Source organism: Flavihumibacter solisilvae (assembly GCF_000814475.1).
GTDB classification, from domain to species: domain Bacteria; phylum Bacteroidota; class Bacteroidia; order Chitinophagales; family Chitinophagaceae; genus Flavihumibacter; species Flavihumibacter solisilvae.
Genome location: NZ_JSVC01000007.1, coordinates 115,343 through 172,294, shown reverse-complemented (window position 1 = coordinate 172,294; position 56,952 = coordinate 115,343). Strand labels below are relative to the sequence as shown.

At 47.4% G+C, this 56,952-nt stretch carries 58 protein-coding genes (1 of these 58 running past the window's edge); 26 read left to right on the top strand and 32 right to left on the bottom strand.

Features of this window, described 5'->3' with window-relative positions; genetic code table 11:
• The 8 genes from OI18_RS07160 to OI18_RS07125 form a co-directional block, all read right to left on the bottom strand.
• The coding region (locus OI18_RS07160; protein WP_039138455.1) for an NADH-quinone oxidoreductase subunit D-related protein at nt 1-588 on the bottom strand (588 nt) is incomplete at its 3' end.
• Between the two features lie 12 nt (nt 589-600).
• Nucleotides 601-1,107, bottom strand: a complete 507-nt coding sequence (locus OI18_RS07155; protein WP_039138453.1) for an NADH-quinone oxidoreductase subunit C — start codon at nt 1,105-1,107, stop codon at nt 601-603.
• A 17-nt stretch (nt 1,108-1,124) separates the two neighbouring features.
• Nucleotides 1,125-1,706, bottom strand: a complete 582-nt coding sequence (locus OI18_RS07150; RefSeq protein WP_052272954.1) for an NADH-quinone oxidoreductase subunit B — start codon at nt 1,704-1,706, stop codon at nt 1,125-1,127.
• 79 nt (nt 1,707-1,785) lie between these two features.
• Nucleotides 1,786-2,184 (bottom strand): NADH-quinone oxidoreductase subunit A, encoded by a 399-nt coding sequence (locus OI18_RS07145; protein ID WP_052272962.1) that lies wholly within the window; start codon nt 2,182-2,184, stop codon nt 1,786-1,788.
• Nucleotides 2,185-2,353: 169 nt separating this feature from the next.
• On the bottom strand, nt 2,354-4,018 hold the full coding sequence (locus tag OI18_RS07140; protein WP_160290202.1) for a tetratricopeptide repeat protein: 1,665 nt from the start codon (nt 4,016-4,018) through the stop codon (nt 2,354-2,356).
• A 52-nt stretch (nt 4,019-4,070) separates the two neighbouring features.
• Complete coding sequence (locus OI18_RS07135) at nt 4,071-4,991, bottom strand: PstS family phosphate ABC transporter substrate-binding protein (RefSeq protein ID WP_039138451.1); 921 nt, start codon at nt 4,989-4,991, stop codon at nt 4,071-4,073.
• Between the two features lie 14 nt (nt 4,992-5,005).
• Nucleotides 5,006-5,242 (bottom strand): hypothetical protein, encoded by a 237-nt coding sequence (locus OI18_RS07130; RefSeq protein ID WP_039138449.1) that lies wholly within the window; start codon nt 5,240-5,242, stop codon nt 5,006-5,008.
• Nucleotides 5,243-5,285: 43 nt separating this feature from the next.
• Nucleotides 5,286-6,101 carry an energy transducer TonB gene (locus OI18_RS07125; protein ID WP_039138448.1) on the bottom strand — a complete coding sequence of 272 codons (816 nt, stop codon included), beginning with the start codon at nt 6,099-6,101 and terminating at the stop codon, nt 5,286-5,288.
• Between the two features lie 107 nt (nt 6,102-6,208).
• On the opposite strand from OI18_RS07125, the gene OI18_RS07120 reads away from it, so the two are divergent.
• Complete coding sequence (locus OI18_RS07120) at nt 6,209-6,670, top strand: low molecular weight protein-tyrosine-phosphatase (protein WP_039138446.1); 462 nt, start codon at nt 6,209-6,211, stop codon at nt 6,668-6,670.
• 68 nt (nt 6,671-6,738) lie between these two features.
• On the top strand, nt 6,739-8,124 hold the full coding sequence (gene hisS, locus OI18_RS07115; protein WP_039138445.1) for a histidine--tRNA ligase: 1,386 nt from the start codon (nt 6,739-6,741) through the stop codon (nt 8,122-8,124).
• Nucleotides 8,125-8,152: 28 nt separating this feature from the next.
• Here the strand turns inward: hisS and OI18_RS07110 are convergent, their stop codons facing one another.
• The 3 genes from OI18_RS07110 to OI18_RS07100 all read right to left on the bottom strand — a co-directional run bounded on the left by OI18_RS07110 (nt 8,153) and on the right by OI18_RS07100 (nt 11,379).
• Entirely contained in the window at nt 8,153-9,490 is a 1,338-nt protein-coding gene (locus OI18_RS07110) for a DUF418 domain-containing protein (RefSeq protein WP_039138443.1), read from the bottom strand.
• A 136-nt stretch (nt 9,491-9,626) separates the two neighbouring features.
• Nucleotides 9,627-10,091 carry a hypothetical protein gene (locus OI18_RS07105; protein WP_039138441.1) on the bottom strand — a complete coding sequence of 155 codons (465 nt, stop codon included), beginning with the start codon at nt 10,089-10,091 and terminating at the stop codon, nt 9,627-9,629.
• Nucleotides 10,092-10,182: 91 nt separating this feature from the next.
• Nucleotides 10,183-11,379, bottom strand: a complete 1,197-nt coding sequence (locus tag OI18_RS07100; protein WP_039138440.1) for a thiolase family protein — start codon at nt 11,377-11,379, stop codon at nt 10,183-10,185.
• Nucleotides 11,380-11,451: 72 nt separating this feature from the next.
• Between OI18_RS07100 and rlmN the strand changes: the two genes are divergently transcribed.
• From rlmN to OI18_RS07080, 5 genes are all read left to right on the top strand, one after another.
• On the top strand, nt 11,452-12,519 hold the full coding sequence (gene rlmN, locus OI18_RS07095; RefSeq protein ID WP_039138509.1) for a dual-specificity RNA methyltransferase RlmN: 1,068 nt from the start codon (nt 11,452-11,454) through the stop codon (nt 12,517-12,519).
• 60 nt (nt 12,520-12,579) lie between these two features.
• Entirely contained in the window at nt 12,580-12,780 is a 201-nt protein-coding gene (locus tag OI18_RS24510) for a hypothetical protein (protein WP_152616758.1), read from the top strand.
• 44 nt (nt 12,781-12,824) lie between these two features.
• The gene (locus OI18_RS07090) at nt 12,825-13,952 is read left to right on the top strand and encodes a pseudouridine synthase (protein WP_039138438.1); all 1,128 of its coding nucleotides are present in this window, start codon (nt 12,825-12,827) and stop codon (nt 13,950-13,952) included.
• A 6-nt stretch (nt 13,953-13,958) separates the two neighbouring features.
• Nucleotides 13,959-14,681, top strand: a complete 723-nt coding sequence (locus OI18_RS07085) for an RluA family pseudouridine synthase (protein WP_039138436.1) — start codon at nt 13,959-13,961, stop codon at nt 14,679-14,681.
• Nucleotides 14,682-14,794: 113 nt separating this feature from the next.
• The gene (locus tag OI18_RS07080) at nt 14,795-15,316 is read left to right on the top strand and encodes a hypothetical protein (protein ID WP_039138435.1); all 522 of its coding nucleotides are present in this window, start codon (nt 14,795-14,797) and stop codon (nt 15,314-15,316) included.
• Here the strand turns inward: OI18_RS07080 and OI18_RS07075 are convergent.
• The 12 genes from OI18_RS07075 to dinB all read right to left on the bottom strand — a co-directional run bounded on the left by OI18_RS07075 (nt 15,261) and on the right by dinB (nt 29,323).
• Nucleotides 15,261-17,657 (bottom strand): spermidine synthase family protein, encoded by a 2,397-nt coding sequence (locus OI18_RS07075; protein WP_039138433.1) that lies wholly within the window; start codon nt 17,655-17,657, stop codon nt 15,261-15,263. The genes OI18_RS07080 and OI18_RS07075 overlap by 56 nt on opposite strands.
• Complete coding sequence (locus OI18_RS07070) at nt 17,654-18,364, bottom strand: protein-L-isoaspartate(D-aspartate) O-methyltransferase (protein WP_039138431.1); 711 nt, start codon at nt 18,362-18,364, stop codon at nt 17,654-17,656. Before OI18_RS07070 ends, OI18_RS07075 begins: the two co-directional genes overlap by 4 nt.
• A complete protein-coding gene (locus tag OI18_RS07065; RefSeq protein ID WP_039138430.1) occupies nt 18,364-21,684 on the bottom strand; it encodes a S41 family peptidase in 3,321 nt (1,106 codons plus the stop codon). The genes OI18_RS07070 and OI18_RS07065 overlap by 1 nt, the downstream gene beginning before the upstream one ends.
• Before the next feature lie 57 nt (nt 21,685-21,741).
• Entirely contained in the window at nt 21,742-22,149 is a 408-nt protein-coding gene (locus OI18_RS07060; RefSeq protein WP_039138428.1) for a DinB family protein, read from the bottom strand.
• Between the two features lie 56 nt (nt 22,150-22,205).
• Nucleotides 22,206-23,066, bottom strand: a complete 861-nt coding sequence (locus OI18_RS07055) for an AraC family transcriptional regulator (RefSeq protein WP_039138507.1) — start codon at nt 23,064-23,066, stop codon at nt 22,206-22,208.
• 16 nt (nt 23,067-23,082) lie between these two features.
• Nucleotides 23,083-23,448, bottom strand: coding sequence for a hypothetical protein (locus OI18_RS07050; RefSeq protein WP_039138426.1), 366 nt, complete (start codon nt 23,446-23,448; stop codon nt 23,083-23,085).
• 20 nt (nt 23,449-23,468) lie between these two features.
• On the bottom strand, nt 23,469-24,422 hold the full coding sequence (locus tag OI18_RS07045; protein ID WP_039138425.1) for a DnaJ C-terminal domain-containing protein: 954 nt from the start codon (nt 24,420-24,422) through the stop codon (nt 23,469-23,471).
• Nucleotides 24,423-24,470: 48 nt separating this feature from the next.
• The gene (locus OI18_RS07040) at nt 24,471-24,995 is read right to left on the bottom strand and encodes an O-acetyl-ADP-ribose deacetylase (RefSeq protein ID WP_039138421.1); all 525 of its coding nucleotides are present in this window, start codon (nt 24,993-24,995) and stop codon (nt 24,471-24,473) included.
• Entirely contained in the window at nt 24,992-26,269 is a 1,278-nt protein-coding gene (locus OI18_RS07035) for a metal-dependent hydrolase family protein (protein WP_039138419.1), read from the bottom strand. The genes OI18_RS07040 and OI18_RS07035 overlap by 4 nt, the downstream gene beginning before the upstream one ends.
• Before the next feature lie 159 nt (nt 26,270-26,428).
• Nucleotides 26,429-26,923, bottom strand: a complete 495-nt coding sequence (locus OI18_RS07030) for a hypothetical protein (RefSeq protein WP_152616757.1) — start codon at nt 26,921-26,923, stop codon at nt 26,429-26,431.
• A gap of 535 nt (nt 26,924-27,458) precedes the next feature.
• Complete coding sequence (locus OI18_RS07025; RefSeq protein ID WP_039138416.1) at nt 27,459-28,100, bottom strand: peroxiredoxin; 642 nt, start codon at nt 28,098-28,100, stop codon at nt 27,459-27,461.
• Between the two features lie 65 nt (nt 28,101-28,165).
• Nucleotides 28,166-29,323, bottom strand: a complete 1,158-nt coding sequence (gene dinB / locus OI18_RS07020) for a DNA polymerase IV (RefSeq protein ID WP_039138415.1) — start codon at nt 29,321-29,323, stop codon at nt 28,166-28,168.
• 88 nt (nt 29,324-29,411) lie between these two features.
• Here dinB and OI18_RS07015 point away from each other — a divergent pair, with 88 nt between their 5' ends.
• From OI18_RS07015 to OI18_RS07005, 3 genes are all read left to right on the top strand, one after another.
• On the top strand, nt 29,412-29,882 hold the full coding sequence (locus tag OI18_RS07015) for a hypothetical protein (RefSeq protein WP_039138414.1): 471 nt from the start codon (nt 29,412-29,414) through the stop codon (nt 29,880-29,882).
• A 9-nt stretch (nt 29,883-29,891) separates the two neighbouring features.
• A complete protein-coding gene (locus OI18_RS07010; protein ID WP_052272953.1) occupies nt 29,892-30,485 on the top strand; it encodes a Crp/Fnr family transcriptional regulator in 594 nt (197 codons plus the stop codon).
• A gap of 102 nt (nt 30,486-30,587) precedes the next feature.
• A complete protein-coding gene (locus OI18_RS07005; RefSeq protein ID WP_052272952.1) occupies nt 30,588-31,193 on the top strand; it encodes a DinB family protein in 606 nt (201 codons plus the stop codon).
• On the opposite strand, the gene OI18_RS07000 is transcribed toward OI18_RS07005, so the two are convergent.
• The 5 genes from OI18_RS07000 to OI18_RS06980 form a co-directional block, all read right to left on the bottom strand.
• Entirely contained in the window at nt 31,171-33,540 is a 2,370-nt protein-coding gene (locus OI18_RS07000; RefSeq protein ID WP_039138413.1) for an ABC transporter permease, read from the bottom strand. The two genes, OI18_RS07005 and OI18_RS07000, sit on opposite strands and share 23 nt — an antisense overlap.
• 127 nt (nt 33,541-33,667) lie before the next feature.
• The gene (rimM, locus tag OI18_RS06995) at nt 33,668-34,183 is read right to left on the bottom strand and encodes a ribosome maturation factor RimM (protein ID WP_039138409.1); all 516 of its coding nucleotides are present in this window, start codon (nt 34,181-34,183) and stop codon (nt 33,668-33,670) included.
• 118 nt (nt 34,184-34,301) lie between these two features.
• Nucleotides 34,302-34,742, bottom strand: coding sequence for a 30S ribosomal protein S16 (gene rpsP / locus OI18_RS25165; RefSeq protein ID WP_039138401.1), 441 nt, complete (start codon nt 34,740-34,742; stop codon nt 34,302-34,304).
• A 114-nt stretch (nt 34,743-34,856) separates the two neighbouring features.
• Nucleotides 34,857-36,191, bottom strand: coding sequence for a signal recognition particle protein (gene ffh / locus OI18_RS06985; RefSeq protein ID WP_039138394.1), 1,335 nt, complete (start codon nt 36,189-36,191; stop codon nt 34,857-34,859).
• Nucleotides 36,192-36,270: 79 nt separating this feature from the next.
• Complete coding sequence (locus OI18_RS06980; RefSeq protein ID WP_240312733.1) at nt 36,271-37,146, bottom strand: sigma-70 family RNA polymerase sigma factor; 876 nt, start codon at nt 37,144-37,146, stop codon at nt 36,271-36,273.
• Between the two features lie 313 nt (nt 37,147-37,459).
• Between OI18_RS06980 and OI18_RS06975 the strand changes: the two genes are divergently transcribed.
• The gene (locus OI18_RS06975) at nt 37,460-37,840 is read left to right on the top strand and encodes an START-like domain-containing protein (protein WP_039138391.1); all 381 of its coding nucleotides are present in this window, start codon (nt 37,460-37,462) and stop codon (nt 37,838-37,840) included.
• On the opposite strand, the gene OI18_RS06970 is transcribed toward OI18_RS06975, so the two are convergent.
• A complete protein-coding gene (locus OI18_RS06970; RefSeq protein WP_039138389.1) occupies nt 37,837-38,433 on the bottom strand; it encodes a hypothetical protein in 597 nt (198 codons plus the stop codon). The two genes, OI18_RS06975 and OI18_RS06970, sit on opposite strands and share 4 nt — an antisense overlap.
• 35 nt (nt 38,434-38,468) lie before the next feature.
• Between OI18_RS06970 and OI18_RS06965 the strand changes: the two genes are divergently transcribed.
• The 6 genes from OI18_RS06965 to OI18_RS06940 all read left to right on the top strand — a co-directional run bounded on the left by OI18_RS06965 (nt 38,469) and on the right by OI18_RS06940 (nt 44,111).
• On the top strand, nt 38,469-39,917 hold the full coding sequence (locus OI18_RS06965) for an LptF/LptG family permease (protein WP_052272951.1): 1,449 nt from the start codon (nt 38,469-38,471) through the stop codon (nt 39,915-39,917).
• Nucleotides 39,918-39,934: 17 nt separating this feature from the next.
• Complete coding sequence (locus OI18_RS06960) at nt 39,935-40,699, top strand: superoxide dismutase (RefSeq protein ID WP_039138387.1); 765 nt, start codon at nt 39,935-39,937, stop codon at nt 40,697-40,699.
• Entirely contained in the window at nt 40,699-41,697 is a 999-nt protein-coding gene (locus tag OI18_RS06955; RefSeq protein ID WP_039138386.1) for a cation diffusion facilitator family transporter, read from the top strand. Before OI18_RS06960 ends, OI18_RS06955 begins: the two co-directional genes overlap by 1 nt.
• A 46-nt stretch (nt 41,698-41,743) precedes the next feature.
• Nucleotides 41,744-43,117, top strand: a complete 1,374-nt coding sequence (locus tag OI18_RS06950) for a dipeptidase (RefSeq protein ID WP_039138384.1) — start codon at nt 41,744-41,746, stop codon at nt 43,115-43,117.
• A 12-nt stretch (nt 43,118-43,129) separates the two neighbouring features.
• Nucleotides 43,130-43,519 (top strand): RNA-binding S4 domain-containing protein, encoded by a 390-nt coding sequence (locus OI18_RS06945; protein ID WP_039138382.1) that lies wholly within the window; start codon nt 43,130-43,132, stop codon nt 43,517-43,519.
• Nucleotides 43,520-43,694: 175 nt separating this feature from the next.
• Nucleotides 43,695-44,111, top strand: a complete 417-nt coding sequence (locus OI18_RS06940; protein ID WP_039138379.1) for an Hsp20/alpha crystallin family protein — start codon at nt 43,695-43,697, stop codon at nt 44,109-44,111.
• Here OI18_RS06940 and OI18_RS06935 read toward each other — a convergent pair whose 3' ends face one another.
• Entirely contained in the window at nt 44,112-45,167 is a 1,056-nt protein-coding gene (locus OI18_RS06935; protein ID WP_039138378.1) for a response regulator, read from the bottom strand. It lies immediately after the preceding gene.
• A gap of 111 nt (nt 45,168-45,278) precedes the next feature.
• Between OI18_RS06935 and OI18_RS06930 the strand changes: the two genes are divergently transcribed.
• The 8 genes from OI18_RS06930 (at nt 45,279) to OI18_RS06895 (ending at nt 53,944) form a co-directional block, all read left to right on the top strand.
• The gene (locus OI18_RS06930; protein ID WP_039138376.1) at nt 45,279-47,669 is read left to right on the top strand and encodes a heavy metal translocating P-type ATPase; all 2,391 of its coding nucleotides are present in this window, start codon (nt 45,279-45,281) and stop codon (nt 47,667-47,669) included.
• 78 nt (nt 47,670-47,747) lie between these two features.
• Nucleotides 47,748-47,924 carry a cbb3-type cytochrome oxidase assembly protein CcoS gene (gene ccoS / locus OI18_RS06925; protein ID WP_039138374.1) on the top strand — a complete coding sequence of 59 codons (177 nt, stop codon included), beginning with the start codon at nt 47,748-47,750 and terminating at the stop codon, nt 47,922-47,924.
• Between the two features lie 7 nt (nt 47,925-47,931).
• Nucleotides 47,932-50,067 (top strand): cytochrome-c oxidase, cbb3-type subunit I, encoded by a 2,136-nt coding sequence (gene ccoN, locus OI18_RS06920; RefSeq protein ID WP_039138369.1) that lies wholly within the window; start codon nt 47,932-47,934, stop codon nt 50,065-50,067.
• A gap of 11 nt (nt 50,068-50,078) precedes the next feature.
• Nucleotides 50,079-50,258 (top strand): hypothetical protein, encoded by a 180-nt coding sequence (locus OI18_RS06915; protein ID WP_039138367.1) that lies wholly within the window; start codon nt 50,079-50,081, stop codon nt 50,256-50,258.
• 10 nt (nt 50,259-50,268) lie between these two features.
• On the top strand, nt 50,269-51,387 hold the full coding sequence (locus OI18_RS06910) for a cbb3-type cytochrome c oxidase N-terminal domain-containing protein (protein WP_052272950.1): 1,119 nt from the start codon (nt 50,269-50,271) through the stop codon (nt 51,385-51,387).
• Nucleotides 51,388-52,797: a cytochrome c oxidase accessory protein CcoG gene (gene ccoG / locus OI18_RS06905; protein WP_039138366.1), complete on the top strand. Its 1,410-nt coding sequence runs from the start codon at nt 51,388-51,390 to the stop codon at nt 52,795-52,797. It abuts the gene before it with no gap.
• On the top strand, nt 52,794-53,240 hold the full coding sequence (locus tag OI18_RS06900) for a FixH family protein (protein ID WP_039138364.1): 447 nt from the start codon (nt 52,794-52,796) through the stop codon (nt 53,238-53,240). Before ccoG ends, OI18_RS06900 begins: the two co-directional genes overlap by 4 nt.
• On the top strand, nt 53,237-53,944 hold the full coding sequence (locus OI18_RS06895; RefSeq protein ID WP_039138363.1) for a sulfite exporter TauE/SafE family protein: 708 nt from the start codon (nt 53,237-53,239) through the stop codon (nt 53,942-53,944). The genes OI18_RS06900 and OI18_RS06895 overlap by 4 nt, the downstream gene beginning before the upstream one ends.
• Here OI18_RS06895 and OI18_RS06890 read toward each other — a convergent pair.
• Nucleotides 53,938-55,488, bottom strand: coding sequence for a sensor histidine kinase (locus tag OI18_RS06890; RefSeq protein WP_240312732.1), 1,551 nt, complete (start codon nt 55,486-55,488; stop codon nt 53,938-53,940). The genes OI18_RS06895 and OI18_RS06890 overlap by 7 nt on opposite strands.
• Nucleotides 55,489-55,550: 62 nt before the next feature.
• Nucleotides 55,551-56,129, bottom strand: coding sequence for a GDP-mannose pyrophosphatase NudK (nudK, locus tag OI18_RS06885; RefSeq protein WP_039138361.1), 579 nt, complete (start codon nt 56,127-56,129; stop codon nt 55,551-55,553).
• A 343-nt stretch (nt 56,130-56,472) separates the two neighbouring features.
• On the opposite strand from nudK, the gene OI18_RS06880 reads away from it, so the two are divergent.
• On the top strand, nt 56,473-56,952 hold the start of the coding sequence (locus OI18_RS06880; protein ID WP_039138359.1) for a hypothetical protein. It continues 837 nt past the right edge of the window; the window shows 480 of its 1,317 coding nt (coding positions 1-480); the start codon lies at nt 56,473-56,475; its stop codon lies off the right edge, out of view.

Here is a 56,952-nt window from a genome sequence, read left to right as displayed (position 1 = left end):
GGGATATTCTGCGAGGAAGCGTTCCAGTTTCTGGAATGCAGTTGGAGTAAAGTTGCGCTCGAACCCGCCGATCCGGCCAATGTTGGTGGTAAGGCGGCTGCCGCAAACTTCTTCGTAGATCTCATAGATCAGCTCACGGTACTGCATTACATAGAGGAAGCCGGTAAAGGCACCGGTATCCACACCTACGATGGAGTTACAGATGAGGTGATCGGAAATGCGGGCCAGCTCCATAATGATCACGCGGAGGTAATCCACGCGTTTCGGTGTGGTGATGCCGAGCATCTTCTCACAGGTGATGTGCCAGCCAATATTATTAATGGGGGAAGAACAATAGTTGAGGCGGTCTGTCAGCGGGGTGATCTGGTACAGTGGCCTTCTTTCAGCCAGCTTTTCAAAAGCACGGTGGATGTATCCAACGGTCTGCTCTGCTGATACGATACGCTCGCCGTCCACTTCCAGGATGTTCTGGAAAACGCCGTGTGTGGCGGGGTGGGTCGGACCGAGGTTAAGTGTGGAAGTTTGCTTCCCGATGGAACCTTCCGGTAACTTAATGTGATCGTGCTGGTGGTGTATAATATCTGACATAAGATTTTTCTTTTATCCTCTTCCGAACATTTCGTCATCCTTATCTACGCGGGTCTGATCTTCGAGCGGGAATTCCTTGCGCAGCGGGAAATAATCCATTTCGTCTACATTTAGGATCCTCCGGAGATTGGGATGGCCAACGAAGTTGACACCGTAGAAGTCATAGGTTTCGCGTTCCATCCAGTTGGCGGCGGAATAGAGGCTGGTTGCCGTATACACGTCGGGCTGTGCAATGGAAGTAAATACTTTCATCCTTATGCGAAAATTGTCGACAAGGTTGTGAAGGTGATATACCACCGCAAGCTCGCGGCCGGGCTGGTCGGGATAGTGAACGGCGCAGAGATCCGTGAGGAAACGAAACTTAAGGGTTTCGTCGTCGAATAGAAACTGCATCACTTTCAGGTTGAGGTCCTTCGGCACTTCGAAGGTGAACATCCCGTAGGGAACTTCAATTCCTGTTACGGCGTCCCCGAATTTTTCAACAAGTTTGGACTGGATTATATCGTGCGTAAGACTCATAATAAATGTTCTGGATGTTACTGGATCCCGTAGGATTCAAGCAGCGCTTTGTATCGGTCACCATTCCGTCGGCGAAGGTCTTCCTTTCCCACAAGTTCCTGGATTTTCATAAATCCATCAATGATGGCTTCGGGCCGCGGCGGGCAGCCGGGTACATATACGTCAACGGGAACGACCTGGTCAATTCCCTGTAAAACTGAATAAGTATCGAAAATACCGCCTGAAGAGGCGCAGGCACCAACGGCAATGACCCAGCGAGGTTCAGCCATTTGCAGGTATACCTGCTTTACAACGGGGGCCATCTTTTTTGCGATGGTTCCCATTACCATTAAAAGGTCACACTGGCGGGGTGAGAAGCCTACTCTCTCGGCACCGAAACGGGCGAGGTCATAGTGAGAGGCCATGGTTGCCATGAATTCAATTCCGCAGCAGGAAGTGGCAAAAGGAAGCGGCCAGAGGGAGTTCTTGCGGGCCAATCCAACAACATCGCTCAGCTTGGTGGTAAAGAATCCTTCGCCCTGGAAGCCCTCGGGCGCATCAGCCATGGTAATTACCTTACCACCTTCATTTTTTACATTATATTGAACCGGACGTGCCATAGTTATCGGAATTTAATTGTGAACGATCATTAGGTCTACTTTATTAAAACCGTTCACTTATTTATATGTTCAACACCGCTTAATCTTCCCACTGCAGGGCTCCCTTCTTAATAATATAATAGAAGCCGCAAAGGAAAAATCCCACAAACATCAGTACAGCCATAAAGCCGTTCCAGCCCAGCTCACGGAAATTTACCGCGTAGGGATAGAAGAAGATCACTTCCACATCGAACAATACGAACAGGATGGCTACCAGGAAATACTTGATGGCCACCGGCTGGCGGGCGTTGCCAACTGCCTCAATTCCACTTTCGAAGTTTTCGAGCTTGTCACTGGTTTTGCGGGAAGGTCCGAGTAAATGGGTCGCTCCAAGGGTCAGCACTACAAATCCCAGCGCAAACAGCAGCTGAAGGGCGATGGGCAGGTAGTTTGCGGTATTATTAGAAGAAACCGCGGTTTGTAACAGAAAAAGGTTCATGCTTTTCATGTTGTGAGGGCAAAAATAAGGTAGCCTGCCAAATAAATCGCTGAACATTGAAAATAAGTTCCTTAGAACGGCCTTCCCTGCTGCATCACATAAAAAAAGACCCCGATATGATCGGGGTCTTTTTTCTGTATCGGGGTCCTTTTAAAAGGTATCCCGGTAACTATTTTTTTGCGGGCGCTGCCTTGGTTCCGCTACCGCCGGAAGAGGAACCGGTTTTTTTCTGCGGTTTGTTCAGGATCTCCTTGATACGGGCCGCGTCAGCGTTAGCCGGATCAACTTCGAGGATCTTGTCGAGGTACTTCATGGCAGCAGCTTTGTCTTTCTTGATATCATTATGGTACTGTACCAGGTAGAAATAAGCGGAGACAGCCTGGCCTTTGTACTTCACAGGGTCAAGTTCCATTGCTTTTTGGGCGAGTTTTTCGTAGTCAGGTACCGCAATTCCCTGGGCCATGGAAGTATCCATTGCCTGTTTTGACCTGGCCGTCCACAGGTAACCGTAGATCTCATTGGGATACTTTGCCTGGTACTGCGTGAAGATGGAGTCTGCGCGTTGGTAGTTCTTTGCCTGGTAATTGGCGAAGCCCCAGTTATACATGTCCACGTTGGAAGGGTCTTTCTTTACCTGGTAAAGTCTGCCAAGGTATTCGGCCTCCAGTTCGCGGTTGCCGGACTTCTTAGCCTGTGCTGCTGCGTTTGTCATGAGTTCAAGCCTTGAAGCCTGCGCTGTATCGAGTGCAATAGCTTTGTCGTAGTTGGCAATTGCTTCCTGTTCGTTACCCGGGAATTTGGACAACAGGATTGCGCGGAATTCATAGTCCTTTGGCATGAAAGCATCGGGCTTCTGCTTCACAAAATATTCGTCCAGGTATTTTTTTGCATTAACAGAATCCTTCAGTTCATCGTAGCTGTATGCGATCAGTTTATAGTAGCGTGGGTCTGCATTATCGCCGAGTTTGCTGATATACTCCTGTGCTGTTTTGATGGCTTCGTCATAACGACGGCCAGCGAAGAGGATCGAAGTTCTCTCGTAGTCATTTGCAGGCGTTGCATCAGTCACTGCGAGGAATTTGTCGAAATAATCTTTTGCCTTGTTTACATCGCGGCTGAAATAATAATAGTAGAGATCGAAATAACCGGGTGCATAATTGGGATCGAGCCTGATGGCTTCTTCCAATGCAGGGAGGAACACTTCGGTGTTCTTCTGCGTCATATAGATCTTGCTGATGCGGTGTTTCGCTGCAGCCTGGTTTGGATCAATCTGGAGCGCACGCTGGTATGAAGTAATGGCATTACCACCATCACCCAGTTTGCGGTAAGCATCACCGATCACGATCCAGGTTTCGGGACTGTTAAATCCTTTCTGGGTAGTGAGGGGAGTAAGCTTTTCGATCACAAATTTTGCGTCTCCGTCTTTCACTTCTACAATGGAGTGACCAATTGCATTTAACACACCAATGTCCTTACCCTTGGTAAGGCTGATGGCAGTTTCAAAGCGCTGGCGGGCTTCTTCTTTTTTGCCTTCCAGCAATTCAAGGTGTCCCATGCCCACGAGCAATTCAGGGGCATTGCCATTGCTGGCAAGGGCTTTCTGGAAAAGGGCTTTGGCCGCAGCAGTGTCTTTCAGCTCCAGCAGCGTTTGACCGAGCCAGTAAGATGCCTTATTATCATTCGGGTTTGAGGCGAGTGCTTTTTCGAAAGCCTCCTTAGCACTCTTGTAACGTTCGTAATAGAATAACTTCTTACCCTGGTCCACGCTTTGCGCGAAAAGAGAACCTCCACACGTTACGGCGGCTAACACCAGGCTGTAGATGTATTTCTTCATTCGTTTGCTGTTTTTTGGTCGATTTGTGAAAATATTAAAATCTGGTTTTGTTTTATTCATCTATGCCTGCATTTCTTATTTCGAATTTCATTCGTGCCGGCCACAAATAAGCTCTTCGAAATATCAGCTGCCCTCTTTCATAGATGAGAAAATTGGTAAAGCCGCTCCCCAGCCCCTCATAATTTTCCTTTAAAATATAATGCAATCCCCGTACCAAAGGATAGCGGAGCGTTGCAATGTTTGCCTGGTACGGCTTTACATATGCTTCTTCCGGACAGGTTTCACAACGCAGAGATGCAATGGTAACCTTTTTCTGAAAGCTAAGCTGGGCGCTGTCTTCAGGATTCCCGATCCAACTTACCCCTACAAACCCGATAGCATCTTTCTGGTCCGCTACGTATTCTATCACACCCTGGCTGGAAGTGGCAGCGGTAACTTTACTGCTAAGTGGCTTGCCCCTCAGGATGGAATCGATGGCGTAGCGAACAGTACTTGTTGCTGCAAGCCCATCCATTACCGGCCTTAGCGGAAGTTTGCTGGTTCCGTCAAGGATCTGCCGGAGATCGTCCGTAGTAAGGATGGAATCTTTTGACTGCCTGTTCACCAGCACGGTAACCGCATCATAAGCTATCCGGCCTTGTACGGGGATAAATGACAGGGTATCGCGGAGACGCTGTTCTTCAACCGGCATCAACGGGCGGGTGATGATCACCATCCGGATGCTGTCGACCAGCAGGTCCTTGATACATTCCGCTTCCGGCTTGTAGTGAGCGATCACGTGAGCCCCTTCGAACGACGATTCAAAGACTTTGATCTGGGAATCGATCACAGGTTTAAAGGATTCGTCAACACTGATATGAATCGTGCCAGTTCTTAAAGTGTCATTCCGGTAAGTTACCGGTCCATTATTACAATTGCTGAACAGCATTATAGCTGATGCAGCCATCATCCATTGTTTCAAACGCTTATGCATAAACGCTGTTGGTCTTAATCGGAATAATAATTCTTCTGGTAGCCTCTGTAGATTCTCCATGCACCGTACACGATACACAGGATCCCGAAAAAATATTTAAAAAATGGTTCCATATCAAAATAGAATCCAAGTTTTTCGGAGAAAAGGAAAAAGATGCCGAAGAGCAGGATAAGACCACCCATTCCATAGTCTAATATGGAACGCATCAGGCTGTACTGTTTCCTTCTGTTATCCTGGGTTTCAGGGGTCATGATCGGTTCATTTTTTGTCCGGGTTGGGCAAGTTATGAAAATTCTACTGTTCAGGCATTTCAAAAATTACGGGGATGCTGAACCAGACTGCAACCTTCCTACCATTTTGTTGCCCTGGTTCCCATTTCGGCATTTTGTTAATGACCCTTAACACTTCTTTATCAAAAGTGACACCGCCGGCCTGTACTATATGCACCTGTTCTATATCGCCGGCCGCATTAACCGCGAAACGGACCACTACCCTGATCCGTTGACCGGGCTCCTGTTCATCCTGCGGCCTTAGGTTACGGCTTAGCCAGCGTTGCAGGGCTCCAGCCCCACCAGGGAATGATGGCATGATCTCAGTTTTGTCAAAGATCTCCGGTTCTTCTTCACGTGGCGGTTCAATGGGGGCGGCAGGTTGGGTGCCGTTTCCATTGGACGGTTCCGGACCGGAAACTTCATCGTCGGGGTCGCCAACGCGGGTCAAATTGCTGATTGCGTTGTTTGCCAGCTCGGTTTGGTCCGGGATCTTGGTCGCCTCGTGGTCATTTACCACAACGTAGTTGGAGTTATTAATGGTTGCCTTTGGCGGCCTGGAGGTTGATGGTTTTAATGGTTTGACGGGTGGTGTTGGTTCTATCGGGTTTACCAGGTCAATTTTTGTGTCAGGTATAATAAAGATTGGTCCGCCAAGCAGGTTCCGGGGGGAATTGGGTTTGAAAATCCAGAGTGCTGTAACCATAAGTCCCATACATCCAAGGGCTATAAGAAGGTGCCGGGGATAGTTCCTCCTGAGGAAATATGCACCATAGGTCTTGTTGCGGTTTTCGAAGAGGATGTCCAGGACATCACTGCGCAAAATGATTTCGGGCTTCATATTAGAAGTTTTGTTACTAAAGGTTATGGTTATACGCAGCGCTGTGTTATAGTATAGATTCGTTCCTGCCACGATTCCATACAACAAACTGTGTTATTTTTGCAAGCATGAAGATCCTGATGGTCTGCCTGGGCAATATTTGCCGGAGCCCGCTGGCAGAAGGAATATTGCAGCACAAGGTGAAGGAAGCGGGACTGGACTGGACCGTTGACAGTGCCGGCACAAATGGTTACCATATAGGCCAGGAGCCCCATCACCTGTCGCAGAAAGTTGCCAGGCTGAATGGCATCGAAATTTGCGGACAACGTGCAAGGAGGTTTGTGGCGGCAGACTTTGACCGCTACGATAAGATATATGCGATGGCGGCGGACGTCGTTCTTGAAATGAAGCGGATTGCCGGAAGCCGCTTTGACGGGTCGAAGGTTGAGCTGTTAATGAATGCTGCAGAACCTGGTCTTAATAAGGATGTACCGGATCCCTGGTACGGAACGGAGCCCGGCTACCACGAGGTTTTCCGGATGATTGACCTGGCTTGTGAGGCCGTGATCCGGAAGGACGCCAAATTTTAGTGGCAGTTTGCTAGGTAAAAAAATCGACCTTTGCGTGCTTTTAATCTTTCATTTTCAATCTTAAATTCGTGAAACCATCTCTTCCATCCGGCACACGTGACTTTGGTCCTGAGGTCGTACGTAAACGGAATTATATCTTCACTACTATCCGCGAAGTTTTTGAACTGTATGGTTTCCAGCCGTTGGAAACACCTGCGTTGGAAAACCTGGAGACCCTGATGGGAAAGTATGGCGAGGAAGGCGATAAACTTATTTTCAAGATCCTGAATAACGGGCTCAATGACCCGAAGAATATTGACAAGGCAAGGTCCGCCTTTGAGCAGGTGATGACCGGCCGGAATGACAAGAACCTCACAGAACGTGCGTTGCGTTATGATCTAACGATCCCGTTTGCACGGTATGTAGCGATGAACCATGGCCAGCTTTCGCTTCCCTTCAAACGCTACCAGATTCAACCGGTGTGGCGTGCTGACCGTCCACAGAAAGGCCGTTACCGTGAATTCTACCAGTGTGATGCCGATGTGGTGGGAAGCTATTCATTGTTGAACGAGGTGGAACTTACTTCCATATACGCGAATGTTTTCAAGCGCCTGGGTGTTCCGGTTGAGATCAGGATTAACAACCGTAAAGTACTTGCTGCGCTTGCTGAACTCTGCGGTGGCAGTGACAAAATGATGGACATCACGATTGCCATCGACAAACTGGACAAGATCGGGATTGAGAAGGTGAAGGAGGAACTGGCACAACGCGGACTGCAGGCAGACCAGGTGGCCGCTATTGAAAATTACCTGGCGATCAACGGCGACAACCAGCAGAAGTTTGCGGCAGCTTCCGACCTGCTCGGTCACCTTGAAATTGCCCAGAAGGGGCTGGCGGAACTAAAATATATGCTTGACATGTATGAAGGATCTGAAGTGGTGATCGATTTCACGCTGGCCCGCGGACTAAACTATTACACCGGTGTGATCTACGAGATCAAGGCCATTGGCGTGCAGATGGGCAGCATTGGCGGCGGTGGCAGGTATGATGACCTGACGGGTCTATTTGGTGTGCCCAATATACCAGGAGTCGGGATTAGCTTTGGTGTTGACCGTATTTATGATGTAATGGAAGAACTAAAGCTATTCCCTTCGACAGTGCGGACCGGGACGCAGGTGCTCTTTTTCAACCTTGGTGAAAGGGAAAGCCTGGTCGCATACCGGCTGGTGCAGGACCTTCGCAAGCACGGAGTTGCCTGTGAACTGTACCATGAACCCACGAAGAAATTCGATAAGCAATTCAAATACGCAGAAAAGAAAGACATTCCTTACGTGGTGATCATCGGTAGCCAGGAACTGGAAGCAGAGACTTGTATAATCAAGGACCTTCGCCAGGGCAACCAGATAACACTTCCGCAAAGCGGATTAGTGGGATTTAACTTCGACACGGCTGTAAGCGAACAGATCGATAAGTGAATGCGTCAATAAGTGAATGGGCCAGGTGTCAGGCGAGGGCTATATTCTTTTCGACCGCCTCTTCTTTCAGCATAGGTTGACGCTTCCAGTAAGTGAGACTTCGCCACAACCACTCAAACGGGCCGAAACGAAAGTAATGCAGCCACAGGTTGCTGAAGATGACCTGGAAAAGCCAGATGACAAACATCACGTAGTACCACTCAACGCGGCGAAGCTGGCCGAATTGACCAAAGCCCCAGCCATAGAAGATAGTGGTGCAGATGATGCTTTGCATGAGATAATTAGTGAAGGCCATTTGTCCTACCCGTGACAGCCATACCTGCAGCATCTTCAGGATATTGTATTTGTGCAAGAGGATCAAAAGGCTCATGTGTCCCAGTGCCTGCAGCAATCTTCTTTCCTGGTAAAGGTTTATGAACAGTCGTTCATACACATAAGAAAACTGCATCCTGATATCGAGATAGGTTTTGATATAGAAATAGTTGATGCCGAATCCGACGAGGTAACCGGTGATCAGAAGGATCCAGTAAAACTTTTTCGATCGCATGCCGGTGATGACGCCCCATTTGAAAAGAGCCATTCCAATAAAGAAACAGGCCAGTGCATCCCAGATAAAGAAGTGATAGAACTTGAATGTTTCAATTTTTACGTTTATGCCATTGAGATGACCCGTTATGCTGAAGTATCCCTTTCGCATTTCCTTACGTTCCTTTTCCACCTCTTTCATTACGTTCGCCGGCTTTCTTTTTTCCTGCCTTTCCTGCCATGTTTTTAGGTCTTCCTTCTGCTCCTCCGTGAGGTTTTTCTTTTGCTGCTGGAGTGCCAGTGCCTTCTCTCCTTTCTCCTTCACCATCCATGCCTTCCGCCAGCTGTAGGTTTCTTTGAAAGTGGCAACGAGCATACAGAAAATGCCGATAATCAGCAGCCACCTGGCGGCCATGTTGCGGAAGGGATACAACAACAATCCGCATAGAGCATATGAGTAAAGAATGTCGCCGGGCCATTGCAATACAAATGCATTGATGAGGCCGAACAGAAGCAGCCACATTAATCTCCGGTAATAGAAATCGGCGGGTGTAATGTCCATTTCTTTTTTCTCAAGGCGACTAAGAAGAAGTAAAGCGCCGGCACCAAAGAGCATGGAGAAGAGTGCACGCATTGTGCCTTCAAAGGAAAGAGCTTTTATGTACCAGGCATAGTAGTCGGCACCGCTTGTTTCATTTCGGATGAAGATGTTTTCGCCGAGTTGATATGATTCTGCGAAATATGGGATGTTCATCATGAGGATGCCGAGCAGGGCGACACCCCTGAGCAGGTCCATAACAAAAATCCTCTCCTTCTGCTGGGTGGGAGCTACAAGTGACATAGCTGGGTGTATTGGGTGTAAAGGGGGGACTTTTGCGTTTTCGCGAGGTAGCAGGGGAAAGTTAAAAAAAGATCGGGTACCTGGCAAGTTCCAGGCACCCGATCGGGTAAATTTTCTCCTGCTTTGCTTTTCTTGCTTACTTGGTAAAACGCACGGAATGGAGGGCTCTGTCATACTCTTCCAAACGCTCGCTTTCTACGAAATCGTAGCCTATTACAAACCCGTCGCGCGCCTGACGGCGCCAGTGTGTGCCATTTTGGTAAGTGCCATTACCCTGGTCGCCCATTGATTTAACAAGTGTGGTTGTTGATTCCGTTGTCCTTTCGATGGCAACAACCGGACGCATTGCCACGTCGCGGCAGGCAACATAAAATTCAGAACCGTCTTTGTAACGGAAGGTCCTGACGAGGTTGCCGGTTTCATCCCGTTGATGCAGTTCTGAAACGGCACCCGAGGGAATGTCCATGACCAGGCGGCGGTGCCTGGCACCTTCGTCAAAATTGTATTCGAGGCGATCGGTTTGCCCGGTTGGGCTACAGGATAAGGCAGCGGCAATTGTTGCCGACAGCAGGAAGCCGGATAAGGAAATTCGCGGTAACATAGCATAAGGTGTTTGTGTACCCTTAAGTTACCTTACCTCTATTGCAGCATAAAGTGAAATTGGATGAGTGAATGGTACATGATAATTTATATCATGAAATTCTTTTGTAAATGATGGCGGCTCCCTGGCCTACACCAACACACATGGTTGCGAGTCCGTATCCTGCTTTGCTCCGTTTCATTTCATGCAACAATGTTGTAGAAATGCGGGCACCACTGCTTCCCAGCGGATGACCTAATGCAATTGCGCCGCCATTCACATTTACTTTAGACGGATCAAGGTTAAGATCACGGATACATGCAATTGATTGTGAAGCGAATGCTTCATTCAGTTCGACAAGGTCAAGTTCATTTACGTTTATGCCTGCCCGTTGCATGGCTTTTATTGTTGCAGGTACAGGCCCGATTCCCATGATGGAAGGGTCGACACCGGCAGTCGCATGTGCAATGATCTCGGCCAGCGGTTCCAGTTGGTATCTACTTACAGCGTCTTCGGTTGCGAGTAAAAGGGCAGCCGCACCATCGTTTATGCCTGATGCGTTACCTGCGGTAACTGTGCCGTCGGGTGCAAATGCAGGTTTGAGGGCAGCGAGCTTTTCCATAGAGGTATCGCGGGGATGTTCGTCGGTTTTGAAGATGATCGTTTCCCGGTTGATGGTTACCTCGACGGGGATTATCTCATCTTCGAATTTGCCAGCCTGTTGGGCAGCGGCAAATTTCTGCTGGCTTTCAAAAGCGAAACGGTCCTGCTCTTCGCGGCTTATATTCCATTGCCTCGCCACATTTTCTGCCGTTTCGCCCATGGAGAAAGGGTGGTACATGTCGGCCAGTTTCTTATTTGTAAAGCGCCAGCCGATAGTGGTATCAAAGATCTCCTGTTTGCGGTTCCAGGCGCTGTCTGACTTCGACATTACGAATGGGGCGCGGGTCATGCTTTCCACTCCGCCTGCGATGTAAAGGTCTCCGTCGCCGCACTTCAGGGCACGGGTAGCGTCCATGATGGCCTGCAGGCCGGATGCGCAAAGGCGGTTGACAGTGTTGCCGCCGACGGTGACGGGAAGGCCCGCCAGCAGGGCCGCCATCCGGGCGACGTCGCGATTGTCTTCACCGCTCTGGTTTGCCGCGCCGGCTATGACATCTTCGATTTCGTCAGGGTTAATTTTTTTGTTGCGCCTGATCAACGCTTTGATTATATGGGCAAGCAGGTCGTCGGGGCGAACGTTGCTGAGCGTACCGCCATAGCGGCCGATCGGTGTGCGCACTGCGTCTATTACGTAGACTTTTTTCATGCGGCAAGTAACAAAATGAAAATTGAAAAGCAACATCCATCCCGCCTTTTTAGTTTCTGTTACCTTTGCAGCATGTTGAAACTTGCTAAAAAGAATATCCGCCAGCTGTCGAAGGACGAACTGGAGCAGTATTTCGTGGAAATGGGTGAGAAGAAGTTCAGGGCCAAACAGGTTTACGAGTGGCTCTGGACGCGCCAGGCGAGGTCGTTTGAAGATATGACAAACCTGAGTAAGGAACTGAGAACGAAGCTGTCGGAGCAGTTCACTTTGCCTGCGCTAGGCGAAGATGTGACGCAGTTCAGCCATGACGGAACGGTTAAAAGCCGATTCCGTACCGTGGACGGACATTTCGTGGAGGGCGTCCTGATTCCTACCGACGAGCGGAAAACGGCATGTGTGTCGTCGCAGATCGGTTGCTCGCTCAGCTGTAAGTTTTGCGCAACCGGTTATATGGAACGCAAGAGAAACCTGGAATTTGATGAGATCTTCGATGAGGTTGTACTGCTCAACGAGCAGAGTGAAAAGGCCTACGGCCGTAAACTGACCAATATTGTATTCATGGGAATGGGCGAGCCCTTGCTCAACTACAAGAATGTGCTGAAAGCAATTGAGATGATCAGTTCGCCTGAGGGTCTTGGGATGAGTCCGCGCCGGATCACCGTATCTACGGCCGGAGTTGCCAAAATGATCAGGCAGCTGGGTGATGACAAGGTGCGCTTCAAACTGGCGCTTTCACTGCACGCGGCAAACGACGCTAAACGCCATGAGATCATGCCAATCAACGACACGAATAACATTAAGTCGCTGATCGAGGCATTGAACTATTTCTATAAACAGACGGGAAACGAGATCACTTTTGAATATATCCTGTTCAAGGACTTTAACGACAGCCTGCAGGATGCAGACGAACTCGTGAAGATCTACCGGCAGGTACCCGCTGACCTGGTAAATATCATTGAATACAACCCGATTGATCTTGCTGCGTTTGAGAAGCCTGATGAAGACAAGACAATGCAATTCATGCAATATCTCGAAAAGCACCGGGTAAACGTGCGGCTGAGAAGAAGCCGGGGGAAGGATATTGATGCAGCGTGCGGACAGCTCGCAAACAAAGAAGTGGAGCCGGATGTGGAGACCTGACACCCGGTACCAGGCAGTTAAACCATATTCGGCGGAAGTAGTCAAAGGTGAAAAAGAGATATGTATAACAAACTCATTTTATTGCTGATGTCTGGTATTTTTGGCCTATCCCTGGTGGTGCAGGCCGGGGGAGGAAAAGACGGTCAGGGCGGGTCAGTGGCAGAAGCTAATAAGAAACTTGCCGCAGCGCAACGGAAGCTGAAAGACAAGACCGAGAAGAAGGCGTTGAAGGCGGAGACCCGGAAGCTGAAGATTCTTTAGTACTTTTGCCGCCATTCCTGTTGTAAAACAGTAAACTATAAAACATGAAAAAGAACTCAGGGTTCGAAAAGTTTGCGAACAAAAAGAAATCCGGCACCATTAAGGAAGCTCACAAGAAAGAGAGAAGGGAAGAGAAAAAAGACCGGGAAACCGCAATTAACCAACGATTCGAAGAAAAAAGACAGGCCCGGGCAACACGCGGGGGTTCTGAATCACCAAATTCAAGGTTGACCGGCGCGAAAGGCGCTCCACAACATACCGGTAAACCGGGAGGTAAGCGAATGACCACTGACCTCGGCACACCGGCAGCAAGTCATGCAAAACCTGGACAGTTCCGGAATGCTCCGTCAAAGGGTACGGGTGTAACGGATCAGGGTGGTCGCAAGGGCGAACCCAATACTGGCGCAACCACCGCAGCAGGGGTAAGCGGTGTGATGCCACTTAACAAATTCATTGCGCATAGCGGTGTGTGTGCACGCAGGGATGCGGCTGCACTAGTTAAGGAAGGAGTGGTTACTGTCAATGGAAAAAAGGTTGCGGAACCAGGCTTCAAAGTGTCGGAGAAAGATGAGATTAAAGTGAAAGGCAAACGCATCTCCATCTCCAAAAATCTCGTTTATATCCTTCTCAATAAACCGAAGGATTATATCACCACCACTGACGATCCGCAGGAAAGGAAAACGGTGATGGACCTCGTCAAAACAGCAACCGCGGAGCGGGTATATCCTGTAGGCAGGCTCGATCGCAATACGTCGGGAGTATTACTGCTGACAAATGATGGCGAGCTGGCGCAGGTATTATCGCACCCGCGAAACGAGATCAAGAAGATCTATGAAGTGAAGCTGGATAAACCACTGACTAAAAATGACTTTGAAGCCATCATTAATGGCCTCACACTCGAAGATGGGTTCATTGCCCCGGATGCCCTGGGATATGCAGACCCGCGTGACAAATCTATAATCGGAATCGAGATCCACAGCGGCAAGAACCGCATTGTGCGTCGCATCTTCGAGCACCTGAAATATGATGTGAAGGGTCTGGACAGGGTAATGTATGCAGGACTAACGAAAAAGAACGTAAACAGGGGCAAATGGCGGCTGCTTACCGAAAGGGAGATCAGGGTGCTGAAGCACTTCAATAAGGCAGTAAAGAAGGATAAGTCCGCCAAATAAACATACATGAAACAACAGCTCGAAATACTTGCGGAAACCGGCGATTTTATTGCGATCAATAAACCGGCGGGACTGCTTTCCATTCCGGACCGCGAACAGTCGGAGCCTTCACTCAAAGACCTGCTGCTGCGCCAGTTCGATTCGATATTCACCGTACATCGCCTGGATAAAGAAACCAGCGGCGTGATTGTATTTGCGAAAAACGAAGCAAGCCACCGGTTTTTGTCGCAGCAATTCGAGGCAAGGACAACTACGAAACTGTACAATGGCCTGGTACTTGGAAAGGTATATGATACCGAAGGAACCCTCGACCAGCCTATTGGTGAGCATCCGGTAAAAAAGGGCATGATGACAGTTGTGCGTAAAGGGAAACCGTCGATAACCGAATTCAGGCTGATAGAAAGTTTCCCGCAATACAGCTGGATGGAATTCCGCATCCTTACCGGCCGCACACACCAGATCAGGGTGCATATGAAGAACTTTGGTCACCCTATCGTGTGTGACCCACTCTACGGTGATGGTCAACCCGTGCTATTGTCATCCATCAAGAAAAAATTCAAACTGGGTAAGGATGTTCTTGAAGAAAGACCTTTACTTAACCGCTTGGCACTACATGCACGGTCACTCCAGATTACCGGCATAGACGGCAAGGAGCTTACACTCGAAGCACCTATACCGAAAGACTTGCGCGCCACGCTCCAGCAACTGGAGAAAGTGAACGCGGGTTAATACAGTACAGAACTGCAGAACATCAAGCGAAATGATTCTTTGGTCAAACGGATTATTCCATCCGTTTGGGATTGAGTCCCTTTGTACCAGTCCATAACCAAAAATCTATTTTTATGTTACGCACCATCAAACAATCCGGCTTCTTCCGCCCGGTAGCAATTCTTGCCTGCTCTGCAGCTTTACTGTCTTTTTCGTACAGGCTGGGCAGCGACCATTTTACCATTTCCATCAATGGAACGAAACTGATTGAACAGTACGTGGCCACGAAGTCACCTGCGAAGGTCATTTATCTTGATAAATATAATGCGGAAGACAAGGTCAGCATTTATTACAGTCATTGTGGAAAGATCGGGAGCAGCCGGACCGTATTGCTGAAAGACAGCAGGAACAACACGTTGAAAGAATGGAGTTTCAGCGACTCACAAAAAGAGGCGGAAATGACTTTCAAAATGAAAGATATCATGACCGTTCAACATGCGAATAAGTCAGCCAGGCTTTCTTTGTATTACAAGGCCGGCGAACTGGACAAGGCTATGCTGCTGGCAGGTATCAATTCCAGCCAGGCATCCACTGCTTCTGTTACTGTTCCGGACGATGCTTTCGCTGATAGAAAAACATCACTGTTAAACAAGTGAAATAAGCGAGGGAGGCGATGATAAGGAGTGCTGAAAAGCCGGCGCCTGCTGAAACCAGGGAAGCCATGGCGGCACTCACTACCGACATGCAGCTGTTAATACCCCAGGCCCAGGGAATATGCTGTGGGGAAGCTGCATCCAGGAACCTCAATCCTAAGGGAAATGGCATACCCATAAAAAAGCCGGGTAACGCCAGGCACAATAACAGCAATCCCGTTCTGCCCCATTCCGGCAGGCGGGACAAGCTGTTTACAGAAGAATTGAAAATGAAAAAGTAAACAGTAAAAAATGCGATGACAATCACTGCCGCTTTTTGGATTGTAGCCGGAGTCGCGGGCAGTTTTGACGATACATAGCTTCCGATGCCGGATGACAAAAGCATAACTGCAAGTACAAATGAACTTGCGTACACAGCATTGCCGGTAAAAAGAATGAACTGCTGAATGAACATGATCTCGATCAGCATATAACCTGTTCCGAGGGCACCGAAATAAAAGAATACCCACCACTTCGCCGCTCCGCCTTTTAAACCATATAGTGGTAGCAGGATCAATATGAAAGCGAAGATGACCAGTTGCACACAATTGATCACTGCGACGAGCCAGCCGAGCTCAAGAAAGGGAATGGACTGACTGCCGAAAATTTTGTTGAGCCGGGGCAGACTGCTCCACTTCATGAATTGCGAAAAGAATGGCTGGTCATCGGTGGCTGGTTTGATATTGAAGTCGTAATCGCGGTATAGTTGCGCTGCATGTCCGCTGAAGATCCGGTCGATATTCTGCAGGAAACCGGCGTCAGGAAGCCTGTTATAAAACATGCGTACATCTGCGGATATGCCGGGAAGAAGGACAGGATCGAATCCCATTTTATCACAGAACAACCGCGTAGCGATATATTCAGGAACCGTAAACGGGTTTCGTTTAAGCAGGAATGTTATAGTACCCCAGTTGCGGATTGCAATGATGTGATTATGTGGCGATTCACTACCTGAGGCAATCGCACTTTCGTAAAGTGTCGCTGCAAGTTTCAACCCGTTGCGGTAGGGATAGTCCATCCATGCCGTTGCACAAATAACTCCATCATCACTTAGCAGGTTGATCATACTTGAAAAGGCATCACGGGTGTATGTGAATTCTTCTTTCATAGCAAAGATGCCTGCAGCGCCACCGAATGCGCCTAGTGCAGGCAATTGGACCAGGTCATAACTTTCTTTGCTTTGGGCGATGTAAACGCGTGGATGTTTAGTGATGAGCTGAACGGGTTTCCGCAGGAATAGCGAATCAGCTTGCTGCAGCAGCTCATGATTAAGCAGGCTGGTTATTTGCACATTGGATTCGACGGCATCAATTTTTGTCGCGCCTTTAGCGAGGGCATGAGCAACCTGCAGACCTGTTTCTGCCTGCAATACCAGGACTTTCTCCCTTTTTGAAATGGCATAGGGCAGTGCCATCGTGCTATAATCGAGGAGGTGCATGGAATCACCCGGATGCCAGGATGCAAGCGGACCGAACCAGTCTGCATTATTGAATACGACGTTGTTGACCGGCACCTCTCCCTGGTAACTGAGACTCAGTGCCGGTGCGTACCGAAGGGCACCAGACTTTACCACATGAACATAACCAAAAGGGCCGCGTTCTTCCAAAACCACTTTCGATCCTGGCAGCGTCAGGGTTTTACTTAAACTTTTATAGGTTGAATAGTTGAGTCTGAGAGGGAAGAAAATACCTGCAAAACATACCAGTAACGAAACTATTGCGGAAACCTGTAACCATCTTGCAGCGACAGGCATAACACAAATGGCTGCGACTACAGCGAACAGTGCAGCGAAGGCCGGTAACGAGGCAGGTGCAAGCCACCAGGAAACAGGTACGGCAAGAATTGCGCCGGCAGCGGATCCGGCAAGATTTGCGAAGTAGATTTTTCCAATCTTACTGATAGCGGAAAGAAAGATCATACCAAGTGCGAGGGCACCAAAAAAAAATGGCAGCAGGAATAAACAGTAATGCAGCAATAATGCGAACCACTGTTTCGACTCCACGAACAGCAGGTAAGAATCGAAGCGTGCAAACAATGCATTGCCGAGGAAGATGGCAAGCATCATACACCATCCACTGGCGATCATGCAGAATGGTATAACCCGGCTGAAACGTTGCATCAGCCATTCCCGGCGAAGCGACAGCACCGTACCTGCTGCACCAAAGCCAAGTAGTGCCACTGAAATAACAAGGCTGGCGTAGTGATACCATTGCAACAGGGAGAACAGCTGAACAATAGCAACCTGGTAATCGATTATTGAAAGGGAGATCAACACAACGGCCGCTATAGTCCGCGCGTTGCTCATGGGTTTCGCTTGAAGGGAACGAATCGAACAGGCAGCAACGAGCTTGTCCGGGTTCTTCCTTTGATCTTTTCAACAAGCATCAGTTGCTGAACCATAAACGGTGAGCCCACGGGAATGATCATGCGACCTCCATCCTTTAGTTGTTCGATGAGCGGAGGAGGAATATGTTCTGCTGCTGCGGTGACAACGATGGCATCAAATGGCGCATGTTCCTTCCATCCATAATAACCGTCACCGCTTTTTACAACTACATTGTTATACTTATTTGCCCTCAACCGGCGTGTAGCCTGTTGGGCAAGTGTATCAACGATCTCAATAGTGTATACTTCTTTAACGATCTCCGCAAGCACTGCAGCCTGGTAACCTGAACCTGTGCCGACCTCCAACACCTTCTGCCCTTTTGCCGGCCGGATCGTTTCCGTCATCAACGCAACGATGTATGGCTGCGAGATCGTTTGCCCAAAACCGATAGGAAGCGGCCGGTCTTCATATGCATTCCTGACCTGGTCCTGCGGTACAAAGAGGTGGCGTTGTACTTTGCGCATAGCATGGAGTGTGGCGGGATCCTTAACTCCCCTTTCAACTATCTGCTGCTCAACCATGGCGTTGCGGAGGGTCGTGTACTGCCCTTCCTGGTCTCCCCCGCGGTGTAGACCGCGGGGGAAAATATCCAATGCAAGTAATATCAACAGCAGGATAGTTCGCATCAGAAGGCAGCTTTTTTAAGACCATCAGAAGTCCGGTCTTCGAATGGCGGACGCGGGTACAATTTCCTGGGTTTTTCCTTAACGAGCCGCAGTGCCTCTTCAACGCCCCTGATGAGTTGCGGATCGTTTCCTTTTACCAGTTCGGAAGGATCGTCCCACACTTCGAAATCGGGTTTGATGCCATAGCCTTCGGCAAACCACTTGCCAGTGTTGCCATAGAGTCGCGCATCAGGAACGGTAATAAATCCACCATCTATGAGGTTGTGACCTGTGGCGGGGCCAACGAGGATGCCCAGTGTTCTTTCGCCGATGATCGGGCCGAGGTTAAGTTGCTGGAATGCCCAGGGAAACGCGTCACCGCCAGATCCGGCCCAGCCATTGATGAGCATAACCTTTGGACCATCATTAGCGCGGAAAGGCCATACCGTGACATCAGCATCTCGCCATGCAATATTGTATAATACCGGCCTGTTCAGCATCTCAATGAACCTGTCGGCAAGTTGCCCGCCGGCATTGAAGCGTTCGTCTATGACGAATCCTTTTTTATCGATTTGTGCGTAAAACTGCCGCAACAGTTCAGTTTGACCGAGTACTCCGGTATTCGGCATGTACATATATCCAAGCTGGCCGCCGGATAACTCATCCACTTTTTTCCTGTTCTGCTCGATCCAGGCGAGGTGACGTAACCGTCTTTCCTGTGCAGGATTCAGGGTGGTGATCACGATATCTTTTGCTCCTTCGGACGAGTTTTTACTGTTGATTTTTAATGTGACGGTTTTACCTGGCAGTCCTTCAAAGTACGCATACGGGTCAATGTTGGTATCGAGCGGACGACCATTAACCGACAGGATGAAATCACCTTCTTTTACACTGATTCCCGGTTTATCGAAAGGCGATCGGACTTCATTATCCCACTTTGCCGGGCGAATGATTTTTTTGATCCGGTACCCTTTATCTGCCACTTCCCAATCAATCCCGAGAAACCCGTCTTCCCTCACGGGCGACTGCTCCATGTCACCTCCGCCAGCATAGGTATGGCCGGCACTCAGTTCGGAGATCAACTGCACGAGTATGTTGTTCACATCCCAACGGGTGAGGGCACCGTCGATCATGCTGCCATAATGTTCGCGTTGCTGGTTCCAGTTTACTTTATGCATATTCGGGTCATAAAACAGATCACGGTAACGCCGCCAGGTATCATTGAAAATCTGTTTCCATTCTTCCTGCGGAACAAGCACCATTTCCATGTCACTGGTCGGAAGCCGCTTGTTAATTTTTTGTTCGGGATTCGGTGAAATGATCGCGAAACCCTGGCCATCCCTTACCAGGATTGACTTGCCGTCAGAGGAAATTGTAAAATCATTGACCCCGGCCAGGATTGTCTTCTCTTCCCTTTTATCAAGATCGAAAAAGAACAGTGTGGAACTGCCGGGAACTGCACCGGTATTAGGAAAGCGCTGAAAGATGAGCTTTCCTTCGATCGGAACAATGCGTGAAATATTTCCGGCAATGACAGGAAGGATTTCTATCCGCGTTTCGAGATCTTCTGTCACGATTTTCGATTCGGGCGATGCAGGCTTTGGTTTGTCCTCGGGCTTTTTCTCCCCTGGTTTTGAAGCTGTAGCGGAACCCGGTGCTGCACCTGAGGTGGCGGAACTGTCCTTTTTCTCCGGTTTGTCTTCCATCTTCACTTCATCGTTCTTTGGCTGCAGCAATTGCCTGGTTGCAGGATCTAGTGCCACTACAGCAATTTGTGTGCTGTTGGCATAGATCCAGGAAGCATCCAGGCTGCTATAGGAAGGGGAAAAATTGCGGTCCGTTAGAAAATATAAATATTTCCCCCTGGGGTCGAATACCGGGTTAACATCGTTGTAATAACCGGATGTAGCCTGGGCGAGTTTTTTTGTTTCGAGGTTATACAGGTACAGGGCTTCGTTGCCATTATCGAGGCTTTTGGAGTAGGCCAGCCATTTACTGTCGGGCGACCATGCGACCTCGAATCCATTCAACGAAGAATATGACTGTTTCTTTGTGCGATCGATTTCATCAAGTGCGCCGGTAGCAACCGTCATTACATGGATGGATTGTTTGTGATCGATAAAGGCGATCTTTTTACTGTCTGGCGACCAGAACAACCGGAATCCGAAACCTTTCCCGAAAGATGTGAGTTTCTTACCGCCAGCAGATTGGCTGGCGTCCCTGATCCAGATCTCGTATTCGCCTGAGGCATCTGACCAGTATGCGATCTGTTTACCATTAGGCGACCAGGATGGATTTCGGTCAAAAGCACCGCTCGAATTGGTAAGGTTGAGAATATATCCCTGCTCTGCAGGAACACTGAACAATTCGCCCCTTGCGCCTATCACGGCACGTTTGCCATCGGGTGAAAGATCGAATGCCTGGATATTCCGGCTCACATTCACAGTTTTGGGCATGAGGGTGGACTGGTCATTCATGACATTGATCTTAATCTCCTTCGATTTGTAATCACCGGCATTCAAAAGGTATAATCTACCGCCGGCTTCATAAATGAGCTCATCGTTGCCTGCGGCAAGGTAATTGACGTCATCCTTTTCAATACTGGTAACCTGCTTCAGGTTTTTGGTATTGGTTTCATACACCCATACATTTCTCCGTTGATTTGTGCCCGCGTCAGAAACGTAAAAGATCTTATTACCGATCCATGCAGGCTTTCCGTCAGTCACCGGATTTTTGGTGATGTTCTCAACCTGATTCCGGGAGATATTATAGACGAGGATATCAGAAGCGAAACCGCCATGATAACGCTTGAACGGGTAATTTTCGGTGATGCGGGTAACATAGGCCATGTTATTACCGTCAGGCGCAAAGCTTGCCAGTTCACCGTAAGGAAGGGGTAATCGCTCGGGGAGCCCACCCGTTTTCGAAACCCTGAAAAACTGGCTTGCCCGGTTTGTCCCTTCTTCCCTGCCAGAAGCAAACAGGATGTTTTTTCCATCCGGATACCACTCTACCATACGGTCGGGCATGGAATTATATGTAACTCGGAGGGGAATGCCGCCGGTTACCGGCATCGTGTACACATCAATGTTACCATTATATCCTGCGCTGTAGGCGATAGTTTTGCCGTCCGGTGAAAAGCGTGGCCATGATTCTTCCCCTGCGGAAGATGTCAGCCTGTTTGCAGTTCCACCCTCCTTCGGCGCTATCCAGATATCGCCCCCGTAAACGAAAGCGATCTGAGAACCGGAAATGTCTGGAAATCTGAACAGGCTGGCATCTACCTGGGCATAACAGGAACAACTTAAGGTAACAGCTATTACCGGCAACAATTTGCGCATATGAGTTTGTTTGGAGGGAAGGAAATAGTGTTACTAAATATAAAATTTTTAGATGGATTAAAATACATACTCAGGTGCCGCAATGCCCTGGCAGCGCAGGTAGGTAACTGCCTGTCCGCGGTGGTGTGTAATGTGATCGTTAGTGGCATAAAATCCTTTCACAACATCATTATTAACATTTTCATCCCGGATCAACTTTTCAAGATCAGCATATGCTTTTGTCAGATGCCCGATCACTTTCTCCCTGTCAACTTCTGCTTTAGGCGGAGCCCATTCCGTTTTCCGGCCGCTGATAAAGTTATCCTGCCACCAGCGAATGCCATATGCAATATGATCCAGCTGTTCGCCAAAGTTCCAGACCGCATCGTTAGGTTTGAAATCATATTTGTCCGCAGGCATTGCAGCTGCAACTGCAAGTGTGTAGGCCCTTGAATTTGCAAGGGTTTCCAATAGTATCTTTTTCATAAAACTGTTTCCGGTAAAACTAGCGGCTGCAGTTGCGAAAGACTTTAGGAATCTTGCTATTTCACGGATCGCCGGAGCGACGGATCGCGGTACCTCGCAGGCGGGATAGAATACTTTGAAGTAAAGGATACAGTGAAATGTTCAATGCTGTTGAAACCTGATAAAAACGCGACATCAGAAACTGGAAGCCTGGTGTTCTTCAGCAACAACTCTGCATGCTTCAACCGGATAGACACCAGGAATTTAAATGGTGGCAAGCCGGTAAATGATTTAAAGATCCTGCTGAAATGGAAAGGACTCACATGGCAGAAAGTTGCGAGTTCCATAAGCGAAATATCGCGCACAAAATTATCTGTCATGTATTCTTTTGCCCGTTCGATAGTAACCAGGTGAAATTTTTTCAGGTTTTCTGTGATGTGCTTTTCACGCCTGTATGGAATGATATTGTGCAGAACCGCATCTGCTATATCGAGAACAAGATTATCCATGTCGAGACGCTGGGCAGTACCTGAAAGGGCGTTTGTCATTACTTCATGATGCAACAGTTCCAATTCGGGTCCGGCCTTGATCAGGGTTGAGTGAATGTCATTATCAAGGAAGAAGATGTTGCGTGGGAATTGTTCATGGAGAAGCGAATAAAATTCTGAAGTGAATTCAATGATGCTGCATTCATCGGGCACTTCATGGGCATGGGTGACGGTCCGTTCAAAGCCGGGCTTGGTCACCAGAATACAACCGTTGTAGGAATCGAGTGAATTCCTGAATACATTGAACAGGAAATTTCCCTTACGCACAAAGCTGATGCTGAATGATGCGCTGTATTCCGGCTTCGACGTATTGCAATCCATGCAGCGGCACTTAAAGTCGATCACCCGGTAAAAATCTGATTCGTATAACGTGAAAATATCCGCCTCCACTATATAATTTTTATTTTCACATTTTAACATCCATCATATTAGCCATCTGCCATTGCCACTTCGCAATTGCAAGATTTGGTGCAGGCGCGTTCATGATCACGAGTGACAATCCCTGGCGGGTCATGCACCAATCGGTGGTCACGGAACTATCTGCTTCGTTAAACACATATACTATTTTGAAATGATGCCGGGAATCGATTCCATTAAGCTGGCACACGAGCATTGCCCGGCCTACAGCATCATTGATATCTTCCTTCCGGAAGAGCCCGGTTTCAGAAAGATGACGGCAGTTGTACATGAACCTGATACTTTCCAGTACTTCTTCAAAATGCTCAGCCTTGCTGTTTAAGGTAGTTTCATACCTGCTTATCAGATCATACATAGCATTGAATTTTCTTGTTTTCAAACTTCCTGTTTATGGGCTTTCCCATGCTTCTCTTCGTATTGCGTGCGGAGCTGTTCGAACAGCTTCCGTTCTTCACTGCTAAGACTAACAGGAATAGATACCTGCAGTTTTACATAGAGGTCTCCGTGCTGGTCCTGCTTACCGTAAAATGGCATACCCTTTCCCCTGATGCGGATAGTCTTTCCGTTCTGAACCCCTGCATCAACTTTTACTTTTATGGCGCCTGACAAAGTCTCAATGATGGCTTCCCCGCCCAGTACGGCAGTATAGAGGTCTACCTGTTTGGTGAAATATAGATCGTTATCCCTTCTTTCATACAAAGGATGTGGCTTCACGCGGATGCGCACATAAAGATCGCCGCGTTCCTTTTCCGAGCTGCCGGGTGCACCTTTACCGCGGATGCGCAGCAGTTGTCCTTCGTATGCCCCTGGTTTTGGTGAAATGCGGATCTTTTCATCGTGCACCTGGATGATGCGGCTTGTACCATGAAATGCTTCGTCAAGAGTGATCTCGACCTCCGCTTCATAATCGCCACCTCGAAAGGAGGAAGTTCGTGACCGGCGGCTTTTTTTACCACCGCCATCCCCGCCTCCCTGGCCGAAGAAAGCACTGAAGAAATCGGAATAATTGCCGCCATTGGAATCACCGAAAAGATCACTGAAATCTCCTTCGAACCGGAAACCGCCACCGCCCTGGTCGTACTGTCCACGCGGAGCTTCCTGGTAACGGTTCCAGTTTTCACCAAGAGTATCGTATTTTTTTCGTGATTCCGGGTTGCCCAATACTTCATTAGCCTCATTAATGAGCTTGAACATGTCTTCCGCTTCCTTATTGCCTGGATTCTTATCCGGATGGTATTTGACAGCAAGTTTCCTAAAGGCCTTCTTGATCTCGTCCTGCGAGGCCTTTTTATCTACGCCTAATATCTTATAGTAGTCTTTATACTCCATACAACATGCCAGTCGGATGGGCAGGTAATAAAGTTACACACTAAATGATTAATCATTCCGCTTCAATGCCGCTGCGATGAGTTGGTAATTTTCCTCATCAAAGCAAACGAAGACCACCTCTGCTGGTGTATCGTTGCTATTTATGAAATCAATCACCGTGCCTGCTGCGATCACCGCCGCACGGTCTTTCGGGAAACCGTAGACACCAGTACTTATATTGGGAAAAGAAACCGACCGGCAGCCATGGGATCCGGCCATTACAAGGGAATTGCGGTAGCAGTCCGCAAGAAGTTTCTCCTCACCTTCGTTACCGCCATGCCACACCGGCCCAACCGCGTGGATCACAAATTTTGCAGGCAGATTACCAGCGGTTGTGATGACCACTTCACCGGTTTTACAACCACCCTGGCGGGCAACTATTTTGCGACACTCTTCGAGAATTGCGGGACCACCAGCCCTGTGGATGGCGCCGTCAACTCCACCGCCGCCCATAAGTGAGGAATTGGCGGCATTCACGATGGCATCCACCCGGAGTTTTGTGATATCACCCTTATGGAGTGAAATACGGGTCATTGTTTATACACTACACCTTCCTTCATCACAAAGTTCACTTTGCCCATGACATTTACATCATCCACCGGGTTTCCGTCAACTGCAATGATATCGGCCAGCTTCCCTTTTTCGATGGAGCCAAGTTGGTCGGTTACTCCCAGCAGTTCCGCCGCAGACAAGGTTGCAGCCCTGATCGCTTCCAGAACGGGCATACCTGCTTCTTTCATGTATACGAATTCCATCCAGTTTTTACCATGGGCAAAAACGCCCGCATCGGTACCAAAAGCAATCTTTACTCCTGCTTTATAGGCTTTGGCAAATGTTGCCTGGATACGCGGACCGATGCTCAATGCTTTGGGAGTCACGATTTCCGTGTAATAACCCGGGATCTTTGCGCTGTCACCGGTTGATTTTCCGGCAGTGATAGTAGGCACATACCAGGTACCGTATTGTTTCATCAGGGAGATGGCTTCGTCATCCATCATGGTACCATGTTCAATAGAAGTAACCCCGCCGCGAATAGCCCGTTTGATGCCTTCCGTGCCGTGGGCGTGCGCGGCAACAATAAAACCATAATCTTTTGCAGCGGTTACGATTGCCCGGACCTCATCTTCCGTGAATTGCGGATTGGCACCATCCTTTGCCTGGCTGAGCACGCCACCGGTAGCTGTAATCTTAATGAGGTCTGATCCATCCTTATAACGTTGACGTACCGCATGGTACGCATCTTCCTTTCCATTTACTACACCTTCCCTTGGGCCCGGGTCCCCCATCAGATCGCGGCGGTAACCGTTAGTAGGATCTGCATGTCCACCAGTAGTGGCAATTGATTTACCGGCTGTGTATACCCTGGGGCCGACCACATCTCCACGGGCAATGGCGTTGCGTAGTGCGATGTTCACACCTGATCCGCCAAGATCACGGACTGTCGTAAAACCGGTCATTAGGGTGATACGGGCATATTTGAGGGAGCTGAAGGCAATGTCGGGCGGATTGAGAACAAACCTGTCGGCAGCCGCACCACGGCGGGTCTCACTTTCCAGGTGAACGTGCATGTCCATCAGTCCGGGCATCACTGTCATCGATTTGAGATCAATCAGTTTGTCAGCTGATGAGGGTGGTGTATAACCAGGCTGGATATCCGAGATTTTCTTCCCTTCCACGACGATAGTCATGGATGTAAGCACTTTGCCCGCCTTAACATCGATCAGGCGGCCGCAGTGAATGATTGTCTTTTGTGCATTAAGGGTAATTGCTGAAGACAGCAGGAGCAGGCCAAGGATGTATTTTCCCATAAAAGCAAAAGGTTAGTAAAGTCGGAATTTACTAACCTTTTGCCGGATAATTGGACTTTTAAATAACTAGGATTTTACGTGAGAATTGGATTTTACGTTGTTGTTGGTTTTTAAGCGAAAATGGTTTTTAAGCGAATGGTTTTAAATAGATAATGTCTTTTACTGGATCATACCTTCTGATATCGTCTTAGCGCCTTTGGTTATTCTGATTTTAAACCCTTTAAAATCGTTCAGCATGTCATAGGTAAGCGGTACAGTCTGGTCCTTCATGGTCACAAGCGTTTTACCACCGATTCCATTTGCACCATTTACTTCGCCAAGCTCTGCATAAACGTGATCAGTCTCACTGTCTACATTATACGCTACCAGCGAAGTCTTGTACTGTTCACCTGCCTTGCGGAATGCTTCATGCATTACTACCTTGACAGATGCATTTCCGTTACTGTGTTTGGTGATACTGAAAACACCTGTTTCAGTTTCGGAACTTGTCAGATTTTGAAAGAGCGAAATTTTGGTCGAGACTGCAGCCGGTACTGGTACTTCAATCTCTTCCTTTGGTTTTTCTTCACTGTAACCATCGTTCTTGTTACAGGACATGGCAAATACGGTTGTGAATGACAACAACAGCAAGCCAAGTGTTGGATTGGTTTTCATATGTCGGATTATAGATGGCTATGCGTCGCGTAGACACAACCAAAATGGTGCCGAAAATTTTGTTGGGATAGAAGTACTATCCGGGGAAAATTTTCGCATAGGCCACGGGTTAAAAACTAAAATTACTCGCGCGGGTACTTCGCTTGTAACTTTTATTACATCTTTAAAACGCTGCCCGGTAGCTAAAAATTGCCACGTGTGGGGAAGAATTGTTGTATGCCCACAGAATGCAGGCTCATGCAGCGTTGAGCCGGCACCGTAAGGGTATTCTCATTTATCCGATAAGAGTTTTCACCTACACATAGGGGTAAAATAGAATCACTTTGGGTTAATTAAATGGAAATCTAAACTTTACAGCTTCGTTTTCAAATGATGGAAAAATGGTCGGATTTACCAGGTATCGACGGTGTGTAAAGACTTCTCCTGCTTTTTACAGTGCCATATACATAAGACATATACCTAATAACAACATAATGGAACATAAAAAAAGGACGCTCCTGATAGAGCGTCCTCTTAATTTTCTGATTAACCAGTTTTAATTTTCGACGTTCGGCTGGGGAGTGTAACGCAAATATGGCTTCACGATCTTCACACCTTTAGGGAACTTCTTCACTGCGTCTTCTGTGCTTACTGCAGGAACAACGATCACATCTTCACCGGCTTTCCAGTCGGCAGGTGTCGCAACACTGTAGTTTGCTGTCAGCTGCAATGAATCGATTACGCGCAATACCTCAAAGAAATTCCTTCCGGTTGAAGCCGGATATGTGATCATAAGTTTGATCTTTTTATCGGGTCCGATTATGTAGAGTGAACGCACTGTGAAAGTTTCAGATGCATTCGGGTGGATCATGTCATAGAGAGTGGCAACTTCCCTCTTTTCGTCTGCGATGATGGGGAAATCGACATTACAATTCTGGGTCTCATTAATATCATTACGCCAGCCAAAATGTTTATCGAGCGGGTCAACACTTACTGCAAGCACTTTTACATTCCTCTTTTCAAATTCCTGTTTCAGCAAAGCGGTTTTTCCCAGTTCCGTTGTGCATACTGGTGTATAATCTGCAGGGTGCGAAAAAAGTACTCCCCAGCTGTTCCCGAGAAATTCGTGAAAACTGATTTCACCTTCTGTTGTTACGGCTTTAAAGTCGGGCGCCGTATCGCCTAGACGTAAACTCATATGTTGGAATTTATTTTTATAGGTGGAATGCTAAAATACATAAATCCTACAAACCCGGTAGGAATTTATTTTTTCCCTTGTTGTCCGCCTGCTTTGGAAATGGAACCCTTTCCGAATTTATTCTTTACTGAGTCGATTGCCTTATAGAGATCGGCTTTGCGGTTAACGTCCTGGAATAGATTGGTCTGCCTTGCTTCGTCGGTAAGTTCACTCAGCCGAACCCCAAGCAGGCGAACAGGTTTCCCCTTCCGGTATAATTGCTGGAAAAGAAGTTTGGCCTGGGGAATAAGCTCGTCGTCATAGAAAGTGTAGGGAATGGTTGTTTGCCGGGAAGTTGTCTCGAAATCCGGGTAACGGATCTTTACGGCAACACAGCCTGCCATTTTGTTATCCTGCCTCAGTTCGTATGCTACTCTTTCCGTCATCCGCACCAGTTCGGTGAGCAGGTAAGATGAGTCGTTGATGTCCTGGTCGAAAGTGTTTTCTGTAGAGACGGACTTAGCTTCCTGGTAAGGGGTTACCTGCCCGGCGTGAATACCATGAGCTTTATTCCAGAGATCGGTACCGTATTTACCCAGGTGCCGCGTAAGCAGGTCCGGATTGCTGAGCCGGAGTTCCCTGATCGTTTCAATCCCTATCTGCATCAGGTCCCGGTAGGTGTGGTCCCCTACCCCGGGAATTTTATTAACTTTCATGGGGTCCAGGAAGTCAGTTTCCTTACCGGCTTCAATATAAAGCCATCCATTGGGCTTGGCAGCGTCAGTGGCGATCTTGGCAATCATTTTATTGGCGGCGAGTCCGAATGAGATGGGAAGCTGTGTCTGGTCGATAATCTTCTGCCGGAGAGCAAGGGTCCATTCCAGCGGTTTGAAGAATCTTTCCATGCCTGAGAGATCAATATAGAATTCGTCAATGGATGCCTTCTCAAAGAGAGGCGCTTCTGCAGCAATTATTTCGGTAACGATTCTTGAATATTTGCTGTACTCACCACGGGTGCCGGGCACGATGGTAACGTGCGGACATAACCGCAGTGCAGTTCGCATGGGCATCGCCGACTGGATGCCATATTTCCTCGCCTCATAGCTACAGGCCGCCACCACTGACCGGTCGGTAGCTCCTCCCACAACGAGTGGCAGGCCTTTTAATGATGGGTTGCTGAGACACTCAACGCTGACGAAGAATGCATCAAGGTCAAAATGTGCTATCAACCTGTTCGGGGACATGGACAAATTTAGTGATTTAGCCGCGAGGGGTCTATAAGTCACCTATTGACTTCTCGCCAAATCGCAGCGCATATATTATTTTTAATCCATGGAATGGTTAAAAGCGGGTCTCGGGCCCCTGGAAAAGCTGATCAGTTTCCTGCAAAAAAAGGCAGATACCAATGATGTACAGAAAAAACAGGTCCTGAGGGAACTGCAACAGAACCTGAATGTATTTAAGAACGGTTACCTGAACAGTTTCGGGGATGATACCCTGATAGTTCATTTGTCAAATGAAGCAATAAAAGCTGCTGTTGTTGCCAACTTCAGTTTTGCCAAACTGAAGGCGGGGAAGATTGAACCCTATCACATTACAGATGAAAGGAACCGCCGTTACCAGGGGTGGACCATTGAGCAGCTGTTTGATAAGATTGATGAAAAGATTGAAGAAATGAAAACCTTGCAGAAGATGAACGGCGGTTCAGTGGCGAACCTGCGTAACAATACTTCGCTCACGCTTAGCAATCTTTATTACCGGTTGAAACTCGCAGCCGAATTCATTCGTTCTGATGTCAAGTAATTTGTAATTATGCCTGAATCACCAGATCCATTGGAAGCAATGCGCCGGCAATTCAACGCCCTGCACCCCCTCGATGAAGAGGAGTGGCAGGCGTTCAGTTCAATATGGGTGCCGGTAACTTTTAAGCGAAAAGAGATCCTTACAGCAGCTGGCGAAGTGGAAAAATATCTTTACTGGGTGACAGATGGATTACAGCGCGGCTTTCACCTGCATGAGAACAGGGAAGCCACTGTAGTATTCACTTACCCTTACTCTTTCTCAGGTATTCTTGATTCATTCCTTTTGCAACAACCTTCGCGGTATTATCTTGAAACACTTACAACTAGCAGTTTTTTACGGGCAGGTTTCAGCCAGGTTGAACAGCTCCGTAAGCAACACCGTAATATTGCGGAAGCGATGTATAAATCTCTTTGCCTGGCGACCTCCGGCGTGCTGGAAAGGCAGATCGAATTGCTGGTATACACTGCAGAAGAAAAATTCAAGACCCTGCTGAAAAGAAGTCCGCATATTCTGAACCTGGTTCCTCACAAATACCTTGCGTCTTACCTCGGCATTGATCCCACTACGTTCAGTAAATTACTGGCGACAGTGAGACTTAAATGAAAACGTGAATAAGGTAACCGCTGTATGGGTTCCCGGAAAATCTTGGTGTGGACCAAGATTCAGTTCTTCAGTGCCTCCTAGCTTTGATTTCAAATAAAAACAATGAAACGACTTAACACCGCCGACCTACGGGAAACACTCAGGGAGGATTCGATATTCCTTCTCGAACAGATGGAAGAGATCGGTAAGAATACCCCACATGAAATATTGGAAACCAATGATGGGAAAGGCCGCTGGAACACAGTTCAGGTTCTTGAACATCTCAATGGCTACTATCGCTTTTACATTCCGCGGATGAACGAACTGGTAGAGAAGACTGCTTCGGTGCCATCGTCTTCTTTTCAACCGGGGTGGCTGGGAAATTATTTTACGCGCACAATGATGCCGAAAAATGGTGTGGTGAAAAATAAAATGAAAGCGATGAAGAATCATTCACCCGACCCGGAACTCGATACCGATTCTGTAATAGCAGAATTCCTGCGCTGGCAGCGCCAGTTCATATTGCTTATTGAACGCTCTGCGAAATCAGACCTGGAAAGCATAAGAGTGCCCATCACAATCGCACCTTTTATCAGGCTTAAGCTGGGCGACATACTGATGTTCCTGGTAGCGCATAACCAGCGTCACTGGATCCAAATCGAAAAACTTTTAGGCAGGTACCATGTTGCCAGCCCGGGCGACGCGTTTACTCAGCTCGCAGGCTCCTGACCGGATTAGCCAATGCGGCTTTGATCGATTGGAAGCTTACGGTTATGACAGCGACCACAAGTGCAAGCAAAGCTGCAAGAACAAAAACTTCCACACCGATCTGTACACGGTAAGAATATTTCTCCAACCAATTTTGCAGAAAGAAATATGCAAGAGGAGATGCTACCAGGCTGCTGATCAAAACCAGTAAAATGAAATCCCTGGAGATGAGCATCCAGATTTGCGGAAGATTCGCTCCGAGAACTTTCCTGATGCCAATTTCCTTTGATCTTTGTTCGGCAACATAAGCTGCCAGGCCAAATAATCCCAGGCAGGAAACAAAAATGGCCAGGGCAGCAAAAATGCCAGCCAGTTTTCCAACCAGCATTTCAAAATTGAATTTACTGGCATAGGAGTCATCAGTAAACATATACTCATATGGCCTTGAAGGATTGTATTTAGCAAAGACTTCATTCAGCACTTTTAATGCATCGGGAGTGCTGATGTTCTTGGCAAGGCGATACAGTAAAATACCGGAATGGTCTGGCGATACCACAAACATGGTAGGTTCGGCCGGAGCATAAGGTGAAGTCATCAACGCATCCTTAACCACCCCTTTAATACTGAATTGCGCTTCGTCCCAGCTGATCTTTTGATTTAACGGATCTTTCAACCGCATCTGGCTGATGGCAGTTTCGTTAAAGATGAGACTGGTAGAATCGTCAGGTCCTGAGAAATTCCTGCCTGAAGCAAAATTCATTTGAACAGTTTTGAAATAGTCCTCGGAAACCACGATCGCTCCCATTTCAATGGTCTCGCCCGAGTTTTTACCAGGCCAGTTGTCGATATCTGTGTGCCAGTTGATATTCGTCACTGGTCCGGAGGACGTGGCCATATTCTCAATCACTCCCCGTTGAAGCAGTTCCTGTTTCATTGCGACGAAGTTCATCTGCAGGTCTTCACTCATATCTGTCATGAGAAGCCGGTCATAATTGTAACCTATGGGCCTTGATCTGGCAAAACCGATCTGGCGATAGACAATTATGGTGCTGATAATAAGCGCAATGGAACAGGTGAATTGGAGAACAACAAGCGCCTTTCGGGGAAGAGTAGCCGCTTTTCCTTTAGTAATGGACCCTTTCAATACCCTCACAGCACTGAATCCGGAAAGATAAATCGCCGGCCGGGTACCGGCTGCAAGAGCTGTTATTAAAATACAGGCGAGAAGGAGCATCCAGAATCCAGGATTGGAAAGCGGTATGACAATACTTCTGCCGGTAATGCTGTTAAACCAGGGAAGAGCCACCATTACCAGGAAGAGAGAAATTACCGAGGCGATTACGGTGTAGAAAAAGGATTCAGTGAGGAATTGAATTATGAGTGCTTTCCTGTCAGAACCGATGGCTTTTCTGACCCCAACTTCACGGGCTCTCTTTTCTGATCGCGCAGTGGCGAGGTTAATAAAATTAATACATGCTATCAGGAGTACAAGCCCTGCAATACAACTAAACAGGCGTACATATTCAATCAATCCCCTCGCATCTTTCCCATTTTCATAATCAGCAAAGAGATGCCAGCGGTCCATCGGTTGCAGGATTACCAGTGAGTTACGGGCATTTATATTGTCTTGCCGGTGTTGGATGTTTTTGATCTTTTCCGATACACGATCATAGGATGCATCCTTACGAAGCTTTACAAACTGTTGGAAGGAATTTGCGCTGAAGCTTCCGGTACGGAGTTCCTTAATGGCAGGCCGCGTATTGTCGAGCAGACTGAAGGGAACAAGGTATTTAAACCGGAATGTGGAATTTTCCGGCAGGTCTTTCAGGATCCCGGTTACTTTGAGGTCATGTTTGTTGTCGAACCTGATAGTCTTAAGCATCGGGTCTACAGTTCCAAACATGGAAAGGGCGGTTGATTCGGTAAGAACTATGGAGTAAGGGTCTGCAAATACGGTGAGGGGGTTGCCTTTAACCAGCGGGTATTGAAAGATTTTCAGGAAGTCGAGACCGGTAATAGCCCCATCGATGTACAGCTTCTTGTCCGCATAGGTGAGTCCGTGGGGACCCATCCAATCAGTTTCCGCAACGTATTCGATCTCCGGGACTTCGTTTCGCAGTGCTTCACCAAGGGCCAGCGAGGTTGTTTTGAAATTGAGGATGTTCCCGTTTGAATTAAAATTTCTTCTGACCTGGTACACCCGATCATGGTCAGGAAGGAATTTATTAAAGGAGTATTCATTGAATACCCACAAACAGATTAACATGGAAACGGCCATGCCTATACCAAGACCGAGGATGTTTATACTGCCGAGAACTTTATTATTGACGAAATTTCGCCAGGCGGTTTTAAAGTAGTTGACGAACATGATTAACCGTGACCAAAAATGAAACCGGGATAGTAATGAGTTGATTTACAATCGACTGGCGGTTTTACGGCATTCATAAATTGTACGGTTTCATTACAGTTCTGTCCGCAAGTAATACAGGCTGTGGTTACCGGTAAAGATCGAGGAGTCCGTCGGGAAGGTTGAGCAATACCTGTTTTTTTTGCTGGTCCATTTTTACCAGGGTATCCTGGTGAACAGGAATCAATGCCTCTTTGCCGTTAAGATCAATGCGGCAGAGAACCTGGTGAGGCTGTTCAATCACTTCAAGGATTTCGCCAAGATCTTCTCCCGAATGGATAATATGAAAGCCCAGCAGTGAAATTGAAGCTGTTTTAGCTGCAAATTTCCCGAAGTCAGACTCTGTCAACCAAACCTGTTTCTGGGTAAGCGATAAGGCATCTTCACGTTTGTTGATACCTTCCAACTTGAGGATCACTTCCGATTCGCTTTTAGCTTTTGTCGATTCGATGAAATACGGGAGGAATTCGCCTTTTCTTTTTTCTATGAATATAGCTTCCAACCCTTTCAAAGAGGTTTTCTTTCCAAGGGAATGCTTTAACACCACTTCGCCGGTCACTCCAAACCCCGCGACAATCTTTCCTATGTTATTATATTGTATCATCAAACCGTGTTTTTCACATATTTCACCCGACGGGTGGGACCCGACGGGTAAAATGGGAGCTGAAACAAAAAACCCGGTGACTGGCACCGGGTTTTTATTGTGAGCTTTTTACTTCTGGTTATTCAGCACCACCTTCGTTACGGGGCTGAGGCCTCCTGTTGGAGGTTGGATAACGACGAACCTGACGCTGTTTGCGGTGTTCATCACTGCGCTTCTTCAACTGGGCTTCGTGTTCTTTGTGCCATACTTCAAACTTCTGCATAGCAGTAACATCATCGAAGAGACCCAGTTTCACGCCGCGCAGCAGGTGTTTCAGGTACAATACTCCTTTGAACGACAGGATCCGGCGAACGGTATCAGTCGGTTCTGCACCTTTGTGCAGCCAATCCAGCGCACGCTGGCGGTCCAATTGAATACTTGCGGGAACTGTCAGGGGGTTGTAAGTACCGATCTTCTGGATGAATTTTCCATCCCTTGGTGCACGTGCGTCAGCCACAACTATAAAATAGAAGGGTCTTTTCTTTGAGCCGTGCCGCTGCAATCTCATTTTAACTGGCATCGTAAATAGAAATTTAAATGCGTGAACAAATAGGGTTAACGTTGATAAGGACTGCAAAAGTAACAATCCAATTATTAATCACAAACTAAAAAATTGTGAACGAACTTCATAGAACTAACGACGGCCGAATCCGCCCATGCCCGGCATTTTTCCGCCCATAGGCATCTTATTCATCATTTTCATCATATCCTTCATTTGTTCGAACTGCTTCATAAAAGCGTTCACATCCGCGATATCCTTTCCGCTTCCCTTTGCAATTCGTTTACGGCGGCTTGTATCGATAGTATCAGGGTTCGAGCGCTCAAAAGGTGTCATGGAATTGATCATGGCCTCAATTCCCTTGAAAGCATCGTCACTGATGTCAATATCCTTGATGGCTTTGCCTACCCCGGGAATCATTCCCAGCAGGTCCTTGATATTACCCATTTTCTTGATCTGCTCCAGTTGCTGCTTGAAGTCCTCAAAATCGAACTGGTTCTTGCGGATCTTCTTTTCCAGCTTTTTCGCCTGTTCCTCGTCAAATTGGGCCTGAGCCTTTTCTACCAGGGTCGTAATATCCCCCATTCCCAGGATTCGTTGTGCCATCCTTTCCGGGTAGAACACATCGAGGGTATCCAGTTTTTCACCGCTGCTGACAAATTTGATTGGCTTTTCAACGGTGTATTTGATTGAAAGTGCAGCACCACCACGGGTATCACCGTCGAGCTTGGTCAGAACCACGCCGGAGAAATTGAGCCTGTCGTTGAATGCCTTCGCGGTATTGACCGCATCCTGCCCGGTCATGGAGTCAACTACGAACAGGATTTCGTTGGGGTTTACGGCTGATTTTACATTTGCCACCTCGGTCATCATCGCTTCATCGATCGCAAGACGACCGGCGGTGTCGATGATCACGACGTTCTTATTCAGGCTGCGTGCCTGTATAACTGCCTTACGGGCAATGTCAACCGCGTCTTTATTATCGGGTTCGCTAAACACATCCACCCCGATCTGTCCACCCAGTACTTTAAGCTGGTCGATCGCCGCAGGGCGATAGATATCGGCAGCTACCAGAAGTGGCGAAAGTCCTTTTTTGGTCTTGAGATAGTTAGCCAGCTTTCCGCTGAAGGTGGTTTTACCGGAACCCTGGAGGCCGGCGATCAGGATTACTGCCGGATTGCCTTTTGACTGTAACTCACTTTCAGTTCCGCCCATGAGCTCAACCAGTTCATCCTTCACGATCTTGACCATCAGCTGGCCCGGACTTACCGCGGTGAGCACCTTTTCACCCATGGCCTTATCCTTGATCCTATCAGTAAACTCCTTTGCGATCTTGTAGTTCACATCCGCATCCACCAGTGCGCGGCGGATGTCCTTCACTGTGGCCGCTACGTTCAGTTCGGTGATACGGCCTTCCCCTTTTATCTGTTTAAAGGCCGATTCGAGCCTTTCGCTTAAAGATTCAAACATACCTGCAGTTTTGTGCAAAAAAATAAGGTGAACATAAAGTTCACCTTAAATGGACTGCAAATATACTTGATGCGATTGATTACACACCCAGGTAAGTGCGTAACTGTTTCGATCTTGAATTCGTTTTAAGCTTCGTTATGGCCTTATCCTTGATCTGACGCACCCTTTCGCGGGTAAGATTGAATTTTTCCCCGATATCCTCGAGGCTCATGGGATGGTCGACACCGATGCCAAAGAAATAGCAGATCACTTCCTTCTGGCGTTCTGTAAGGGTTTGCAGTGAGCGGTCGATCTCCTGGCGCAGGCTTTCGTCGTGCTCCACCGATTTGTCGGTACGCTCGGCATTGGGGTTTTCCAGCACATCGATCATCGTATTCTCTTCCCCTTCAGAAAGCGGTGTATCCATGCTTACGTGCCGCGCAGCGATACCCAGGGTCGCGCTGACCTCTTCAGTGTCCAGATCCAGCAGTTCAGCCAGTTCTTCCGGAGAAGGCTCCCGCTCATATTCCTGTTCCAGCTGGGAATAGGCTTTCTGAATGCGGTTGGTCAACCCCACCTTGTTGAGAGGCAGGCGAACGATCCTGCTCTGTTCCGCAAGGGCCTGAAGGATGCTTTGGCGGATCCACCATACTGCATAGGAGATGAATTTGAAACCACGGGTTTCGTCGAAACGCTGGGCCGCCTTGATCAGGCCGAGGTTGCCCTCGTTGATCAGGTCTGGCAGCGACAGGCCCTGGTTCTGATATTGTTTGGAAACTGAAACGACAAATCGCAGGTTGGCGCGGGTCAGTCGATCCAGCGCCCGCTGGTCGCCTTGCTTGATCAGCCTGGCAAGGCGGACTTCCTCTTCCGGGCCAATGAGTTCCACCTTCCCAATCTCCTGGAGGTATTTTTCAAGGGACTGGGATTCCCGGTTGGTGATAGATTTGGTAATCTTGAGTTGACGCATACTCATAGGCTGGCTGGTTTAGAGGTTTATTTTCGGGGTTTCGAGGTTGAGTTCAGATCAGAAACGTACAAATAAGCGTTTTCTTGTATAATGCCTCTTTGTACCTGTCCTTAACCTATCAAAGCAATTTAACTTTTCGTTAAACCTTAGCCAAAAAATACCCCTGTAATTCACTGCATTTCAGTGTTTTTACGGGTACTTTGTGTAATTATCACACCCTGTTTCCTGAACAAAAAATAGTTTAAGTATTATTTTGCTGCGTCATTTAATTTTCTATTATTGCAGTGTTCGCATTCTTTAAGACAGATATTGATTGGAGATGAGTAAGAAATTAATGTATACGCTGGAGTATCCCGTTAGGTGTTCGCCTTCCATTTTATATGAGTTTTTGAGCACCCCGGCGGGATTGCAGGAATGGTTCGCCGACAAAGTAGATGAAAGAGACCAGGTTTTCAGCTTTTCATGGAATGGTTCAATTGATAAGGCAGAAGTGCTGGAAAGTGAAGAAAACAGTTTTATCAGGTTTCATTGGCTGCATGCACCCAAAGAAGAATTCTTTGAATTTCGCATAGAGAAGTCCGAAGTCACCAACCAGACGATCCTGGTGATCAACGATTTTGCAGATAAGAAAGAGATCAAGGACCAGAGCCAGTTATGGGGCTACCAGGTGAAGGATCTTTTCCATCGCCTCGGCAACTAAGTCAGCAAGAGTTCCATCCAGCTTCTGAATCCTCTTAGCAGGAAAGCTGGCGCGTTATCCCAACCGCTAACCGGTATGGCCACTGCCAGCTTTAGGAAATCCTTTTGCTCCAGCTGTTCCTCCCATGCACCCCTATCCATTGCCGTTACCGGAATATAATTATCGCTGTCGAAGTGGTGCTCCCACGGCGTCGCGTGAACGCAGACCAATGTGTCATCAGGCCACCTATCTTGTTTTTTAACCAGCATATCTTTAAAGGTTCCTGTGGCCTGGATAGCAACGGAGAAGGTATTGCCCCACCAGAAAAAATGTCGCACCGCCAGAGTAGCTTCCGGGTCGAACACACGGGGCAGGTCGAGCATCACCCACGGCAGCCGTCGATATTGTTCACCCTTCGAAATCTTTGGCGGGTAACGAAAAACCGCTTCTGGTAACCTGTTGCGGTGCGCGTTCAGAAAGCTGACCTCAGCTTCACTGAGCCCGCCGTACATATCCATCACTGCTTCTATGATTTTGTTCTTCGTTAAAATGATGCCCGGATCGTTCACCATTTCCCTTTCCTCTGCGGAAAGCTGTATTTTTACCCCGCTCATTTCATCAAAGTTATTCAGAATTCATTCCGGTCACTGTGATAAAAAAATTAGACAAGCTTATCTTAAAGGCATTCGTTGGCCCGTTCATCGCCACCTTTTTTATCACCCTCTTTGTGCTGGTGCTTCAATTTTTCTGGCTTTATATTGATGATATAGTCGGAAAGGGCCTGGACCTGTTTACCATTGGCCAGCTGATCTCCTATGTGGCTGCTACCGTTGTGCCACTTGCTCTGCCGCTGGCAGTACTGCTTTCTTCGATCATGACATTCGGCAATCTCGGTGAAACATTTGAACTGGTTGCGATCAAGTCCGCGGGTATTCCACTTCTAAGATTTATGCGGCCGCTTTTGTTTGTCAGCATGCTGATTTGTGGAGTGGCATTCCTTTTCAACAACTACATCATCCCTGTTTCGAACCTGAAGCTTAACCGGCTTAAGTATGATATTATCAATAAAAAGCCGGCGTTCGATTTGCGAGAAGGCGCATTCTATACAAACATTCCCGGCTATGCGATCAAGGTGGGCAAAAAGGAGAAGGACGATTCCACATTGCGCGACATCATCATATATGAAAAAGATTATAGCCTCCAGGACAACATCATCATAGCGAAAAAAGGTGTGATGAGAGTTTCAGATGACAAGCGGTTCCTGGAATTCAAGCTGATGAACGGCTGGCGGTATTCCGAACGTGGTGCGCGGATGAATACAAATACAGAGTACGTGCGGCTTGGTTTCAAAGAATTCAAAAAAGTGTTCGATCTGAGTTCATTACAGCTTTCGCAAACGCAGGACAGCCTCTTCAAGGACAACTACCAGATGCTGAGTGTGCGTCAACTTACCGTCGCGATCGACTCACTGGATAAGATCCATGATGTTTATCGCAATAAGCTTACCAAAGAAATGGGGCCCTTTATCCAATTCCAGAAAACGCTTGACACCGCATTCAAGCCTTCGGGCAAAAAATACGAGGTAAATTCGATACAGGATATAATCCCTGATTCTTTGTTCAATACCGCTAATGAAAGGGTACTTTCACAGGTATCGGTGGTTAAAGGCACACTTGATATTAACAAGATGGAATATGAGGCAAAGGCCAAAAGCCTGAGGCAGCATAAAATGGCCTGGCATGAAAAATTCACTATGTCGATTGCATGCCTTGTGTTGTTTATGATCGGTGCTCCGCTGGGTTCAATAATCAGGAAAGGAGGTATTGGTACCCCCCTGGTATTCGCAGTAATCTTTTTTGTGATCTTCTTCCTTCTCAACAATTTTGGAAAGAAATTTTCAAAGGAAGCAGTATTACCGGCTGTATGGGGGATGTGGCTGGCTACGTATATCCTGGTTCCCATCGGCCTGTTCCTGACATACAAGGCGATGCATGATTCGCAGTTGTTCAACAAGGAGTTCTATTTCAGGGCATTCAGGAAGATCCGGCCGTTGATGGATCGCCTGAGAAGTTTCCGTGGCAAGGTCCAGCCACAATAAAATTAAATACCGGTTATATGAAATCCTCGAAGCAAAACAGGCGCAGCTTTATTGCAAACAGTACAAAAGCTTCGCTTGCCATCGGGCTCGGCAGCACTTTCATTGGTGGAACTGCTGCATCTGCCGTCACGAATTCACACCCAGAATCCTATTCTCACCTTTTCGCTACCGGTTTCGACCAGAAACCACTTCCATATGATTACAAGGCATTGGAACCTGCCATCGATGCCATGACAATGGAGATCCACTATACGAAACACGCAGCCACTTATGCAAAGAACCTGAATGAAGCTGCACAGGCAGAAAAGATCGACCGGTCAAAACCTTTGGAAGACATCTTCGGCAAGATCTCCAGGCTGTCAGAGAAACTGAGGAATAATGCAGGCGGTCATTTCAACCATGAGCTGTTCTGGCAAAGCATGCGTGCGCCGAAAGACAATAACCAGCCGTCAGGTTCACTCCTTGCCGCTATCAATGGGAAATTCACCTCTTTCGACAACTTCAAAAAGGTGTTTTCTGATGCTGGCAAAAACCGGTTCGGAAGCGGATGGGCATGGCTGATACTTAAGGACAGGCAACTGCTTGTAACGTCAACGCCAAACCAGGACAATCCCCTTATGGATGTGGCAGGAACAACCGGTTTCCCGGTGCTTGGATTAGATGTATGGGAACATGCCTATTATCTCAAGTACCAGAACAAGCGTCCTGATTATATCGACAACTGGTGGAGCGTGGTAAACTGGGATTTTATCCAGCAACGCTATGACAGCGCAATGAAATAATGCAACAGCAAAAGGAAAACTTCAGGGTGCAGCAATGGGTCGTTGCTGTAGCTGTCATGCTTTTTGTGATGAAGCTAGCAGCATGGTACATTACGAAATCGGTATCGATCCTGACTGATGCCCTGGAGAGCACCGTCAATGTGATCTCTGGATTTATTGGCTTGTACAGCCTGTATATTGCGGCGAAACCCCGCGATATTGACCACCCGTACGGACATGGAAAAGCAGAATTTATTTCAGCAGCAGTGGAAGGGACACTGATTATGATTGCGGGCCTGATCATAATATACGAGAGTATCAACCATTTTATCAGGCCCCGGCCTTTGCAGCAGCTCGACAAAGGAATGCTACTGATCGGGATCTCCGCGGTGGTAAATTACATAATGGGATTTATCGCGATCAAACGAGGCAGGGCTAACAGTTCACTGGCACTTGTTGCCAGTGGAAAACACCTGCAATCCGATACGTATTCAACTATTGGCATACTTTCCGGAATTGCTCTTATTTACTTTACAGGCGTGCAGCTGATCGACGGTATAGTGGCCATCATATTCAGCTTCTTCATAATCTATACCGGTTATCACATCCTGCGCGCATCACTTGCGGGGATAATGGATGAAGCCGATCAGGAACTGCTGGAACAGATGGTGGGTCGGATTAATGAGGCCCGGCGGCAGAACTGGACAGATCTTCATAATCTCCGGGTAATTAAATATGGAAGCGTGTTGCATGTTGATTGCCACCTCACTGTTCCCTGGTATCTCAATGTATATGAAGCACACGCTGAAGTGGACGCTCTCAGCCAGCTCATTCGCAAAGAATTCGGCACCAGTATCGAACTGTTTGTCCATACTGACGGATGCCTTGACCTTTCCTGCCCTATTTGTATGAAAGCTGACTGCCCGGTACGGCGGCATCCCTTCCGTCAAAAAATAGAATGGAATTCGGCAATCGTCCGTTCAAATGAGCGACACCGGTTCGAAAATGAGTCGATTTGAACAGACATCCAAAACCGCCTAAATTCGTGGCGCTAAAACGATGCATATGAATGCCTGGAAAGAATATCAGGAAAAAAATAAAGACCGGTTCCTGCAGGAACTGCTGGAGTTATTAAAAATCCCAAGTGTCAGCGCCAGAAGCGAACACAGGAATGATATGGTGAAATGTGCCGAAGCTGTACGCGATCACCTGCTGGCAGCGGGAGCTACCTCTGCGACACTTTACCCGACTGAGGGTCACCCCGTAGTTTATGGCGAACGGATAACAGATCCTTCAAAACCGACTGTGCTGGTATATGGACATTACGATGTTCAGCCAGCAGACCCGCTCGAACTATGGAACAGCGGACCCTTTGAGCCCGTGATCAAAGATGGAAAGATCTTCGCCCGCGGAGCTTGTGACGACAAGGGCCAGTTTTTCATGCATGTGAAGGCGCTGGAGATGATGGTAAAGACGGACAGCCTTCCCACCAATATAAAGTTCCTGATTGAAGGTGAAGAGGAAGTGGGATCGCCTAACCTGGCAACTTTCGTAAAAGCGAATAAATCATTACTTGCCGCCGATGTGATCCTGATCAGTGATACGGCGATGATAAGCATGGACATACCATCGCTCGATATCGGGGTTCGCGGCCTCTCTTATATTGAAGTTGAAGTGACAGGTCCCAACCGCGACCTTCACAGTGGCGTGTACGGTGGCGCAGTAGGCAACCCAATCACGATCCTGGCTAAAATGATCGCTTCGCTGCACGACGAGAACAACCGTGTTACCGTGCCGGGCTTTTATGATGATGTGGTGGTGGTTAGTGCCGGGGAAAGAAAGCTGATGGCTGAAGCCCCGTTTGATGAACAGGAATACAAAAAAGACCTCGGTGTAAAAGCTCTATGGGGAGAAAAAGGATATACGACAAATGAAAGAACCGGTATCAGGCCGACCCTGGAGCTTAATGGTATCTGGGGTGGATATACCGGAGAGGGAGCAAAGACAGTTTTGCCGTCGAAGGCATTCGCAAAGATCAGCTGTCGTCTTGTTCCAAACCAGAACTCGGAAAAGATCACGAAACTCCTGATCGATCACCTTCACAGCATTGCCCCTGAATCTGTTACCCTGAAAGCGGAGCTTCACCATGGTGGTGAGCCTTATATGACGCCGATCGATTCTGACGGATACCGTGCTGCCGCCAAAGCAATCGAAACAACTTTCGGAAAAACTCCGATCCCCGTGAGAGGGGGTGGCAGTATTCCCATCTGTTCATTGTTTGAGCAGGAACTGGGCGTGAAAATTGTATTTATGGGATTTGGCCTTGACAGTGACAACCTGCATTCTCCAAATGAGAAATATGAACTGTTCAACTATTACAAAGGAATTGAGACCATCCCCTACTTCCACCAAAACTTTGCAGGGAATGGGAAGGCATAACGGACTGACGATATGGCTGAAACAGAAAAAATAAGAATTGATAAATTCCTCTGGGCGATCCGCCTTTTCAAGACAAGGTCAATTGCCGCAGAAGCAATAGAAAAAGGTCGCGTGAAGCTTCATGGTGTAGCTGTGAAAGCTTCACGCGCAGTTTCGATTGGTGACGAATACGAAGTCAAAACCGAAGCACGCAAGTGGGTTATTGAAGTAACTGGCCTAATTTCAAACCGGGTACAATTCAGTGAAGCCATCAAACATTATATCGATAAAACTCCGGCTGAGGAACTCGAGCGCATCCAGTACCAGGCCGCCAGCTTCCATACAGGTAAGAGGCTGAGTAAAGTTGGCAGGCCAACGAAAAAAGAGCGCAGGGACCTGGATGAATTCCAAGGTGAAAATTAAAAACGGTTGCGTCACCCCGCGTTGAAGGCGGAACCTTTATTAAATCATATTAAAGAATGACTTTTGTCATCTTTTTATTCTATCTTTTGTTAGACATTTAGCAACGTAATACCGAAAGAGCAGCTGCCCAAACCGTAGGTGACCCAATTTTTCACTTCTTAATTTTCACCTAACCATGAAAGTCTTATCAACAAAGAAAAGCCGCAGCATTTCGCGTCCTCTTTTTGATGAAAACCAGGCTCGCGGATTAAGGACACGTCGTACCCGGTGGGTGCCTCCTGCCAATGTTACTGAATCTTCCGAAGCTTACATCATCAAACTGGCAGTGCCGGGTCTCGACAGGCATTGTTTCAACATCCACTGTTCGGGAAAAGAACTGACGGTCGCAGGAAAGAAAGAAGAAATTAATGATTGTTTCGGGAAGGAAGAATGCGAATACAACTTTTCCGAATGGATGCGCAATTTCCAGCTTCCTGAAGATGCAGATACCACGATGACACAGGCTAACTACCGGAATGGTGAACTGATCATTACCATTCCGAGGAACACGTCGGCTATACCATCAGGCGAAAACGAAGTCTTTATTTACTAGTCAGTATAGGAGATTTTTTAACCGGGCAGGATCAACAATGAAGATCTTGCCCTCTTTTATTTCTACCAGTTTTTCCGACTTGAAATCGCCGAGTGTACGGATAAGCGACTCCGTAGCTGTACCTATATATTGGGCAATGTCTTCCCGTGAAATGGCGATGGACTGTTTCGCTTTATCTGACTGAAATTTCTCCTGGATTTCAAGGAGGGCCTTGGCGACACGTTTCCGCAACGAATCGTATGCAAGATGCAGCAGGCGGTCTTCCTTTTCTTTCACATCATTGGAGATCAGCCGGATGAACTTACCGGCAATGTTAAGGTCATTAAATACGGCATGCATGAAAGTGTCGGCAGGTATTGTGACGATTTCTGCATCTTCAAGCACTTCGGCGGAATCTTCATACACCGCGCCCTCTAGTAACGCGATGTAACCAATATAGTCACCGGGGGAATAAAGATTCGTAATATATTCCTTTCCATCCTCATGTACTCTATAACTCTTAACCTTACCCTGCTTCAGGAAATAGAGAAAACGGGGGCGTTTGCCCTCCGAATACAACATTTGTTTTTTTGAGATGGAAGTGGAATCGAACTGTTCGGGATCCATCTGCACGAGGCCGCTGCTGTTCAGGTTCTGCATCAATTCATTGAACCCCTGCTCATTTCCGGAAAAACGCTGTTGAAGGATTTCCTGTTTCCTGAACCGGGTTTCAATTGCATTAAGCAATTCAACATCATCAAAAGGTTTCGTGATAAAATCATCCGCACCCATCTCCATTCCCTTCCGGAAATCGCTTCGTTCGGCTTTGGCAGTGAGAAAAATAAACGGAATGTGCTCCGTCTCGGGTAAACGGCGCAACATATGCAGCACTCCATACCCATCAAGCTCGGGCATCATGATATCACAAATGATCAGGTCAGGCTTTTCCTGCTTTGCCAGTTCCACACCCCGTTTACCATTTGCTGCAGTCATGGCATCAAATCCCCCGAGCATCAGGATCTCGGCAATATTTTCACGGATTTCTTCGTGATCATCGATAATCAGAATCCTTTTCATGGCAACAAATAAAAGAAAATCAACGCAATGACAAAAATCAGTTCGCCTGATGACCATCCTCATCCTCCCTAAAATCTCCCTACCCTAGCTTAGCGGCCAAAAGTAAGACCAGTGCAAACTACCGTGAACAACCGATCTACCTGTTTCCACTGCGGCGAAGATTGTCCGGATGTTCCCTATCACATCGGGGAAAAATCATTCTGCTGCGAAGGCTGTAAACTGGTATTTCAGTTGTTAAACGAAAACGGCCTGTGCGATTACTACGATCTTAATGCCAACCCGGGCCGTCATCAGCGCATAAAGGTCAGAAAAGACAAGTTTGCCTACCTGGATGATGAAAAAATCGCACAGCGGCTTATCCGTTTCCGGCAGGAAAACGAGGTACACACCACATTTTATCTTCCCCACATACATTGCAGCTCCTGCCTTTACCTCCTGGAAAACCTCCACCGCCTGAACCCGGGAATTTCCAGGAGCCAGGTAAACTTCACCAAGAAAGAAGCGACTATCATCTTCGATGAACAACAGGTTTCACTCCGTGAAATAGCTGAAATATTGACCAGCATTGGCTATGAGCCTTATATCTCACTAACTGATCTCAATGGCAAAAAGCCAGGGCTAACAAAAACAATGATTTACCAGCTTGGAGTTGCCGGGTTCTGTTTTGCCAACATCATGCTGCTGAGCTTTCCTGACTACCTGGGACTGGAAGAAGATACGCCTCTGTTCAATACCGCCTTCCGGTATTTAAGCCTGATATTGGCGCTGCCGGTATTGGTGTTCAGTGCAATGCCATTTTACACCTCTTCGTTCAAGGCACTGAAAATGCGATTTCTGAACATTGATGCCCCGATCGTGCTCGCGATCTGGGTAACCTTCGGGCGCAGCCTGTATGAAGTGCTTACGGGCACTGGAACCGGCTATTTCGACTCATTTTCCGGCATTGTCTTTTTTATGCTTGTCGGCAGGGTGTTGCAGGATAAGACCTACCAGCAGTTATCGTTTGATCGCGATTACTCCAGTTATTTTCCAATTGCTGTAACCAGGTTGAAGCATGAAAAGGAAGAGTCCGTGTCCCTGCCTGATATCGTGCCGGGCGATACCCTGTTGCTGCACAACGAGGAATTAGTGCCTGCAGACAGTATCCTGACCCGCGGCAAGGCATTTATAGATTACAGTTTTGTAACGGGTGAATCAGTTCCTGTGCTGAAAGAAGTTGGTGAGATTATTTATGCGGGAGGCAAGCAGGTTGGTAGTAATATCGAATTGCTGGTAATCAGGGAGGTGTCGCAAAGTTACCTGACAGGCCTTTGGAACAGGAATGGAAATGTAACCCGGGAAAGAAGATCGTCGTCTTTCGTCCACCGGATAAGCACCTGGTTTACATACATCGTTTTTGCCATTGCCATAGTTACGGCCGGTTTCTGGGCTTATGCTGACCCGGCTAAAATCTGGACCTCGGTAACAGCCATCCTGATTGTGGCCTGCCCCTGCGCACTATTACTGAGCAATACCTTCACCAACGGTTTTATCCTGCGTATTCTCGGCCGGAACAACCTGTACCTGCGTAATGCAGAAGTGATTGAAGAAGTAGCAACCGTGGATCATATAGTATTCGATAAGACTGGGACACTGACTACAACAGATCAACACCGGATCGACTATAAAGGCCGGTCATTATCTGCACAGGAGCAACAGGCAATAGCATCGCTGGCGGCGCAAAGCCTGCATCCCCTGAGTAAAGCCATTGCTGCTCACCTGGGGAAAGAAAGGATAAGCGTGAAGGCATTCGAAGAAAAGGCGGGTCATGGCATAGAAGGAATTGTGAACGACGACCTGTATGCGATCGGTTCTGCGAAATATATTACGGGCAGGAAATATGCCGGCACTGATACCAATGTATTTATTTCTAAAGAAAACCAGTTGGTTGGCCGCTTTCGTTTCCGGAACCAATATCGTGAAACTGTGCCTACCCTCCTGGATGAATTGAAAGGAAAATATAATGTGACCATCCTGTCCGGCGACAATGCCGGCGAACGGGCATCACTTCGTATAATGACGGCACCCGGAACCGAATTATTATTTGACCAGCAGCCCCAGGATAAACTTAATTACATCAGACAACTTCGTCGTGAAGGCCACCGTGTAATGATGGTGGGGGATGGACTGAATGACGGTGTCGCCCTTCTGGAAAGCAATATTGGCATTGCCGTGTCAGAAAGTTCCAACGCATTTACACCGGCCAGCGAAGCAATACTGGAAGGAAAGCAGCTTGGAAAACTGCACAGTTTTATCCGGTTCTGCAAAAGCAACCGGAAAATTGTGATGGCCAGCTTCATTATGAGCATCCTCTATAATATCACCGGCCTATTCTTCGCCGTACAAGGATTGTTATCACCTATGATTGCGGCCATACTCATGCCCGCGAGTTCCATCAGCATTATTCTCCTCAGTGCATGTACCGTTCACATTACTGCACGGAAGCTCGGGCTGACCAATTGATGACAATCATGGCCGGGCCTGACCATCATCATCTCTTTGCTGCCGGGACGAAAATAATTTTACAGCAAACATTTAGACATGGGTGTAATAATCGTGTTGCTGGTATTGAGTCTATCCGTGGCAGCAGCATTTCTAGGAGCCTTTATCTGGAGCGTAAAGGACGGCCAGTATGAGGATGAATTCTCACCACCGGTAAGAATACTCTTCGACGACAAGCCTGCTAAAGAACCTACAACAACCCAAACGCATAAATAAGTTCCCTATGGAGATGGAAAGATTCAGTTATGACAACAGACTGGTAAAATGGTTTGCCTTTGCCACGATGTTCTGGAGTATTGTCGGTATGCTGGCCGGGCTCTGGGCAGCCATTGCACTTTACTACCCGCAGATCAACCTCAATATGGCGCCGACATCATTCGGCCGGATGCGCCCCGTTCATACAAACGCGGTGATTTTCGCATTTGTAGGTAACGGTATTTTCATGGGTGTTTATTATTCGCTGCAAAGACTGTGTAAAGCGCGCATGTATAGCGACCTGCTGGGTAAGATCCATTTCTGGGGCTGGCAGTTAATCATTCTTGCAGGCGCCCTCACGTTGTGGATGGGATATACCACGGGGAAGGAATATGCAGAACTCGAATGGCCGTTGGATATTGCGATAACGCTCATCTGGGTGGTATTTGGAGTGAATATGTTCATGACCATTCTCAAACGGCGCGAAAGTCACCTGTATGTTGCCATTTGGTTTTATCTCGCTACCTGGGTTACAGTTGCGATGCTGCATATCGTAAACAGTTTTGAAATGCCCTTCAGCTGGATGAAAAGTTACAGCTGGTATGCCGGGGTACAGGACGCACTGGTACAGTGGTGGTATGGCCACAATGCTGTAGCCTTCTTCCTGACAACACCGTACCTGGGACTGATGTATTATTTCCTCCCTAAAGCCGCAAACCGCCCGGTGTATTCATACCGCCTCTCCATCATACACTTCTGGGCGCTGATTTTCATTTATATCTGGGCTGGTCCTCACCACCTGTTGTATACTGCCCTGCCTGACTGGGCACAATCATTAGGCGTTGTGTTTTCTGTAATGCTCATTGCACCATCATGGGGTGGCATGCTGAACGGTTTGTTCACATTGAGAGGAGCATGGGACAAAGTGCGCGAAGAACCCGTGCTGAAATTCATGGTAGTGGCTATAACCTGTTATGGTATGGCAACCTTTGAAGGTCCGCTGTTAAGTCTTAAAAATGTAAATGCTATCGCACACTTCAGCGACTGGATTATTGCGCACGTGCACGTGGGAGCACTGGGGTGGAACGGCTTCCTGACATTTGGTGTGCTCTACTGGATCATCCCGAAAATGTATAATACACCACTTTATTCAAAGAAGCTGGCCGGAACGCATTTCTGGATTGGCACGATCGGCATTATTCTATATGCAATTCCATTATACTGGGCCGGCTTTACACAAAGCATGATGTGGAAACAATTCACTGCAGAGGGACAGTTGCAGTTCCAGTTCCTGGAAACCGTTACCCATATCATTCCAATGTATGTGACCAGAAGCATTGGTGGAGCATTATACCTCGCCGGTGCGGTTGTAATGGTGTATAACTTATATAAGACCATGAAAGCAGGCAGCTTTATGGCAGATGAAGCGACACAGGCTGCACCTATTCCGAAAGTCATTCCTACTCACGGCAAGGAACACTGGCACAGGTGGATTGAAAAGCGCCCAACCCAGCTGCTGATCCTGAGTTTCGTAGCAGTGGCAATTGGTGGTGTTTTGGAATTTGTACCTGCCTTCCTGGTAAAATCAAATGTACCCACAATCAGCAGTGTGAAACCCTATACGCCGCTCGAACTCCATGGCAGAGACATCTATGTGCGGGAAGGTTGCTACACCTGCCACTCTCAGATGGTCCGGCCTTTCCGTGATGAAGTCGCACGATATGGTGAATATTCCAAAGCCGGCGAATTCATTTACGATCACCCGTTCCAATGGGGAAGCAAGCGTACCGGTCCGGATCTCGCACGTGAAGGTGGCAAATATCCCGACAGCTGGCACTATAATCACATGCTCGATCCGCAGAGTATGAGTCCGGGTTCCATCATGCCCTCCTATCCCTGGTTATTTGAAGACGAGATCGACACCTGCGTAACTCCTGCCAAGATCACAGCCATGCAGAGACTGGGTGTTCCATATGAAAAGGGCTATGCAGATAAAGCAAATAAAGACCTGGCCCTGCAAGCCAACGGAATCAGGATAAACCTGAAGATGGACAAAATCGAGACACCAGTAAACAAAGAGATCGTTGCTTTGATAGCTTACCTGCAGCGGCTTGGAAAAGACATCAAAAATTCGCAGACGGCAGAAAAAAGTGAGAACAAATAATTCTGAATCAAATGAAATTTATCAACTATCTCGAATCGATATCCGGCATCAGCATCTATGCGCTGACGTCGCTCGTAATATTTGTGCTGTTTTTCACACTGGCACTGGCATGGAGTGTACTGGCCGACAAAAAAATGATCGAAGAGATCAGCCAGATCCCACTTGATGAGAACAACTACCCTAACCAATAATTGTGGCTACATGAAACTTTCAAAGGTCTTTGTGACATTTCTTATCCTGATGTTTACATCGCTGCAGCTTTGGGCAAAAGGCGCCGCCGGCCCGCCGCCCGAAAGCAGCCTGGAAAATCCACTTGCAATTATCCTGATGGTGATCATCGCAGCGCTGGCCCTTATTATCATCCTGCTTTCGTGGGTGGTTAGTGGCGCCGCGGATGTTTTCATCAACAAATGGCGTGGAGAGAAGTCATTGTCTACACGGATCATTCCGGTACTGCTTGTATTGACAGCTATCAGCTCACCTGCTATGGCACAGGAAACCGCCAATGCTTCGCCAGTAACAGAAGTAGCGAGCGCCGCTACCAATTATGGCGGATTAGAAAAAATGGTTTTCTTTTCGCTTGTTGGTGTGATTGCAGTAGAGCTGGTCACTATATTCTACTTCATATACAACCTTCGACTGCTTATCCAGAAAGAAAAAGTTTCGACAGCAGCTGATGCTTCCCCTGAAACCACTAAGATACCCAGGGTAAGCCTGTGGTCGAAACTGAATAACTTTAAACCTGCTGAACAGGAAGCCGACATTACTCTTCACCATGAGTATGACGGTATCCGGGAACTTGATAACAGGCTTCCGCCCTGGTGGCTGTATGGATTTTATTTATGCATTGTATTTGCAGCTATCTACCTCTGGCGTTACCATGTATCGCACAGCGCCCCTTCTTCTAAAGAAGAATATGAGATCGCAGTTACGAAAGCGGCTGCTGATAAAGAAGCCTATCTCGCGAAAACTGCCAGCAAGGTTGATGAAAACTCAGTGGTAATGTTGGATGCAGGTGGAATTGCAGCGGGTCAGGCAGCTTTCCTGACAAACTGCGCGGCCTGCCATGGGAGACAGGGAGAAGGTGGCGTGGGACCGAACCTCACGGATGAATACTGGCTGCACGGAGGAAAGATCAATGATGTTTTCAAAACGATCAAATATGGCGTTCCGGAAAAAGGAATGCGGGCATGGAATGAAGATATGAGCCCGGTACAGCTTGCGCAATTATCCAGCTATATCAAGTCGCTCGCAGGTACGAAACCACCCAATGCCAAGGAGCAGCAGGGTGAATTATATAAAGAACCCGATCCACAATAAATGATACCAGAAGTTACCAGCGAAAACAATTTCCGTGACCGCATTGCCACAATGGATGCATCAGGTAAGCGCAAATGGATCTTTGCCCAGAAACCCAGGGGAAGGTTTACCAATATGCGCAAGTATGTGAGCTGGTTCTTCTTTGTACTATTCATCGCTGTTCCTTTTATTCACGTTGATGGCAGGCCTTTATTCCTGTTCAATATTCCGGAAGCCAAATTCATAGTGTTTGGTAAAGTGTTCTGGCCGCAGGACTTTTTCATCTTCGGGCTTGCCATGGTCTCATTCGTCATCTTTGTCGTTTTGTTCACAGCAGCATTCGGCAGGTTGTTCTGCGGATGGGTTTGTCCGCAAACCATTTTCATGGAAATGGTTTTCCGGAAAATTGAATACGCTATTGAAGGTGATGCCAGCAGCCAGAAGCTGTTGGCCAAGGCGCCGTGGACCATGAATAAAATCTTCAAAAAATCACTGAAGCATGTAGTGTTCTTTTTTCTTTCCTTCCTGATTGCAAATATTTTCCTTAGTTACATAATCGGCATCAAAGCACTCGGAACGATCATTACGGAACCTGTAACCCAACACCTGCCGGGATTTGGTGCCCTTATTTTATTTTCCGGCGTTTTCTATAGTGTGTACGCATTCTTTCGCGAGCAGGCATGCACTGTGGTGTGTCCCTATGGGAGGCTGCAGGGAGTATTGCTTGATCGAAATTCCATGATCGTTGCATATGACTACAAGAGAGGTGAGCCCCGTGGAAAGGTAAAAGACAAGGAAGCAATGCAGCTGGGCGATTGTATCGATTGCCTGGCATGCGTAAAGGTTTGTCCAACAGGTATAGATATCCGCAACGGAACCCAGATGGAATGTGTCAACTGTACTGCATGCATCGATGCCTGCGACAGCATAATGGACAAGATCGGACGCCCGCACGGACTGGTTACCTATGCCTCTGAAAACGGCATAGAACACCGCGAGCCTCTTAAGTACACGACGCGCATGAAACTGTACACTGCCCTGCTGGCGGTGTTGCTGGTGATTTTGAGTACGTTGCTCATTACGAGAAAGGATGTGGATGCAACCGTTATCCGTACACCAGGAATGTTGTTCCAGGAACGCGGCACCGACAGTATCAGTAACCTATACAATATCCGGATCACTAATAAGACCATGAAGGATATTCCACTTACAGTGAGGCTGGAAAGAGGTGATGGAAAAATTGAGATGGTTGGAAAAGCAGTGGTGAATGTAAAGAAAGAAGGGCAAGGTGCAGGTTCATTCTTCATTGTAATGCCGCGGAAGGCGCTGGCGGAAAGAAAATCAGTCTTCTATCTTGACCTTATGCAGGGGAATAAAAAGATTGACCGGATCAAAACAACATTTCTCGGACCCATAATTTTCACACAATGAAACTGAATTTTGGTCATAAACTGCTGATCACATTCCTGGTGTTCGGTGGTATCATGTTCAGCCTGGTGTATGGCAGTATGAGTACAACATTTGAGCTCGTATCAAAAGATTATTATAAAGATGAACTTGCATTTCAGCAGGTAATAGATGCACGGGCCAATGCAAAAACTTTGGAAATAACCCCCGGAGTTACGCTGAAGGGCGACTCAGTAATTGTTCATTTTCCAGCTTCACTTGCGGGAAACATTGAAGAGGGTAAGGTATCTTTTTATTGTCCTTCAGAAGCGGCCAAGGACAAAACTTTTCACCTCGAAATTGACGCGTCAGGGAACCAGGCGTTTCTCGCAGGGAAAGACATTGCTGCCGGCCGATATACGATAAAACTCAGCTGGAAATCCAACGGAAAGAATTTTCTCCACGAGTCCTCTTTACTGGTGCCATGAGCTGGCCACTTTTTATAGCGGCACTTAGTCTTGGCGGCGTCAGCAGCCTGCATTGTATCGGTATGTGCGGTCCACTGGCAATGGCAATACCTGGACAGTATTCTGCAGGGTCATATCGCAAAATTGCTGTATTGATGTACCACTCGGGCAGAATTATCACCTATATGGTCATTGGTGCCATCTTTGGTTTTTTTGGCAGGCAATTTTATCTCGCTGGGATGCAACAGGGGTTTTCAATAACACTGGGTGTATTGATGGTTGGCTATTTCTTCTATAGACTGTTCTTTTATAAACGACCCAATACCGCATTTGCACTAAGAACGTCAGGGAAGATACAATTGGCAATGTCGTACGTCCTGAAACATCAGTCACTGGTATCGCCGCTTATACTTGGAATGCTTAACGGGTTACTGCCCTGTGGAATGGTTTACATTGCTGTAGCCGGAGCATTAAGTACTGCAAATATTGCTGACAGTATTCTCTTCATGGGATTTTTTGGCGCCGGAACTTTACCGGCAATGCTTTTATTAAGCATATTCGGATCTCTGGCGGGAATAGGCATGCGTAATGCATTCAAAAAAATAAGCCCCTATATTACGCTGGCGATGGGAGTTCTACTTATTCTTCGCGGTCTCAACCTGGGAATACCGTTTGTGAGCCCTGTACTTGAAAGTGCCAGGGAAGCTGGTATAATCTGTCACTGACAGGGTAGAGAAACGGTAACTGAAGTCCCTTTGTCCAATTCACTTTCAAAAGTGATGTTGCCACCAAGCAGGTTAATATACCTGTTTACAATATGAAGTCCAAGGCCTGTCCCCTGGATATTGAAAGCATTCTTTGCCCTGAAAAAACTATCGAACAGGAACTGCTGCTCATCAGCCGCAATGCCTATTCCTTCATCTCTTACCCGGATAGATACTTCACCATCAAGGGTAGACACATCCACATGTACGGACTTGCCTTCACCGGAAAACTTAAAGGCATTGCTCAGCAGGTTATGAAAGATGTGTTTAACCATTCGTTTGTCCGTAACGCAGTGAGGATCTGCATTGATACGGGTTTCGAGCTTCTGGCCTTCCTTTATAGATGGACGGAGTTCTTCTTCCACTTCATCCATCAGTTCAGCAAGGTTAACTTTACTTAGATTGATCTCCACTTTCCCCTCCTCAAGTTTACCCAGTGACAGGAAATCTTCCAGCAGGTCATTGAGGTGTTTAACAGCGTTTTTTATCCGTGTAACATGTTTCTGGCGTTGCTGTTGTTCCTCGGATTGCTGGTAACGACTGATGAGAGTCGCTGACGACAGAATAGTGCTCAGCGGCGTCCTGAACTCATGAGAAGCCATTGAAACAAACCGCGATTTTATTTCATTCAGCTCCTTTTCCTTGTTGAGAGCCTCTTCGAGTTCTGTCTGTGATCTCTCGAGTTCAGTAAGCGCATCCTTAAGAATCAGCGTCCTTTCTTCAACTTTGGATTCCAGTTCCGAGTTCAACTTGCGGATATCGTTCGTTACTGCTTCAAGTTGTTCTTTTTGCTGGAGAAGCTTACGCTCCGATTCCTTTCGCTGCGTAATATCGATAATGAAAGAAATGACATATTGATCCCTTTTGTCACGGAACGTACTCAGGCTCACTTCGACAGCGAATTCTGAGCCATCCTTCTTGCGGGCATATAGGTCACGACCGTGTCCCATCTTACGGTTGCCCGGATTCTGATAAAAGTCATTCCGGTAGTCAGTATGCCTTTCTTTAAAACGTTGCGGAATGAGTAATTCAATCTTCTGCCCCAGCAATTCGGATTTTTCATAGCCGAATAACCTTTCTGCCTCCGGGTTTACAAGTATGATTTCTCCACGGCCATTAGTCAATACAATTCCTTCGGTGGCAAATTCAAAAAGCGCATTAACCTGGCGTTCTTCTTTTTCCAGGCTGCCATACAATCTCTTCAGGTAAATCACCAGCATCATGGTCATAATGATCACAACTGCGGAAAACAGGTGTTGCATCAATACCTGGCTGAATGAAAGGTTGCTGTTTGGATACCAGAATGATATAATGGTAAAAAACAGTCCTGCCAGCCCGAATATCCGCGTATACTGGTCGTCACGCAGAAAGATGGTCAGCAGGATTGCGATGATGTACCCGCCGTCGAAAAAACTATAATCCGGCTGCTGGTATTGCATAAATGCAGTAGCCACGATAACAGCGCAGCTGAACAGGATGAGCGGTAATGGTCTTTCTTTAAACACTTTGCAAAGTAAAAAGTAAAAATTAGAAATTTATGGCAATCGCAGTCCCAATCTTTTGACTTTTAAATTTTTAGTTTCAACTGCGCGTACTGAAGTAATATGATCGTTTTAGCGTCTTTAATTTCACCGGTGTCAATCATGTTCAAAGCTTCCTGAAGGGGCAGTTCAAGTACCTCGATCTCTTCATGATCGTGTTCAACACCACCGCCCTCGCCCGCCTTCATCTCCTTCTCATAGGCGGCCACAAAAAAATGCAGGGTTTCGGTTACTGAACCTGGAGACATATACGCTTCGAAGACCTTCTTTACTTCCTTTATAACATAACCAGTCTCCTCTTCGGTTTCACGACGGATACAATCTTCCGGATGGTCTTCATCGAGCAGACCTGCACATGCTTCAATCAGCATACCGGAACTATTCCCATTTATATAAGTCGGCATCCTGAATTGCCTGGTGAGAATAACTGTTCCCTGTCTATTGTTATATAATAATATCACCGCCCCATTCCCCCTGTCATACGCTTCCCTGCTTTGCTTAATCCATTCTCCCTTCTTATTCAGGTATTCAAAACTGACTTTTTTAAGAGTGTACCAGTTATCGGAAAGCACCTCTGTCTGCATGTTCCTGATCCGGTCGTTCATAATGCTGTGTTGTTTTTTCTACAGTTAATTTTTAAAGTTGTCAATGCCTAAGTGGTTACCCTAAAGGCCTCCTAAATGGAATATTTATGGGGATTTTACGAGGCTTGACTTGGTAAATATACCAGTGTGGGACTGGATTTCGCGCGTTTCGGGTACTAATACTCGACTTTAGCAATCCATTCATCGAAATTTTCCCATAGGTGCTTGTATTTTCCGAATGCGTATACAATCTTTGTATCGTTGATCTGTTTTAAAAATATCAAAATCCTTGAAAATCCGTCGTTGATCTTGTTACAATACCTATGAGGAATAAATTAATTCCTTACCCACATTGTAGTTTTTTATGAAAACGTCGTACCCCGCTTCTTCAATCAACAAATTGAGGAGCACCTTTAAAAACCTTATCATCGCAGCTGGCCTGCTCTCCTGCAGCATGGCATCAGCGCAAAACATCAGCTTCACCAACTACAGTCTTATTGGTGGTGCTGCCGGCCAGAAAGGCGCCATGTATCGTTTCACTTCAGTAACCCAGGATCTTGCCGGTAAACCCGTAGCGGATTGTATCGTTAAGATCGAGTCAATGTCACCTGGTGTTAGTCTTAAGAAAATCAATCATAATTCAGCAGGTAATCTTTCCAGCTTTCAACCAGAGGTTGAATATATGGACATGAACGGTCCTTCATGGATTGAATTCAGCTTCACTTTTGTTCCCCATAACAACAGCAAAACCGGTGATATGAGTTTCTACCAGATGCCAGAGGTTACTACTTCTGTTTCCGGCTTGAATAACTACGGTGATGCACAGGAATTTGCTGAATGTAAT

Excerpts from the sequence above, each read along its gene's own strand:
- OI18_RS07080 (WP_039138435.1), top strand. The coding sequence starts at position 14,795 with ATGTTACGCACCATCAAACAATCCGGCTTCTTCCGCCCGGTAGCAATT.
- OI18_RS07075 (WP_039138433.1), bottom strand. The coding sequence starts at position 17,657 with ATGAGCAACGCGCGGACTATAGCGGCCGTTGTGTTGATCTCCCTTTCA.
- OI18_RS06935 (WP_039138378.1), bottom strand. The coding sequence starts at position 45,167 with ATGAAAAGGATTCTGATTATCGATGATCACGAAGAAATCCGTGAAAAT.
- ffh (WP_039138394.1), bottom strand. The coding sequence starts at position 36,191 with ATGTTTGAATCTTTAAGCGAAAGGCTCGAATCGGCCTTTAAACAGATA.
- OI18_RS06915 (WP_039138367.1), top strand. The coding sequence starts at position 50,079 with ATGAAATTTATCAACTATCTCGAATCGATATCCGGCATCAGCATCTAT.
- OI18_RS06900 (WP_039138364.1), top strand. The coding sequence starts at position 52,794 with ATGAAACTGAATTTTGGTCATAAACTGCTGATCACATTCCTGGTGTTC.
- OI18_RS06955 (WP_039138386.1), top strand. The coding sequence starts at position 40,699 with ATGCAACAGCAAAAGGAAAACTTCAGGGTGCAGCAATGGGTCGTTGCT.
- dinB (WP_039138415.1), bottom strand. The coding sequence starts at position 29,323 with ATGTCCCCGAACAGGTTGATAGCACATTTTGACCTTGATGCATTCTTC.
- OI18_RS07005 (WP_052272952.1), top strand. The coding sequence starts at position 30,588 with ATGAAACGACTTAACACCGCCGACCTACGGGAAACACTCAGGGAGGAT.
- OI18_RS07015 (WP_039138414.1), top strand. The coding sequence starts at position 29,412 with ATGGAATGGTTAAAAGCGGGTCTCGGGCCCCTGGAAAAGCTGATCAGT.
- OI18_RS07135 (WP_039138451.1), bottom strand. The coding sequence starts at position 4,991 with ATGCATAAGCGTTTGAAACAATGGATGATGGCTGCATCAGCTATAATG.
- OI18_RS06945 (WP_039138382.1), top strand. The coding sequence starts at position 43,130 with ATGGCTGAAACAGAAAAAATAAGAATTGATAAATTCCTCTGGGCGATC.
- OI18_RS07035 (WP_039138419.1), bottom strand. The coding sequence starts at position 26,269 with ATGGGAAAATACATCCTTGGCCTGCTCCTGCTGTCTTCAGCAATTACC.
- ccoG (WP_039138366.1), top strand. The coding sequence starts at position 51,388 with ATGATACCAGAAGTTACCAGCGAAAACAATTTCCGTGACCGCATTGCC.
- OI18_RS07155 (WP_039138453.1), bottom strand. The coding sequence starts at position 1,107 with ATGAGTCTTACGCACGATATAATCCAGTCCAAACTTGTTGAAAAATTC.
- OI18_RS07000 (WP_039138413.1), bottom strand. The coding sequence starts at position 33,540 with ATGTTCGTCAACTACTTTAAAACCGCCTGGCGAAATTTCGTCAATAAT.
- OI18_RS07130 (WP_039138449.1), bottom strand. The coding sequence starts at position 5,242 with ATGACCCCTGAAACCCAGGATAACAGAAGGAAACAGTACAGCCTGATG.
- rlmN (WP_039138509.1), top strand. The coding sequence starts at position 11,452 with ATGTTGAAACTTGCTAAAAAGAATATCCGCCAGCTGTCGAAGGACGAA.
- rpsP (WP_039138401.1), bottom strand. The coding sequence starts at position 34,742 with ATGCCAGTTAAAATGAGATTGCAGCGGCACGGCTCAAAGAAAAGACCC.
- OI18_RS06950 (WP_039138384.1), top strand. The coding sequence starts at position 41,744 with ATGAATGCCTGGAAAGAATATCAGGAAAAAAATAAAGACCGGTTCCTG.
- OI18_RS06960 (WP_039138387.1), top strand. The coding sequence starts at position 39,935 with ATGAAATCCTCGAAGCAAAACAGGCGCAGCTTTATTGCAAACAGTACA.
- OI18_RS07150 (WP_052272954.1), bottom strand. The coding sequence starts at position 1,706 with ATGGCACGTCCGGTTCAATATAATGTAAAAAATGAAGGTGGTAAGGTA.
- OI18_RS07105 (WP_039138441.1), bottom strand. The coding sequence starts at position 10,091 with ATGTTACCGCGAATTTCCTTATCCGGCTTCCTGCTGTCGGCAACAATT.
- OI18_RS07010 (WP_052272953.1), top strand. The coding sequence starts at position 29,892 with ATGCCTGAATCACCAGATCCATTGGAAGCAATGCGCCGGCAATTCAAC.
- OI18_RS07060 (WP_039138428.1), bottom strand. The coding sequence starts at position 22,149 with ATGAAAAAGATACTATTGGAAACCCTTGCAAATTCAAGGGCCTACACA.
- OI18_RS07125 (WP_039138448.1), bottom strand. The coding sequence starts at position 6,101 with ATGAAGCCCGAAATCATTTTGCGCAGTGATGTCCTGGACATCCTCTTC.
- OI18_RS07050 (WP_039138426.1), bottom strand. The coding sequence starts at position 23,448 with ATGTATGATCTGATAAGCAGGTATGAAACTACCTTAAACAGCAAGGCT.
- OI18_RS06910 (WP_052272950.1), top strand. The coding sequence starts at position 50,269 with ATGAAACTTTCAAAGGTCTTTGTGACATTTCTTATCCTGATGTTTACA.
- OI18_RS07140 (WP_160290202.1), bottom strand. The coding sequence starts at position 4,018 with ATGAAGAAATACATCTACAGCCTGGTGTTAGCCGCCGTAACGTGTGGA.
- OI18_RS07025 (WP_039138416.1), bottom strand. The coding sequence starts at position 28,100 with ATGAGTTTACGTCTAGGCGATACGGCGCCCGACTTTAAAGCCGTAACA.
- OI18_RS07045 (WP_039138425.1), bottom strand. The coding sequence starts at position 24,422 with ATGGAGTATAAAGACTACTATAAGATATTAGGCGTAGATAAAAAGGCC.
- OI18_RS07040 (WP_039138421.1), bottom strand. The coding sequence starts at position 24,995 with ATGACCCGTATTTCACTCCATAAGGGTGATATCACAAAACTCCGGGTG.
- OI18_RS07030 (WP_152616757.1), bottom strand. The coding sequence starts at position 26,923 with ATGAAAACCAATCCAACACTTGGCTTGCTGTTGTTGTCATTCACAACC.
- OI18_RS07120 (WP_039138446.1), top strand. The coding sequence starts at position 6,209 with ATGAAGATCCTGATGGTCTGCCTGGGCAATATTTGCCGGAGCCCGCTG.
- ccoN (WP_039138369.1), top strand. The coding sequence starts at position 47,932 with ATGGAGATGGAAAGATTCAGTTATGACAACAGACTGGTAAAATGGTTT.
- OI18_RS24510 (WP_152616758.1), top strand. The coding sequence starts at position 12,580 with ATGTATAACAAACTCATTTTATTGCTGATGTCTGGTATTTTTGGCCTA.
- OI18_RS07085 (WP_039138436.1), top strand. The coding sequence starts at position 13,959 with ATGAAACAACAGCTCGAAATACTTGCGGAAACCGGCGATTTTATTGCG.
- OI18_RS06940 (WP_039138379.1), top strand. The coding sequence starts at position 43,695 with ATGAAAGTCTTATCAACAAAGAAAAGCCGCAGCATTTCGCGTCCTCTT.
- OI18_RS06980 (WP_240312733.1), bottom strand. The coding sequence starts at position 37,146 with ATGAGTATGCGTCAACTCAAGATTACCAAATCTATCACCAACCGGGAA.
- OI18_RS07145 (WP_052272962.1), bottom strand. The coding sequence starts at position 2,184 with ATGAACCTTTTTCTGTTACAAACCGCGGTTTCTTCTAATAATACCGCA.
- OI18_RS06895 (WP_039138363.1), top strand. The coding sequence starts at position 53,237 with ATGAGCTGGCCACTTTTTATAGCGGCACTTAGTCTTGGCGGCGTCAGC.
- OI18_RS06970 (WP_039138389.1), bottom strand. The coding sequence starts at position 38,433 with ATGAGCGGGGTAAAAATACAGCTTTCCGCAGAGGAAAGGGAAATGGTG.
- OI18_RS07090 (WP_039138438.1), top strand. The coding sequence starts at position 12,825 with ATGAAAAAGAACTCAGGGTTCGAAAAGTTTGCGAACAAAAAGAAATCC.
- nudK (WP_039138361.1), bottom strand. The coding sequence starts at position 56,129 with ATGAACGACCGGATCAGGAACATGCAGACAGAGGTGCTTTCCGATAAC.
- ccoS (WP_039138374.1), top strand. The coding sequence starts at position 47,748 with ATGGGTGTAATAATCGTGTTGCTGGTATTGAGTCTATCCGTGGCAGCA.
- OI18_RS07100 (WP_039138440.1), bottom strand. The coding sequence starts at position 11,379 with ATGAAAAAAGTCTACGTAATAGACGCAGTGCGCACACCGATCGGCCGC.
- OI18_RS07065 (WP_039138430.1), bottom strand. The coding sequence starts at position 21,684 with ATGCGCAAATTGTTGCCGGTAATAGCTGTTACCTTAAGTTGTTCCTGT.
- OI18_RS06975 (WP_039138391.1), top strand. The coding sequence starts at position 37,460 with ATGAGTAAGAAATTAATGTATACGCTGGAGTATCCCGTTAGGTGTTCG.
- OI18_RS07070 (WP_039138431.1), bottom strand. The coding sequence starts at position 18,364 with ATGCGAACTATCCTGCTGTTGATATTACTTGCATTGGATATTTTCCCC.
- rimM (WP_039138409.1), bottom strand. The coding sequence starts at position 34,183 with ATGATACAATATAATAACATAGGAAAGATTGTCGCGGGGTTTGGAGTG.
- OI18_RS07110 (WP_039138443.1), bottom strand. The coding sequence starts at position 9,490 with ATGTCACTTGTAGCTCCCACCCAGCAGAAGGAGAGGATTTTTGTTATG.